This window comes from Kineococcus rhizosphaerae (assembly GCF_003002055.1).
Taxonomy (GTDB): domain Bacteria; phylum Actinomycetota; class Actinomycetes; order Actinomycetales; family Kineococcaceae; genus Kineococcus; species Kineococcus rhizosphaerae.
The window spans coordinates 115,078-172,578 of the sequence record NZ_PVZF01000012.1 but is presented as its reverse complement, the minus strand read 5'-3'; the positions used below and the strand labels follow the sequence as shown (position 1 = coordinate 172,578).

51 protein-coding genes and 1 riboswitch (2 of these 52 cut by a window edge) are annotated in these 57,501 nt (G+C 73.8%); of the genes, 28 read left to right on the top strand and 23 right to left on the bottom strand.

The annotated features are described in order from the left end of the window. Positions 1-351, bottom strand: the 5' portion of a protein-coding gene (locus CLV37_RS21220) for a redoxin domain-containing protein (protein ID WP_211298835.1). The gene continues 159 nt to the left of window position 1, outside the view; 351 of the gene's 510 nt are visible here — the first part of the coding sequence; its start codon is at positions 349-351; the stop codon falls past the left edge of the window. Beyond that, on the bottom strand, positions 297-725 hold the full coding sequence (locus CLV37_RS21215) for a DUF3052 domain-containing protein (RefSeq protein ID WP_106214176.1): 429 nt from the start codon (positions 723-725) through the stop codon (positions 297-299). Before CLV37_RS21215 ends, CLV37_RS21220 begins: the two co-directional genes overlap by 55 nt. Positions 726-907: 182 nt before the next feature. Between CLV37_RS21215 and fdhD the strand changes: the two genes are divergently transcribed. The 8 genes from fdhD to fabF all read left to right on the top strand — a co-directional run bounded on the left by fdhD (position 908) and on the right by fabF (position 10,128). Continuing rightward, on the top strand, positions 908-1,780 hold the full coding sequence (gene fdhD / locus CLV37_RS21210; protein ID WP_106214249.1) for a formate dehydrogenase accessory sulfurtransferase FdhD: 873 nt from the start codon (positions 908-910) through the stop codon (positions 1,778-1,780). 86 nt (positions 1,781-1,866) lie between these two features. Further along, entirely contained in the window at positions 1,867-4,620 is a 2,754-nt protein-coding gene (gene aceE, locus CLV37_RS21205) for a pyruvate dehydrogenase (acetyl-transferring), homodimeric type (protein ID WP_106214174.1), read from the top strand. Positions 4,621-4,632: 12 nt separating this feature from the next. Beyond that, entirely contained in the window at positions 4,633-5,070 is a 438-nt protein-coding gene (locus CLV37_RS21200; protein WP_106214172.1) for a hypothetical protein, read from the top strand. 16 nt (positions 5,071-5,086) lie between these two features. Further along, positions 5,087-6,313, top strand: coding sequence for a PucR family transcriptional regulator (locus CLV37_RS21195; RefSeq protein ID WP_245885526.1), 1,227 nt, complete (start codon positions 5,087-5,089; stop codon positions 6,311-6,313). 54 nt (positions 6,314-6,367) lie between these two features. After that, a complete protein-coding gene (locus CLV37_RS21190) occupies positions 6,368-7,330 on the top strand; it encodes an ACP S-malonyltransferase (RefSeq protein WP_106214170.1) in 963 nt (320 codons plus the stop codon). Further along, on the top strand, positions 7,327-8,418 hold the full coding sequence (locus tag CLV37_RS21185; RefSeq protein ID WP_106214168.1) for a beta-ketoacyl-ACP synthase III: 1,092 nt from the start codon (positions 7,327-7,329) through the stop codon (positions 8,416-8,418). Before CLV37_RS21190 ends, CLV37_RS21185 begins: the two co-directional genes overlap by 4 nt. An 88-nt stretch (positions 8,419-8,506) precedes the next feature. Beyond that, positions 8,507-8,752, top strand: a complete 246-nt coding sequence (locus tag CLV37_RS21180) for an acyl carrier protein (RefSeq protein ID WP_106214166.1) — start codon at positions 8,507-8,509, stop codon at positions 8,750-8,752. 104 nt (positions 8,753-8,856) lie between these two features. Beyond that, entirely contained in the window at positions 8,857-10,128 is a 1,272-nt protein-coding gene (fabF, locus tag CLV37_RS21175) for a beta-ketoacyl-ACP synthase II (protein ID WP_106214164.1), read from the top strand. 99 nt (positions 10,129-10,227) lie between these two features. On the opposite strand, the gene CLV37_RS21170 is transcribed toward fabF, so the two are convergent. Continuing rightward, a complete protein-coding gene (locus CLV37_RS21170) occupies positions 10,228-10,734 on the bottom strand; it encodes a DUF3145 domain-containing protein (protein WP_106214162.1) in 507 nt (168 codons plus the stop codon). A 205-nt stretch (positions 10,735-10,939) separates the two neighbouring features. Between CLV37_RS21170 and CLV37_RS21165 the strand changes: the two genes are divergently transcribed. Next, positions 10,940-11,365, top strand: coding sequence for a hypothetical protein (locus CLV37_RS21165; RefSeq protein WP_106214160.1), 426 nt, complete (start codon positions 10,940-10,942; stop codon positions 11,363-11,365). Between the two features lie 65 nt (positions 11,366-11,430). Continuing rightward, complete coding sequence (locus CLV37_RS21160) at positions 11,431-12,069, top strand: hypothetical protein (protein ID WP_106214158.1); 639 nt, start codon at positions 11,431-11,433, stop codon at positions 12,067-12,069. 139 nt (positions 12,070-12,208) lie between these two features. On the opposite strand, the gene efeB is transcribed toward CLV37_RS21160, so the two are convergent. Genes efeB through efeU form a run of 3 tightly spaced genes read right to left on the bottom strand, consistent with a single transcriptional unit; the run spans position 12,209 to position 15,510 of the window. After that, complete coding sequence (gene efeB / locus CLV37_RS21155; RefSeq protein ID WP_106214156.1) at positions 12,209-13,465, bottom strand: iron uptake transporter deferrochelatase/peroxidase subunit; 1,257 nt, start codon at positions 13,463-13,465, stop codon at positions 12,209-12,211. 19 nt (positions 13,466-13,484) lie between these two features. Next, complete coding sequence (efeO, locus tag CLV37_RS21150; RefSeq protein ID WP_245885525.1) at positions 13,485-14,654, bottom strand: iron uptake system protein EfeO; 1,170 nt, start codon at positions 14,652-14,654, stop codon at positions 13,485-13,487. A gap of 25 nt (positions 14,655-14,679) precedes the next feature. Then, a complete protein-coding gene (gene efeU / locus CLV37_RS21145; RefSeq protein WP_106214154.1) occupies positions 14,680-15,510 on the bottom strand; it encodes an iron uptake transporter permease EfeU in 831 nt (276 codons plus the stop codon). Positions 15,511-15,723: 213 nt separating this feature from the next. Between efeU and ilvA the strand changes: the two genes are divergently transcribed. The 3 genes from ilvA to CLV37_RS21130 are packed head-to-tail and all read left to right on the top strand — an operon-like array spanning position 15,724 to position 17,856. After that, positions 15,724-17,016, top strand: a complete 1,293-nt coding sequence (ilvA, locus tag CLV37_RS21140; protein ID WP_106214152.1) for a threonine ammonia-lyase IlvA — start codon at positions 15,724-15,726, stop codon at positions 17,014-17,016. A gap of 26 nt (positions 17,017-17,042) precedes the next feature. Then, positions 17,043-17,348, top strand: coding sequence for an antibiotic biosynthesis monooxygenase family protein (locus CLV37_RS21135; RefSeq protein WP_106214150.1), 306 nt, complete (start codon positions 17,043-17,045; stop codon positions 17,346-17,348). A 1-nt stretch (position 17,349) separates the two neighbouring features. Further along, complete coding sequence (locus tag CLV37_RS21130) at positions 17,350-17,856, top strand: alpha/beta hydrolase (RefSeq protein ID WP_106214148.1); 507 nt, start codon at positions 17,350-17,352, stop codon at positions 17,854-17,856. Here the strand turns inward: CLV37_RS21130 and CLV37_RS21125 are convergent. Together CLV37_RS21125 and CLV37_RS21120 are read right to left on the bottom strand one after the other, a co-directional pair. Further along, positions 17,853-19,163 carry an LLM class flavin-dependent oxidoreductase gene (locus CLV37_RS21125; RefSeq protein WP_106214146.1) on the bottom strand — a complete coding sequence of 437 codons (1,311 nt, stop codon included), beginning with the start codon at positions 19,161-19,163 and terminating at the stop codon, positions 17,853-17,855. The two genes, CLV37_RS21130 and CLV37_RS21125, sit on opposite strands and share 4 nt — an antisense overlap. Continuing rightward, positions 19,163-20,476, bottom strand: coding sequence for an O-acetylhomoserine aminocarboxypropyltransferase/cysteine synthase family protein (locus CLV37_RS21120; protein WP_106214144.1), 1,314 nt, complete (start codon positions 20,474-20,476; stop codon positions 19,163-19,165). Before CLV37_RS21120 ends, CLV37_RS21125 begins: the two co-directional genes overlap by 1 nt. Positions 20,477-20,604: 128 nt before the next feature. Beyond that, positions 20,605-20,693, bottom strand: a riboswitch (SAM riboswitch). Positions 20,694-20,766: 73 nt separating this feature from the next. Between CLV37_RS21120 and CLV37_RS21115 the strand changes: the two genes are divergently transcribed. Further along, entirely contained in the window at positions 20,767-22,074 is a 1,308-nt protein-coding gene (locus CLV37_RS21115; RefSeq protein WP_211298834.1) for an NtaA/DmoA family FMN-dependent monooxygenase, read from the top strand. Here the strand turns inward: CLV37_RS21115 and CLV37_RS21110 are convergent. From CLV37_RS21110 to CLV37_RS21100, 3 genes are read right to left on the bottom strand one after another with little or no spacing between them, the layout of a single operon-like run. Next, positions 22,065-23,525, bottom strand: coding sequence for a GGDEF domain-containing protein (locus tag CLV37_RS21110; protein ID WP_146149523.1), 1,461 nt, complete (start codon positions 23,523-23,525; stop codon positions 22,065-22,067). The two genes, CLV37_RS21115 and CLV37_RS21110, sit on opposite strands and share 10 nt — an antisense overlap. Positions 23,526-23,585: 60 nt before the next feature. Further along, on the bottom strand, positions 23,586-24,446 hold the full coding sequence (locus CLV37_RS21105; protein ID WP_106214140.1) for an LLM class F420-dependent oxidoreductase: 861 nt from the start codon (positions 24,444-24,446) through the stop codon (positions 23,586-23,588). A 53-nt stretch (positions 24,447-24,499) separates the two neighbouring features. Further along, positions 24,500-24,892 carry a DUF2256 and DUF3253 domain-containing protein gene (locus tag CLV37_RS21100; protein ID WP_106214138.1) on the bottom strand — a complete coding sequence of 131 codons (393 nt, stop codon included), beginning with the start codon at positions 24,890-24,892 and terminating at the stop codon, positions 24,500-24,502. Between the two features lie 126 nt (positions 24,893-25,018). Between CLV37_RS21100 and CLV37_RS21095 the strand changes: the two genes are divergently transcribed. After that, positions 25,019-25,624: an NAD(P)H-dependent oxidoreductase gene (locus tag CLV37_RS21095; protein ID WP_106214136.1), complete on the top strand. Its 606-nt coding sequence runs from the start codon at positions 25,019-25,021 to the stop codon at positions 25,622-25,624. A gap of 21 nt (positions 25,625-25,645) precedes the next feature. Here CLV37_RS21095 and CLV37_RS21090 read toward each other — a convergent pair whose 3' ends face one another. The 5 genes from CLV37_RS21090 to ilvD all read right to left on the bottom strand — a co-directional run bounded on the left by CLV37_RS21090 (position 25,646) and on the right by ilvD (position 32,427). Further along, positions 25,646-26,833 carry a S1C family serine protease gene (locus CLV37_RS21090; RefSeq protein ID WP_106214134.1) on the bottom strand — a complete coding sequence of 396 codons (1,188 nt, stop codon included), beginning with the start codon at positions 26,831-26,833 and terminating at the stop codon, positions 25,646-25,648. 145 nt (positions 26,834-26,978) lie between these two features. Beyond that, a complete protein-coding gene (gene ilvC, locus CLV37_RS21085; RefSeq protein WP_106214132.1) occupies positions 26,979-28,007 on the bottom strand; it encodes a ketol-acid reductoisomerase in 1,029 nt (342 codons plus the stop codon). 45 nt (positions 28,008-28,052) lie between these two features. Next, complete coding sequence (gene ilvN, locus CLV37_RS21080) at positions 28,053-28,565, bottom strand: acetolactate synthase small subunit (protein WP_106214130.1); 513 nt, start codon at positions 28,563-28,565, stop codon at positions 28,053-28,055. 61 nt (positions 28,566-28,626) lie between these two features. Then, positions 28,627-30,462: an acetolactate synthase large subunit gene (locus tag CLV37_RS21075; RefSeq protein ID WP_106214128.1), complete on the bottom strand. Its 1,836-nt coding sequence runs from the start codon at positions 30,460-30,462 to the stop codon at positions 28,627-28,629. Positions 30,463-30,723: 261 nt separating this feature from the next. Next, a complete protein-coding gene (gene ilvD, locus CLV37_RS21070) occupies positions 30,724-32,427 on the bottom strand; it encodes a dihydroxy-acid dehydratase (RefSeq protein WP_211298833.1) in 1,704 nt (567 codons plus the stop codon). 135 nt (positions 32,428-32,562) lie between these two features. On the opposite strand from ilvD, the gene CLV37_RS21065 reads away from it, so the two are divergent. Both CLV37_RS21065 and CLV37_RS21060 read left to right on the top strand, forming a co-directional pair. After that, entirely contained in the window at positions 32,563-34,563 is a 2,001-nt protein-coding gene (locus CLV37_RS21065) for an aldo/keto reductase (RefSeq protein ID WP_106214124.1), read from the top strand. Next, the gene (locus tag CLV37_RS21060) at positions 34,560-35,474 is read left to right on the top strand and encodes a LacI family DNA-binding transcriptional regulator (protein WP_211298832.1); all 915 of its coding nucleotides are present in this window, start codon (positions 34,560-34,562) and stop codon (positions 35,472-35,474) included. Before CLV37_RS21065 ends, CLV37_RS21060 begins: the two co-directional genes overlap by 4 nt. Positions 35,475-35,476: 2 nt before the next feature. Here the strand turns inward: CLV37_RS21060 and CLV37_RS21055 are convergent, their stop codons facing one another. Together CLV37_RS21055 and CLV37_RS27795 are read right to left on the bottom strand one after the other, a co-directional pair. Beyond that, positions 35,477-35,779, bottom strand: a complete 303-nt coding sequence (locus CLV37_RS21055) for a Uma2 family endonuclease (protein WP_106214122.1) — start codon at positions 35,777-35,779, stop codon at positions 35,477-35,479. A gap of 126 nt (positions 35,780-35,905) precedes the next feature. Further along, the gene (locus CLV37_RS27795) at positions 35,906-36,082 is read right to left on the bottom strand and encodes a hypothetical protein (RefSeq protein ID WP_170127407.1); all 177 of its coding nucleotides are present in this window, start codon (positions 36,080-36,082) and stop codon (positions 35,906-35,908) included. Between the two features lie 142 nt (positions 36,083-36,224). On the opposite strand from CLV37_RS27795, the gene CLV37_RS21050 reads away from it, so the two are divergent. Together CLV37_RS21050 and CLV37_RS21045 are read left to right on the top strand one after the other, a co-directional pair. Beyond that, complete coding sequence (locus CLV37_RS21050) at positions 36,225-37,163, top strand: ATP-binding cassette domain-containing protein (RefSeq protein WP_106214120.1); 939 nt, start codon at positions 36,225-36,227, stop codon at positions 37,161-37,163. Beyond that, entirely contained in the window at positions 37,160-37,978 is an 819-nt protein-coding gene (locus tag CLV37_RS21045; RefSeq protein ID WP_245885524.1) for an ABC transporter permease, read from the top strand. The genes CLV37_RS21050 and CLV37_RS21045 overlap by 4 nt, the downstream gene beginning before the upstream one ends. A gap of 93 nt (positions 37,979-38,071) precedes the next feature. Here the strand turns inward: CLV37_RS21045 and CLV37_RS21040 are convergent, their stop codons facing one another. Both CLV37_RS21040 and CLV37_RS21035 read right to left on the bottom strand, forming a co-directional pair. Continuing rightward, the gene (locus tag CLV37_RS21040) at positions 38,072-41,227 is read right to left on the bottom strand and encodes an ATP-binding protein (protein ID WP_106214118.1); all 3,156 of its coding nucleotides are present in this window, start codon (positions 41,225-41,227) and stop codon (positions 38,072-38,074) included. A 66-nt stretch (positions 41,228-41,293) separates the two neighbouring features. Next, the gene (locus CLV37_RS21035; RefSeq protein WP_211298831.1) at positions 41,294-45,169 is read right to left on the bottom strand and encodes a bifunctional nitrate reductase/sulfite reductase flavoprotein subunit alpha; all 3,876 of its coding nucleotides are present in this window, start codon (positions 45,167-45,169) and stop codon (positions 41,294-41,296) included. 160 nt (positions 45,170-45,329) lie between these two features. Here CLV37_RS21035 and CLV37_RS21030 point away from each other — a divergent pair, with 160 nt between their 5' ends. The 7 genes from CLV37_RS21030 (at position 45,330) to CLV37_RS21000 (ending at position 52,924) form a co-directional block, all read left to right on the top strand. Continuing rightward, positions 45,330-46,709 carry an MFS transporter gene (locus CLV37_RS21030; RefSeq protein WP_106214116.1) on the top strand — a complete coding sequence of 460 codons (1,380 nt, stop codon included), beginning with the start codon at positions 45,330-45,332 and terminating at the stop codon, positions 46,707-46,709. Positions 46,710-46,719: 10 nt separating this feature from the next. Beyond that, a complete protein-coding gene (locus CLV37_RS21025) occupies positions 46,720-47,067 on the top strand; it encodes a molybdopterin oxidoreductase (RefSeq protein WP_106214114.1) in 348 nt (115 codons plus the stop codon). Between the two features lie 110 nt (positions 47,068-47,177). Further along, complete coding sequence (gene nirB / locus CLV37_RS21020; RefSeq protein WP_342762296.1) at positions 47,178-49,598, top strand: nitrite reductase large subunit NirB; 2,421 nt, start codon at positions 47,178-47,180, stop codon at positions 49,596-49,598. Next, on the top strand, positions 49,595-49,897 hold the full coding sequence (locus tag CLV37_RS21015; RefSeq protein WP_106214112.1) for a Rieske (2Fe-2S) protein: 303 nt from the start codon (positions 49,595-49,597) through the stop codon (positions 49,895-49,897). The genes nirB and CLV37_RS21015 overlap by 4 nt, the downstream gene beginning before the upstream one ends. Continuing rightward, positions 49,894-51,150 carry a uroporphyrinogen-III C-methyltransferase gene (gene cobA / locus CLV37_RS21010; RefSeq protein ID WP_245885522.1) on the top strand — a complete coding sequence of 419 codons (1,257 nt, stop codon included), beginning with the start codon at positions 49,894-49,896 and terminating at the stop codon, positions 51,148-51,150. Before CLV37_RS21015 ends, cobA begins: the two co-directional genes overlap by 4 nt. After that, positions 51,147-52,244, top strand: a complete 1,098-nt coding sequence (locus CLV37_RS21005) for a uroporphyrinogen-III synthase (protein WP_106214110.1) — start codon at positions 51,147-51,149, stop codon at positions 52,242-52,244. The genes cobA and CLV37_RS21005 overlap by 4 nt, the downstream gene beginning before the upstream one ends. Then, a complete protein-coding gene (locus CLV37_RS21000) occupies positions 52,241-52,924 on the top strand; it encodes a sirohydrochlorin chelatase (protein WP_211298830.1) in 684 nt (227 codons plus the stop codon). Before CLV37_RS21005 ends, CLV37_RS21000 begins: the two co-directional genes overlap by 4 nt. Here CLV37_RS21000 and CLV37_RS20995 read toward each other — a convergent pair. After that, on the bottom strand, positions 52,914-53,828 hold the full coding sequence (locus CLV37_RS20995) for a 2-hydroxyacid dehydrogenase (RefSeq protein WP_245885521.1): 915 nt from the start codon (positions 53,826-53,828) through the stop codon (positions 52,914-52,916). The genes CLV37_RS21000 and CLV37_RS20995 overlap by 11 nt on opposite strands. Before the next feature lie 83 nt (positions 53,829-53,911). Here CLV37_RS20995 and CLV37_RS20990 point away from each other — a divergent pair, with 83 nt between their 5' ends. Continuing rightward, positions 53,912-55,054 (top strand): PQQ-dependent sugar dehydrogenase, encoded by a 1,143-nt coding sequence (locus CLV37_RS20990; protein ID WP_245885520.1) that lies wholly within the window; start codon positions 53,912-53,914, stop codon positions 55,052-55,054. A gap of 9 nt (positions 55,055-55,063) precedes the next feature. Here CLV37_RS20990 and pdxY read toward each other — a convergent pair whose 3' ends face one another. Next, complete coding sequence (gene pdxY / locus CLV37_RS20985) at positions 55,064-55,915, bottom strand: pyridoxal kinase PdxY (protein ID WP_106214106.1); 852 nt, start codon at positions 55,913-55,915, stop codon at positions 55,064-55,066. A gap of 94 nt (positions 55,916-56,009) precedes the next feature. On the opposite strand from pdxY, the gene CLV37_RS20980 reads away from it, so the two are divergent. After that, positions 56,010-56,615 carry a DedA family protein gene (locus CLV37_RS20980; RefSeq protein ID WP_106214104.1) on the top strand — a complete coding sequence of 202 codons (606 nt, stop codon included), beginning with the start codon at positions 56,010-56,012 and terminating at the stop codon, positions 56,613-56,615. 94 nt (positions 56,616-56,709) lie between these two features. Here the strand turns inward: CLV37_RS20980 and gatB are convergent, their stop codons facing one another. Further along, positions 56,710-57,501: the 3' portion of an Asp-tRNA(Asn)/Glu-tRNA(Gln) amidotransferase subunit GatB gene (gene gatB, locus CLV37_RS20975; RefSeq protein WP_106214228.1), read on the bottom strand. It continues 726 nt past the right edge of the window; the window shows 792 of its 1,518 coding nt (coding positions 727-1,518); its start codon lies beyond the right edge, outside the window; its stop codon occupies positions 56,710-56,712.

The following is a 57,501-nucleotide window of genomic DNA, read 5'->3' as shown; positions in this document are numbered from 1 at the left end:
GTGCGGCCAGAAGTCGCTGAGCAGGGGGAAGGGGTAGACGCGGTCCTCGCCCCAGGCCCGCAGGGCCGGGACGGGGTCGCACGACAGGGCCGCGAGCTGGACGCCCGCGTCGTCGAAGCGGTCGATCTCGAACGCCAGCGCGCCGAGCTCGGCGGTGCAGTGCGTGGAGAACGCCGCGGGCACGCACACCAGCAGCACCGGCCCCTGCTCCCACAGCTCGCGCAGGGCGAGCCGGTCGCCGTGCTGGTCCGCCAGGACGGTGTCGGGGACGGGAAAGCCGTCCCCGACCTCCAGGTTCAGCGGCGCCCGCTCTTGGGCGTGGTCATGCGCGTGCCGGCCCAGTTCGCGCACGCGCTCACGCTGGACGTCGCGTGCAGGCCGGCCGTCGGCGCCGCCTCGTCGATCTCGGAGGCGTTGACGTTGCCGGGACGGCCCTTCTTGGGCGTCAGGAGCCACACGATCCCGCCGTCGGCGAGGTTGGTGATGGAGTCGACGAGGGCGTCGACGAGGTCGCCGTCCCCTTCCCGGTACCAGCACAGGACGACGTCGGCGACGTCGTCGGCGTCCTCGTCGAGCAGCTCACTGCCCACGAGCTCCTCGACGGCCGCCCGGAAGTCCTCGTCGACCTGCTCGTCCCAGCCGAACTCCTGGACCAGTTGCCCCGGTTTGAAGCCCAGCTTGGCCGCTGCGGCCACATCCGCCGCAGGGTCCGCGGTCGCACCCACTGATGTCCTACCTTCCTCCTGGCCCCCTGCAGGCGGGGGCTCACGACGCTCTTGACCTCCTAGTGGAGCGGAGGAACGGGGCTGCGCGCAAGACGGAGCGCCGCGCGGGCCCCTCGCGGCGGCGCCGGGCGCCCCTCCAGCGCTCCTGTCCGGGCCCAGGGTGAGACAGTGGGTCCGTGGCGATCTCCTCGGTCCGGGCGCGCACGACGCGGCTGGACCTGAGCACGGGCACGGCGTCCGAGCGCGCCGACACCCTCGCCGTCGAGGAGCCGCTGCAGCTCGAGGTCGACGGCGAGCAGCTGACCGTGACGATGCGCACCCCCGGCCACGACGTGGAGCTCGCCCTGGGCTTCCTGCACGCCGAGGGGCTGCTCACGAGCGCCGACGACGTGGTCGCGATGCGGCACTGCACCGACGTGGGCCCCGACGGGGCGCCGACGTACAACCTGCTGCAGATCGGCGCCCGGCCGGGCAGCCGGCTGGCCGGGGACCGGGTGGCCCGCCCGTTCCCCACGACGTCGGCGTGCGGGGTCTGCGGCTCGGTCAGCGTCGAGGACGTGCTGTCCCGCGCGCCGGCCGCACCGACCGGCACCGACGACGTCCGGGTCCGGGCCGAGGTCCTGGCCGCCCTGCCCGACGCCCTGCGGGCCGCGCAGTCGACGTTCGAGCGCACGGGCGGGCTGCACGCGGCCGGGCTGTTCACGGCCGACGGCGACCTGCTGTGCGTGCGCGAGGACGTCGGGCGGCACAACGCCGTCGACAAGGTGGTCGGCTGGGCCCTGCGCGAGGGGCGGCTGCCGCTGCGCGCGGACGTGCTCGTGGTCTCGGGCCGCGCGTCCTTCGAGCTCGTCCAGAAGGCGGCGATGGCCGGGGTGCCGGTGCTCGTCGCGGTGTCCGCGCCGTCGTCGCTGGCGGTGTCCCTGGCCCGCGGGGCCGGCATGACCCTGCTCGGTTTCGTGCGCCCGCCCCGCGCCAACGTCTACGCGGGTGAGCACCGGGTCGACGTCGCAGCGGGGACCGGGGTGGGCCGGCCTCCGACGTCCGTCCTAACCTGAACCCACCAGCTGGGTCCGACGCACCCCCCACCGCTGACCGCGAGGGGGTCCGGCGGGCCCTCGACGAATGCGGGAGGACCACCACCGTGGCCAGACGCGATGAAGCGGGAGCACCCGCCGGCAAGGGCCCCATCCTCAACGGCCTGCCGTCGCAGTTGCCGGACATCGACCCCGAGGAGACGGCCGAGTGGCTGGCCTCCCTGGACGGGATCGTCGACGAACGCGGCCAGAACCGCGCGCGCTACCTCATGCTGCAGCTGCTGCAGCGTGCGCGTGAGCGCCAGGTGGGCGTGCCCAGCCTCACCGCGACCGACTACATCAACACCATCGGCCCCGAGTCCGAGCCGTGGTTCCCCGGGGACGAGGACGTCGAGCGCCGCTACCGCGCCTGGATCCGCTGGAACGCGGCGGTCATGGTGCACCGCGCGCAGCAGCCCGGCATCGGCGTGGGCGGCCACATCTCCACCTACGCGTCGTCGGCGACGCTGTACGAGGTGGGCTTCAACCACTTCTTCCGCGGCAAGGACCACGCCGGCGGCGGGGACCAGGTCTTCATCCAGGGCCACGCCTCCCCCGGGGTCTACGCGCGCGCCTTCCTCGAGGGCCGGCTGTCCGCCGAGCAGCTCGACGGGTTCCGCCAGGAGGTCTCCAAGGCCCCCAACGGCCTGTCGTCCTACCCCCACCCCCGGCTCATGCCGGACTTCTGGGAGTTCCCGACGGTCTCGATGGGCCTGGGCCCGGCGAACGCGATCTACCAGGCGCAGTTCAACAAGTACCTGCACAACCGCGGCTTCAAGGACACCTCCCAGCAGCACGTGTGGGCCTTCCTGGGCGACGGGGAGATGGACGAGCCGGAGTCGCGCGGCTTCGCCCAGCTCGCGGCCTACGAGGAGCTCGACAACCTGACGTTCGTCGTCAACTGCAACCTGCAGCGCCTCGACGGCCCGGTGCGCGGCAACGGCAAGATCGTCCAGGAGCTGGAGGCGTTCTTCCGCGGCGCGGGCTGGAACGTCATCAAGGTCCTGTGGGGCCGGGAGTGGGACACCCTGCTCGCCGCCGACCACCAGGGCGCCCTGGTCAACCTCATGAACGCCACCCCCGACGGGGACTACCAGACGTTCAAGGCCGAGAACGGCGCGTTCGTCAAGGAGAACTTCTTCGGCCGCGACCCGCGCACGGCCAAGCTCGTCGAGGGCATGACCGACGACGAGGTCTGGAACCTCAAGCGCGGCGGCCACGACTACCGCAAGGTGTACGCGGCGTACCAGGCGGCGGTGAACCACACCGGTCAGCCGACGGTGATCCTGGCCAAGACCATCAAGGGCTACGGCCTGGGGCCGCACTTCGCCGGCCGCAACGCCACGCACCAGATGAAGAAGCTGACGCTGGAGGACCTCAAGCTCCTGCGCGACTCGCTGCGGATCCCGATCAGCGACGAGCAGCTGGAGAAGGACCCCTACCGCCCGCCGTACTTCCACCCCGGTGACGGCGACGAGGCCATCCAGTACCTGCGCAAGCGCCGCGCCGACCTCGGCGGGCCCGTCCCGCAGCGCCGCGTCCAGCACGCCCCGCTGCACCTGCCGTCGGACGACTCCTACAAGATCGCGGCCAAGGGGTCGGGCAAGCAGGAGATCGCCACGACGATGGCGTTCGTCCGGCTGCTCAAGGACCTCATGCGGGACAAGGAGTTCGGCGCCCGCGTCGTGCCCGTCATCCCCGACGAGGCCCGCACGTTCGGGATGGACTCGCTCTTCCCGACGATCAAGATCTACAACCCGCACGGGCAGCAGTACACCTCCGTGGACCGCGAGCTCATGCTCGCCTACAAGGAGTCCGAGCAGGGTCAGATCCTGCACGTCGGCATCAACGAGGGCGGGTCCATCGCGGCCTTCACCGCGGCCGGGTCGTCGTACGCGACGCACGGGCAGCCGATGGTCCCGATCTACGTCTTCTACTCGATGTTCGGGTTCCAGCGCACCGGGGACAACATCTGGGCCGCGACGGACACCATGGCCCGCGGGTTCATGATCGGTGCCACCGCCGGGCGCACGACGCTGACCGGCGAGGGCCTGCAGCACGCCGACGGCCACTCGCTGCTGCTGGCGGCGACGAACCCGGCGGTCGTCTCCTACGACCCCGCCTACGCCTACGAGATCGGCCACATCGTCAAGGACGGTCTGCGCCGGATGTACGGCGAGGACCCCGAGAACGTCATCTACTACCTGACGGTCTACAACGAGCCGATGGTCATGCCCGCCGAACCGGAGGGCGTGGACGTCGAGGGCATCCTGCGGGGGATGCACCGCATCGCGGTGGGCGAGGGCGACGGTCCGCGGACCCAGCTCCTCGCCTCCGGCGTGGGGGTGCCGTGGGCCCTGGAGGCCCAGCAGCTGCTGAAGGACGACTTCGGGGTCGTCGCCGACGTCTGGTCGGTGACGAGCTGGAACGAACTGCGGCGCGACGGCCTGGCCTGCGACGAGCACGCGTTCCTCAACCCGGGCGACGAGTCGAAGGTGCCCTACGTCACGCAGAAGCTGAAGGACGCCCCCGGGCCGGTGGTGGCCGTCAGCGACTGGATGCGCCAGGTGCCCGACCAGATCGCGCAGTGGGTCCCGGGCGAGTTCGCCTCCCTGGGCGCCGACGGGTTCGGGCTGTCCGACACCCGCGCCGCCGCCCGGCGCTACTTCCACATCGACGGTCCCTCCGTCGCGGTCCGGGCGCTGGAGATGCTGGCCAAGCGCGGCGAGGTCGACTGGCGCGCGCCGGGTCAGGCCATCGAGAAGTACCAGCTGCACGACGTGCGCGCGGGCCGCAGCGGCAACGCCGGCGGCGAGAGCTGAGGTGAGCCCGCGGTGACGAGCCGGCAGCTGCTGCCCGAGGAGGTCGGGGTGACCGTCCTCGGGCGGCTGCTGCTGGTCGGCTTGGGGGCGGGCGGGCTCGTGGGCGGTGCCACGGGCGCCGTCCTGGGCTCCGGCGCCCCCTTCGGGCACTGGGACGCCGTCTTCGTGTACGCGGGGGTGCTCGTCGGACTGCTGGCCGGGGTCCTCACCCAGTCCGTCACCGCCCTCGTGGTCCACGTCGTGCACCGCCGGGTGCAGTGGGAGACCGTGCTGCGCACGGCGCTGCTGCCCCCGCTGGTCGGGTCCGGCGCGCTCGTGCTGGCGGTCGGTTCGGCCCTGCCGCCCGACCTCGCCTTCGCGGGGGCGGTCGCCGCCGTGTCGCTGGCCGCGGCCGTCTCCCTGGGCACGGTCCGCTGGTGCCTGTCCCCGTACCTGCTGCCCGACTGGTAGCCCCTACGCTCGCAGGGTGCCTGCCGACCGGACCGACCTGTCGCCCGCGACGGTCCGCCGCCTGGAGGCCGCCCAGGGCTCCTTCGCCTCCGCCATCACGGCGCGGATGGACCAGGCCCACCCCTGGTACACCGACCTGCCCGCCGACGAGCGCTCCTGGGTGGGCCTGGTGGCCCAGGCCGGGTTCGGCGACTTCCTGCGGTGGTTGTCCGAACCCGACCCGGAGGTCCTGGCCAAGACGACGGTCTTCGGCACCGCCCCGCGCGAGCTGATGCGCTCGGTCACCCTCCAGCAGACCGTGGAGCTGGTGCGCACGGCGATCACCGTCGTGGAGGAGGGGCTGGACGCCGTCGTCGGCGACGGCGACCCGGCCGAGCAGGTCCTGGCCCGGGAGGCGCTGCTGCGCTACTCCCGCGAGGTGGCCTTCGCCGCCGCCGCGGTCTACGCCCGCGCCGCCGAGACCCGCGGGGCCTGGGACGCCCGCCTGGAGGCCCTCGTCGTCGACGCGGTCCTGCGCGGCGACGGCGAGGACACCATCGCCTCCCGCGCCGCCGCCCTGGGGTGGACGCTGGTGGCCCCCACCACGGTCGTGATCGGGCCGGCCGCCGAGCAGGAGTCCGCGAGCGCCGTCGCGCGGGTCCGGTCCCTGGCCCGCGAGGACGGCGGCGAGGCCCTCGTCGGGGTGCAGGGCGACCGCCTGGTCGTGGTCCTGTCCGGTGCCCTGGACGCGCACGCCACGGCGGAGAAGCTGGCGGCCGGTGAGTTCGGGCCGGGGCCGGTCGTCGTGGGCCCGACGGTCTCGAGCCTGCCGGTGGCGGCGCGCTCGGCGCGCGCGGCGCAGGCGGGGGTCGTCGCGGCCCGGGCCTGGCCGGAGGCGCCGCGACCGGTCCTGGCCGACGACCTGCTGCCCGAGCGCGCCCTGTCGGGGGACGCGACCGCCCGGCGGGCACTGGTGGACCGGGCCTACGCCCCGCTGCTGGAGGCCGGGGGCTCGCTGCTGGAGACTCTGACCGCCTACCTCGCCCACGGAGGGTCACTGGAAGCGTGCGCGCGGTCGCTGTACGTACACGCCAACACGGTGCGCTACCGGTTGCGGCGCGTCGCAGAGGTCTCGGGGTGGACGCCGTCGGCCCCCCGGGAGCGTTTCGTGCTGCAGACGGCCCTCGCGCTCGGTCGCCTCTCGCACGTCCCCGGGGCGGCGCGGAGCACGCGGTTGGAGGAAACCTACAAGTCTGGCGGGTGAACTCGGTGAGCGTCGTGACCGCGCCGCGGGGCCCGCGGGAGGCAGGGTGAGCGGGTGCTCGTCTTCGTCTTCCCCGGCCAGGGCTCCCAGTCGCCCGGCTTCCTCGCTCCCTGGCTCGAACTGCCCGGGGTCGCGGACCGGCTGCGCTGGGCCTCGGCCGTCGTCGGTGACGACCTCGTGGCGCACGGGACGGTGTCCGACGCCGACACCCTGCGCGACACCGCCGTCGCCCAGCCGCTGATCGTCGCGGCGGGTCTGCTGGGGCTGCGCGAGCTGTTCGCCTCCCCCGCCGAGCTGGCCGGTGCCGCGGGCGCCGTCGCGGGCCACTCCGTGGGCGAGCTCACCGCCGCCGCCGCCACGGGCGCCCTGACCCCCGAGCAGGCCCTCGTCCTGGTCCGCGAACGGGGCCGGGGCATGGCCGCGGCCGCGGCGACGACGCCCACCGGCATGAGCGCGGTCCTGGGCGGGGACGCCGACGAGGTCGCCGCCCGGCTCGCCGAGCTGGGCCTGACCGCGGCCAACGCCAACGGCGGGGGCCAGACCGTCGCCGCCGGGACGCTGGAGGCGCTGGCCGCCCTCGCCGGGAACCCCCCGGCCAAGGCGCGGGTGATCCCCCTGCAGGTCGCGGGCGCCTTCCACACCGAGCACATGGCCCCCGCGGTCGGCGCCCTGGAGCAGCTGTCCGCCGGGATCGACCCGGGCACGGCGGCGCTGCCGATCGCCGCGAACGCCGACGGCGAGCTCGTGACCGACGGCGCGCAGTTCCTGCAGCGCCTCGTGGCGCAGGTCTCCCGGCCCGTGCGCTGGGACCTCGTGACCGCGACCTTCGCCCGCCTCGGGGTGACCGGCTTGATCGAGGTGCCCCCCGCGGGGACGTTGACCAACCTGGCCAAGCGCACACTGAAGGGTGTGGACGTGCTGGCGCTGAAGACGCCGGACGACCTGGACCGGGCCCGCGCCATGATCTCCGACCACGGTGGCGTGGCCGCCACCCTCACGACGGAGGCCGCTCTGTGACCGCTCTGACGAACGCCCCCACGCGCGAGGCGCGCATCCTCGGCATCGGCGCGCACCGTCCGCCGCGCATCATCGACAACGACGAGGTGTGCACCTGGATCGAGAGCTCGGACGAGTGGATCCAGCAGCGCACCGGCATCAAGGCCCGCCGCTGGGCCGCCCCCGACGTCTCGGTCGTGGACATGAGCGAGGACGCCGGCGCGAAGGCGCTGGCGGCGGCGGGCCTGACGGGCTCCGACGTCGACGCCGTCATCCTGGCGACCGTCTCCTACCCGTTCCAGACCCCGGCCGCGGCGGCCGTCGTCGCGCACCGGCTCGGCGCGACCCCCGCGGCGGCCTTCGACATCTCCGCCGGCTGCGCCGGGTTCTGCCACGGCATCGCCCTGGCCACGGACCTCGTGCGCGGCGGGACGGCCCGCAACGTGCTGGTGGTCGGCGCCGAGAAGCTGTCCGACTTCACCGACAAGCACGACCGCTCGACGGCCTTCCTCTTCGCCGACGGCGCCGGTGCGGCCGTCGTCGGGATCTCCGACGAGGTCGGCGTCGGGCCGACGGTGTGGGGCTCGGACGGCGGCCAGTCGGAGCTGATCAAGAGCAAGTTCTCCTGGCTGGAGCTGCGCGACGTCATCGACGGCACCGCGAAGGCCTCCCCGGACCCGATCGCGACCGCCACCGCGGCCGAGCCGGAGTCCGCCGACGAGTCCGGGCCGCAGCCCGAGGACGCTCCCGGCTGGCCCTACCTGGAGCAGCAGGGCCAGTCGGTGTTCCGCTGGGCCGTGTGGCAGATGGCTCCCGTCGCCCAGGCCGCGCTCGACGCCGCCGGCGTCAGCGCCGACCAGATCGACGTCTTCGTCCCCCACCAGGCCAACGCGCGCATCATCGACGCCATGGTCAAGCAGCTCAAGCTGCCCGAGACCGTGCACGTCGCCCGCGACATCGTCGACATGGGCAACACGTCGGCGGCCTCGATCCCGTTGGCGATGGAGCGCGCGATGGCCGACGGGGACGCCCCCTCGGGCGGTCTCGCCCTGCTGATCGGTTACGGCGCGGGCCTGTCCTACGCCGCCCAGGTCGTCCGGCTCCCGTAGCCGGCTGCTGTTCTCCTGGCCGCGATCCCCGCGGTCAGGTCGTTCCGGCGTCCCGAACGGGTCGCCGTCCACACGGATGGAGCCACGCATGGCCAGTGAGCAGGAGATCCTCAGCGGTCTCGCCGAGATCGTGAACGAGGAGACGGGCCTGCCCACCGACAGCGTCGAGTCGGACAAGTCCTTCACCGACGACCTCGACATCGACTCGCTGTCGATGATGACGATCGTCGTGAACGCGGAGGAGAAGTTCAGCGTCCGCATCCCCGACGAGGACGTGAAGAACCTGCGCACCGTCGGCGACGCCGTCGCCTACATCTCGCAGGCCCAGGGCTGAGAAGCACCACCGGCACGACACGCACCACAGGGGCCGGCCCGCACCCGCGGGCCGGCTCCCCGCACCACCCACGCCGTCCGAGTTCCAGGAGGAGCTGACCGACCATGACCACGACCCCGTCGACCTCGTCGAAGTCGTCGCGCCGCGTCGTCGTCACCGGGCTGGGGGCCACCACTCCGCTCGGCGGCGACGTGCGCACCAGCTGGGAGGCCGCGCTCGCGGGCCGTTCCGGGGCGCGCCCCATCACCGACGACTGGATCAACGAGTTCGAGCTGCCCGTGACGTTCGCCGCCCAGGCCGCCGTGCGCGCCGACAGCGTGCTGGAACGCCGGGAGATCAAGCGGTTGGACCCGTCCCAGCAGTTCGCGGTCATCGCCGCCCGCGAGGCGTGGGCCGACGCCGGCTCCCCCGAGGTCGACCCGCTGCGCCTCGGTTCGGTCGTCGCGACCGGCATCGGCGGGATCTGGACCCTCCTGACGGCGTACGACACGCTGAAGGAGAAGGGCGCTCGGCGCGTCCTGCCCCTGACCGTCCCGATGCTCATGGCCAACGGCCCGACGGCCGCGATCAGCATCGAGTTCACCGCCCGCGCCGGGGCGCACACCCCCGTCAGCGCGTGTGCGTCCGGGGCCGAGGCCATCGCGTACGGCGTGGACATGATCCGCACCGGGCGGGCCGACATCGTCATCTGCGGGGGGACGGAGGCGGCGATCCACCCGCTGCCCATCGCCTCCTTCACCTCGATGCACGCCATGAGCAAGCGCAACGAGGACCCCGAACGGGCCTCGCGGCCCTTCGACACCGCCCGCGACGGCTTCGTGCTCGGGGAGGGTGCCGGGATCCTGGTCCTGGAGTCCGAGGAGCACGCCACGGCCCGCGGCGCGCGCATCCACGCCGAGGTCCTGGGCGCCGGGCTGTCCGCGGACGCCTACCACGTGGCCGCGCCCGAGCCCGAGGGCGCGGGGGTCAGCCGGGCGATCCGCGACGCGCTGGCCCAGGCCGGCCTGTCGGCGCGCGACGTCGTCCACATCAACGCCCACGCCACCTCCACGCCCGTCGGGGACGTCGCGGAGGACAAGGGCCTGCGCCTGGCGCTCGGCGACGCGGTCGACGGCATCGCGGTGTCGGCGACGAAGTCCATGACGGGTCACCTGCTGGGCGCGGCCGGGGCGGTGGAGAGCATCTTCACGATCCTCGCGCTGCGCGACCGGGTCGCCCCGCCGACGATCAACGTCGACGACCTCGACCCCGAGGTGTCCCTGGACGTCGTCCGCAAGGAGTCGCGCCCGCTGCCGGCCACGGGGACGCTCGTGGGCCTGAACAACGCGTTCGGCTTCGGCGGCCACAACGTCAGCGCGGTGTTCGCCGCCGGCTGAGGCGTCCCCACCCCCGCGCAACGCACACGTCGCGCCCGCCGGGCCTGGTCCGGCGGGCGCGACGTGTGCGTTGCGCGGGGCTCTGCCGGGTGTGCGGTCTCAGCCGACCTGGTGCAGCCAGCGGACGGGCGTGTCGTCCCCGGCGTGGCGGAACGCCTCGAGCTCGCAGTCCCAGGCCTCACCGACGGCGAGCGCGAGGGCGCGACGAGCCCCCGCGGCGTCACCGGTGGTCAGCAGTTCCATGGCCGCGTGGACGCGGTCCTCGGGGACCTGGACGTTGCCGTGGACGTCGGTCGCGGCGTGGAAGATCCCCAGCGCGGGGGTGTGGCTCCAGCGGCCGCCGTCGCAGCCGGGGGACGGTTCCTCGGTCACCTCGAAGCGCAGGTGCGCCCAGCCGCGCAGCGCGGAGGCCAGCAGGGCACCGCTGCCCTGCGGCGCCTGCCAGGAGTACTCGGCCCGCAGGCAGCCCGGAGCGACCGGCTGGCCCGTCCACTCGAAGGACGCGCGCACGCCGAGGACACCGCCGGCTGCCCACTCGATGTGCGGGACGAGCGCTCGCGGTGCGGAGTGCACGAAGAGCACGCCGCGGGTCGTCGCACCGGACATGCCTGGCTCCTTCTGCGTCGGTGTGAGGGACGTCTTCCCCAACGACCTCACGACACGCAGGGCGGAACCCGCAGTGGTGCTCCAACTACACGGTGTGCAGCTTCGTACTGCGGCCCATCATGCCTCACGGATCAAGCTCAGGTCCACGACACGCGCTGCCGATGGAGCACTCGGACCCGTGCCCGAACCGCCGAGAGGACCCCGCGTGGACGACCAGCCCGCCCAGCCCGCGCCGCGCGCCGCCGTCGGCGAGATCTCCGAGGTCATCCGGCCCGCCGCCATCGTGCCCGAGGAGGCGGCCCGGTCCGTCCTCGTCGAGCTCGCCCTGCGCGACGTCCAGAACGGCGGGGTCTGGCAGGCCGGCCCCTCGCTGTGGAGCCGCTACGACCGCCCCTGGCACGGCCCCGACAACGCCGCCGGCGCGGAGCTGATCGGCCGCATCCACGTCGCCTACGGCACGCCGACCAAGTACGAGATCACGATCTACCGCGTGACGGTGACCCTGTTCGGCAGCCAGCTCGGCTGGAGCGTGGAGTCGTTGTGCGACGAGGCCCTCGGCCACGGCGGGCTGCGTCTGAAGGACTGTCCCCGCGCGACCCTGGCCGCTCCCCCGCCGCCCTTCCGGGGCTGAGCCACCCCCGCGCACCCGCACCGTCCGCCGCGTGGCGCACGGGCCCGGGTGGCACCATCGAGCCCGTGCCCGACCCCGCCACGCCCCGCAGGCACCACCACCGGCCCGCGCTGCCCGGCGACGAGGCGATCGTCGCCCTGTCCGGCGGCGTCGACCCCTCCGCCGTCCAGGAGGCCGCGCACGCCGCGGCCAGCGCCCTCGTGCACGGCGCCCGCAGCGCGCAGGACGCCGAGGTCACCCGGCGCGTCGTGCGCCTGGCCCAGGACGAGGGCCTGGAGGTCATCGCCGACCTGTGGGCCGACGCCCCCGCGGACTCCCTGGCCGGGGCCCTGTGGCGGCTCTACGTCCTGCGCACGTGGGTGGTGCGCCAGCCGGTGGCCGTCTCCCGCCTGTACTCCGACGGCCGGCGGCACGCGCCCGTCCTCGAGGTCGTCGCCGGGGTCGCGGACCCGCCCGGGCCGGAGGAGGTCGTCGCCGTCGTCGACGCCGTCCTGCGGGGGGTGGCCGAGGGCGACTTCGCCGTGACGCTGGAGCGGGCCGCGGCGTTCTGCCGGGTCCTGGCCATCGGCCGGGCCCACCACGCCGACTCCCCCGTCGAGGAGGACGCCGGCACCGCGCTGACCCGTTCGGCCGCCCGCCTCGTCCGCACGGCCGAGCAGCTCGAGCACGTCGCCCACCGCTGGCGCGCGGGCGAACTGGGCTGACCCCCCGCCCACCGGGGTGGGCTCGGGAGCCGGACGAAGTTACAATGGTCGTGCGCCGGGCCGTGGTAGCCCCGGGTCCCATTTTGAAGCCGCTACGAGCGGCCGTGCGCCGTGAGGCGCTTCCCGGTCCGGCGCACCTTCAGCCGAACAACCCCTCGCCCCAGGCCCCGCCGGACGCGGTCCCCGGCGGGCAGGCGAAGATCCCCGACCCGGTGTGCTTGAGGTACTCGGTCAGCGCGTCCTGCGAGCCCAGCTTGCGCTGCAGCGGGACGAACTGGTGGGCCGGGTCGTTGCCGAAGACGATGAAGAACAGCCCGGCGTCGAGCTGTCCCGTCGCACCGTCGAGGCCGTCGGTGTAGGAGTAGCCCCGGCGCAGCAGCTTCACCCCGCCGTTGCTCTGCGGGGCCGCCAGCCGGACGTGGGCGGCGACGTCGATCGCCGGCTTCCCGTGCGCCGTCGTCTTCGCCAGGTCCAGGGCGTCGAACTCGTGCGTCCCGGACAGCGGCGCCCCGGACTCCTTGGCGCGGCCGATGACGCGTTCCTGCTCCCCCAGCGAGGCGCGGTCCCAGGCTTCGATCAGCATCCGGATCCGGCGCGCCACGAGGTACGTGCCACCCCGCATCCACTCCTGGTCGACGGCCGGCGCCCCCTGCCCGCCGACCCAGACGTGCCGGTCGAGGTCCGAGGTGTCCTCGGCCTTCAGGTTCGCCGTGCCGTCCCTGAAGCCCATGAGGTTGCGCGGGGTGGACTGCGCCGACGACGTCGTCGAGGTGCGCCCGAAGCCGAGCTGCATCCACCGCACGCGCACGACGCCGCGGCCGATGCGCACGAGGTTGCGCACGGCGTGGAAGGCGACCTGCGGGTCGTCGGCGCAGGCCTGCAGGCACAGGTCGCCGCCGACCTTAGTGGGGTCCAGCTGCTCGCCGGGCAGCGGCGGCAGCTCCTCCAGGGCCGCGGGCCGGCGGTCGGCGAGGCCGAAGCGGGAGTCGAACAGGGACGGGCCGTACCCGAGGGTCACGGTGAGGTTGGCCGCGGGCAGCTCGTGCGCCTCGCCGGTGTCCTGCGGCGGCTCCTCGGCGGCGCCGCCCAGCCCACCGGGGCCCCCCACCGGGGTCCCGGTCGCCATGGTCGCCGCGGCGGCGCTCCACCGCTGCAGGACGTCGGCGAGCTCCCCGGCGCGCGACGTCGTGACGTCGAGCGCGGCGAAGACGAGCGAGTCCTGCTGGGGGGTGGTGATGCCCGCCTGCCGCGCGCCGTGGAAGGCGACGGTGCGGCTGGCGGCGGTGGCCTGCCCGGGGCGCGCGGCGACGGCCGTCAGGCCCGCGCCGACCCCGGCGGCACCGGCCACCGCGGCGCCCGTCAGGACACCGCGGCGGGAGGGACGGAAGGTGCTCACCGCAGGATCGTCTCCCGGCTCAGGACTGGCTCGCCGCGCCGACGACCTTGCCGGAGACCTGCGAGAGCGGTTCGGCCAGGGCGTCGACGGCCGAGGCCAGGTCCTTGACCTGGTCGGGCGTCAGCTGGGTGTAGAGGGCGTAGGAGTCGCCCTGCCGGTAGGGCGCCAGCGCGGTCGTGACGTCCTCGAAGCGGCCCTGGATCGTCGTCACCAGATCGGGGTCGGTCACCTGCAAGGCCGGGGTCAGCAGGTCGAAGGCCTTCTGCGACCCCTCGACGTTGGCGGCGAAGTCCAGGAGGTCGAGGTGGGAGTAGGCCTCCTCCTCGCCCGTGACCTTGGACTTGGCGACCTCGTCGAGCAGCCCGGAGGCGCCGTTGGCCAGGTCGGCGGGCTGGTACGTCGTGGTCTGCACCAGGGTGTCCAGCTGCGCGACGTCGGCGACGAGCTGCTGCGCGACGGGCGCCATCCCCTCGGTCGACCCCTTCTCCCACAGCGCCTGCTCGATCCGGTGGAAACCGGTCCAGGTGGCGGGGTCGGCGACGTCGGCGATGCGGACGTCGATGCGCGGGTCGAGGTCGCCGAAGCTCTCGGCGACGGGTTCGATGCGCTCGTAGGGGGTGCGGGCCGGGCCGTAGAGGGCCTTGGCCTTCTCCACGTCACCGGCCTCGACGGCGGCGGCGAAGGCGCCGGTGGCGGTGACGAGGTCGGCGACCTGCCCCTCGACGTAGTCCTGGTAGCCCTGGGTCGCCGCGGCGAACAGCGGGTCCTCGGTGCCGGCGGTGCTGCCGGCGGTGGCGCCGGTGACGGTGAACGCCGAGGTCGGCGTCGTGGCGTTGGGGCACTGGACGGTGTAGTCGCCCGCCTCGAGGGTGAGGGAGAACTTCCCGGTCAGCCCCGGCGTGAGGTTCTCGCGCTCGCCGACGATGCGGCCGCCGGAGTTCACCAGCTCGCCCTCGGTCACGGCGCTCGCGCCGGAGTTCACGATCTCGAACGAGGCGGGTCCGGCGGCGATGGAGTTCGGCTCCGCGGTGCAGCCGTCGTCGGTGAGGGTGATCCTGACGGTGCCGGCTGCCCCGGCGGTGTTCCCGGCGGCGCCCCCGGCGGCGCTGTCGGTGCCGCCGCCGCACGCGGTGAGCAGCAGGAGCGGGCTCGCGGCCAGCGCGAGGACGAGACGGGGCTTGACGATCACTGCGGGGTCCTCCGGGGACGGTGGTTCAGGCGGGGACGCGCTGCGGCGCGGGGCTCGTGGCGCGCGGGCGGAGCACGACGACGAGCATGGGGACGAGGTAGACGAGCCAGCCGGCGAGCTCGACGACGGTGGGCCGGGGCTGCCAGCCGAGGACCCCGGTGAACAGCGCCGAGCGCACGGTGCCGGGGGTGACGACCGCGGAGGCGTCGAGGGCGGTGGCCTGCCCGGCCAGCAGCCAGCCCGCCTCGTGGGCGGTGTGCGCGGCGCCCATGACGAGGCCGGCGGCGACGAGGACGAGCACGACGCCGGTGACGCGGAACAACCGCCCGAGGTTCAGCCGGACGCCGCCGCGGTAGATCAGGTACCCCAGGACGACGGCCAGCACGACCCCGAGGGAGGCGCCGATCGCGCCGTCGGCGCTGCTGCCGGATACCTGGTAGGTGGCGAGCAGGAAGACCGAGGTCTCCAGCCCCTCGCGCAGGACGGCGAGGAAGGCCATCGCCACCAGCGCCCAGGCCGACCCCCGGGCCAGCGCGCTCGAGGCCGACCGCTCCAGGTCGGTCCGCATCGTCCTGGCGTTGCGGGTGGTCCAGACGACCATCCAGGTGACCATGACGACGGCGACGAGGGCCAGGACGGTCTCGAGCTGCTCCTGCTGGCGCTGCGGCAGTGACTGCGTGGCCGCCTGCAGGGCGGCGGCGGCGCCGACGCACAGCACCACCGCGAGCAGGACGCCGGCGCTGACCCAGCGCAGCGCGCGCCGTTCGCCGCGCTGGACGAGGAAGGCCGAGACGATCCCGACGATGAGCGACGCCTCGAGGCCTTCACGCAGTCCGATGACGAACGTCGCGAGCACGGGGGCAACTCCTCTGGTCGGGGACCGGCACCCTCAGGTGAGGTGAGCCTGGCCGATGGTAGGCCCACCTCACCAGGGTCCGGGGACCGGGAACACCCCCTGTGGCACAGCTCACACCGACCCCCGGAACTCGGTACCGGGTCCCGCTGTGGAGGCTCCTGCGAGCGCCACCCGTGTTCGTCACGACGGCCGGGACCGGGCAGGATCCTCCCCATGTCGCTCGACGCCGCGTCGCCCGCCCACGCCTCCGTGCTGCCCACCGCTGACGACGTCGAGGCCGCCGCGATCCGCCTGGCGAAGGTCGTGGTCCGGACCCCGCTGGCGACCAACGCCCGCTGGTCGGCCGAGCTGGACGCCCACGTGCGGGTCAAGCGCGAGGACCTGCAGGCCGTGCGCTCGTACAAGCTGCGCGGCGCCTACAACCTCGTGGCCCAGCTCGACGCCGACCAGCGCGCCCGCGGGGTCGTGACGGCCAGCGCCGGCAACCACGCCCAGGGGCTGGCCTACGCGTGCGCCGCGCTGCGGGTGCGCGGTCGCATCTACGTCCCGCGCACCACCCCGCGGCAGAAGCGGGACCGGATCGCGGCGCTCGGGCAGGAGTTCGTCGAGACGATCGTGCTCGGCGACACCTACGACGACTCCGCCGCGGCGGCCGCCGAGGACGCGGCCCGCACCGGCGCCACGATGGTCCCGGCCTTCGACGACGCCCGGACGCTGACGGGCCAGGGCACGGTCGCGGTGGAGGTCGTCGAACAGCTCGCGGCGCTGGGCGAGGACCCGCCGGACGTCCTGGTCGTGCCCGTCGGCGGAGGCGGTCTGCTGGCCGGGACCCTGACGTGGGTGCGCGAGCGGCACCCGCAGGTCCGGGTCGTGGGGGTCGAACCCGAAGGCGCCGCCTCGATGGCCGCGGCCCTGGCGGCCGGGCACCCGGTCAAGCTGCCCGACCTCGACACGTTCGTCGACGGCGCCTCGGTGCGCCGGGTCGGGGACGTCACGCACGCGGTCGTCGCCCGGCAGCCGGTGGAGCTGGTGGCCGTCCCCGAGGGCGCCATCTGCGTGGAGATGCTGGCCATGTACCAGACCGACGGGATCATCGCCGAGCCGGCGGGCGCGCTGGCGACGGCGGCGCTGGCCGGGTACGTCCACGTCGAGCCGGGTCAGAGCGTCGTCGCGATCGTCTCCGGCGGCAACAACGACGTCTCGCGGTACGCCGAGATCATCGAGCGGGCGCTCGTGCACGAGGGCCGCAAGCACTACTTCCTCGTGGAGTTCCCGCAGGAGCCGGGGGCGCTGCGCCGCTTCCTCGACGAGGTCCTCGGCCCCGACGACGACGTCACGCTGTTCGAGTACGTCAAGCGCAGCAACCGGGAGTTCGGTCCGGCCCTGGTGGGCATCGAGATCCCCACGAAGGAGGACCTGCCGGGTCTGCTGGCGCGCATGGCGGCCGCACCGCCGTCGTTCGAGCGCATCTCCGCGGCCGAGCCGCTGTACCGCTACCTGCTCTGAACCGGCGCGTCTGGGAGGCTGGCCGCATGGCTGTCGTGAAGATCAACGCGATCGAGGTGCCGGACGGGTCCGGCCCCGAACTGGAACGCCGGTTCGCCCACCGGATGGGTGCGGTGGAGGGGACGCCCGGGTTCCTCGGGTTCGAACTGCTGCGCCCCGTCGCCGGGGAGACCCGGTACTTCGTCTACACCCGCTGGGAGACCGAGGAGGCCTACCAGGGCTGGGCGAACGGCGGCGCGCGCGACGCGCACGCGGGCGAACGGCAGCGGCCGGTGGCGACGGGCGCCTCGCTGCTGGAGTTCGAGGTCGTCCTGGGCGCCGACCCCGCCTGAGATGCGGATCGTCGAGGAGGGCCGCGCCCCGGGAGCCGCCGCACTGGTGCTCCCCGGGCGCGGCTACGACGCCGACCAGCCGGTGCTGCGGGCCGTGCGCGACGAGCTGGTCGCCGCCGGGCACCGGGTGCTGTCGGTGTTCTGGACCGAGGAACCCCCCACGCACGCGCAGGTGCCGGCGGTGGTGCGGTTCCTGCTGGACGACCTGCGCCCGTGCCTGCTCGTGGCGAAGTCCCTGACCACGCTGGCCCTGCCGGTGGCCGCCGACCGCGGGCTGCCGGGGATCTGGATCACCCCGCTGCTCGACGAGCCCGACGTGGGCCTGGCCGCCGCCCGCTCGAACCCGCGCACGCTGCTGGTCGGGGGCACCGCGGACCCGACGTGGAACCGGGTGCTGGCCCACGAGAGCGATCGCGAGGTGCTGGAGTTCGAGGGAGCGGACCACGCCCTCGAACGGGACGGCGTGGTCGAGACCCTGCGTGCCCGCGTGCGGGAGTTCCTGCTCTAGAACTCGAAGAGGTTGCCGCGCAGCCCGTTCCCGCCGTACCCCGAGCGCAGCACCCCGCGTCGGCGCAGGATGGGGACCAGGTCGTCGAGGAACCGGTGCAGCGTCACGGGGTGCAGGTCGCCGGACAGCAGGAAACCGTCGTTGTCCGCGTCCTCGCCGAACTCCTCGACGAGGTCGGCGAACTCCTGCGCCGTCCCGACCAGGCCGGTGCGGTCGGGCAGCCGACCCTTGCGGGCCTTGCGCGCCAGGAGTTCGCGCAGCGGCGCGTCCGGGGTGTCGCCGCGCAGGGCGCCGATGGTGCCCAGGGACACGTGGTCGCCGAACACCGCCGGGTCCAGCGGCCGGTCCAGCGGCAACCGCGTGAGGTCGGTCTCCAGATCGCTGGACCAGTGCAGCGCGACCTCGTGCAGGACCTCGTCGGAGGGGTGCCGGGACGCCTCGACGATCCGGTCGGCCTCCTGCGGGCTGCTCACGAGTTCGGGTTTGACGACGAACAGGACGCGCAGGTCGGCGGGTTTGCGGCCGGCCGCGGCGGCGGCGTCGAGCACCTTCGCCCGGTACGCGCGGACCTTCGCGACCTCCAGCGGCGCGAGGGCGAGCTGCACGTCCGAGCGCGACCCGGCGAAGGCCAGTCCACGGGCCGATCCCCCGGGGGAGACGAGGACCGGGTCACCGGCGGAGAACGGCAGCGCGTTGAGCGGGCCGTCGAGGCGGAAGTGCTCACCGCGGTGCGAGAAGGCGTCGATGCGGGTGCCGTCGGCGAACCGTCCCGTCACGGGGTCGGCGACGAGCGCCTCGGGGTCCCAGCTGTGCCAGAGCCGGCGGACGACGTCGATCCACTCCTCGGCCCGGTCGTAGGCCACGTCGTGCGCGACGGGTTCCAGGCCCACGTGCCGGGCGCTGCCGACGTCGGTGACGAGGTTGATCCCGAACCGGTTGCCGGACAGGTGCTGCAGCGTCGCGGCCTGCCGCGCGGCGAGGTACGGCGGGGTGATGCCGGCGTTGACCGTGGGGACGATCCCGACGTGCTGCGTGGCGGCGAACAGGTAGGGGGCCAGCAGCAGCGGGTCGTGCTTGGGACCGCCGTACGCCGCGCGGACCCGCAGGTCCAGGGTCTGCGGGTTCCCCAGCGAGATCGCGTCCTCGATCACGACCAGGTCGAGACCGGCCCGTTCGAGGTCGCGCACGGCGTGCGCGTACAGGTCCGGTCGCGTCCAGTCGTCGTTCCACGCCTGGTGGTCGCGACCCCAGCCCTGGGGGCCGAAACCGCGGGAGAAGAAGTACCCGAAGTGCTGCAGGCGTCCCATCAGGCCACCGCCCCCTGCTCGCTCCGGTGGGGTGCGCGCGAGGCGACGAGGGCCTGCTCGAGGTCGGCGAGCAGGTCGGCCGGTTCCTCCAGGCCGATCGACAAGCGCAGCAACCCCGGCCAGATGCCGGCGGCGAGCCGCTCGGGCTCCGTGCGGTGCGCGTGGGTCGTGCTGGCCGGGTGGATCACCAGCGACCGGACGTCGCCGACGTGGGTCATCCGGGTGAACAGTTCCACGGCGTCGACGAACCGCTGCGCCGCAGCGCGGCCGCCCTCCAGGGTCACCGAGAACACGGCACCGGCCCCGCGGGGCAGCAGCCGCCGGGCGACGTCGTGCGAGGGATGGTCGTCGAGGGCGGCGTGGTCGACGCTGACGACCTCGGGCCGCGCGCGCAGCCAGCGGGCCAGCTGCTCGGCCGTCTGCGTCTGGCGGGCCACGCGCAGCGACAGGGTCTCCAGCCCCTGCTGGACCAGGAACGCGTTGAACGGTGAGATCGTCGGGCCCAGGCGGGAGGCGACGACACCGCGGGTGTGCTCGACGTAGGCCCGCTGCGGGCCGTACCGCTGCACCCAGCTGACGCCCGCCAGCACGTTCGCGGGCTCGGTGAGGTGGCCGAACCCGGACCAGTCGAACCCGTCGCCGGTGACGATCGCGCCGCCCAGGGCGGCGCCGTGGCCGGCGAGGAACTTGCTGGCCGAGTGCACGACGACGTCGGCGCCGTGCTCCAGGGGCCGCAGCAGGTACGGGGTGGCGAAGGTGTTGTCCACGACGAGCGGGACGCCGTGCCGGTGCGCGACGGCCGCCACCGCGGGCAGGTCGAGCACGGTGTCCTTCGGGTTGGCGATCGACTCGGCGAAGAAGGCGCGGGTGGTCGGCCGGACGAGGCGTTCCCAGTCGGCGCTCTCCTCGACGAAGTCGACCTCGATGCCGAGCCGGCCGAAGTTGTCGAGGAAGAGCCCGCGCGAGCCCTCGTACAGGTCGGCGGCGGCCAGCAGGTGGTCCCCCGCCCCCAGGATCCCGAGCAGCGCCACCGTGATCGCGGCCTGGCCGGTGCCGACGAGGATCGCGTCGGTGCCGCCCTCCAGGACGGCGAGGCGGCGTTCGACGGCGGCCGACGTGGGGTTGCCGATGCGCGTGTAGACGTACCCGTCGTCCTCGCCGGCGAACCGGGCACGGGCGTGCTCGAAGTCGTCGAAGACGAACCCGGCGGTCAGGTGCACGGGCGTGACCCGCGCCCCGGTGACCGGGTCGGGTTCGGCGCCGGCGTGGACCTGCTGGGTGGCGAAGCTGTGGCGGTTGCGGACGTGCGTCATCGACGGGCCTTCCGGTGCAGTGACGGGGTGGGAGCGCGGGCGTTCAGGCCCGACAGCTCATCCCGGCGCTGCGCAGGAGGTCGACGACGAGACGGCGCGTCAACGGTTCGATCGGCACTGCGTTCCCTCTCCCATCGGTCCTGGCGGGAGCACCGACCCGGGTGGGCGGTTGCTGCGGCGTCGACGAGCCAGGTCTCTCGGCCGCTCTGGATGGCTCTTCCAGTGGACGGCACCGCAGCCATCGCTGTCAAGCGCTTCACACGATCTGCCGGCGGGTAGCGTGCGGCGTCGTGATCCTCACGGCCATGGTCTTCTACCCCGGCGGCGAACACCTCACGAGCTGGCGGCTGCCGGGGGGCCGCCCCGCCGACTACGTGACGTTCGAGTACTACGAGCACTTCGCCCGCACCGCCGAGCGCGCGGGTTTCGCAGCGCTGTTCTACGCCGACGAGCTGTACGTGTGGGACCGGTTCGCCTCCGGCGTCGAGCACGTCGCCAACGTCCGTCCCGAACCCTTCGGCCTGCTCGGGGCGCTGACCCGCAGCACCGAGCGGATCGGGCTGGTGGCGACCGTCTCGACCACGTACAACGAGCCGTTCCACACCGCGCGCCAGGTGGGGTCCCTGGACTTCCTCAGTTCCGGGCGGGCCGGGTGGAACCTCGTGACGTCGGCCAGCGACGAGGAGGCCCGCAACTTCGGGCTGGAGCGCAACCTCGACCACGCCGCGCGCTACCGCCGCGGGGCGGAGTTCGTGGAGGTCGTCACGGGGCTGTGGGACAGCTGGGACGACGGCGCGATCCGCCCCGACGTCGCCTCCGGTCGCTACGCCGACCCCGCCGGACTGCACGTGCTCGGTCACGAGGGCGAGTTCTTCCGCGTCCGCGGTCCGCTGAACCTGCCCCGCCCGCCCCAGGGCCGACCCGTCCTGTTCCAGGCGGGCTCGTCGGAGGACGGGCGGGCCCTGGCGGGCAGGTACGCCGAGGCCGTCTTCGTGCCCGGTTCCGCTCCGCTGCCCGGCGCGCAGCGGCTCTACGAGGACTACAAGCAGCGCGCGGTCGCGAACGGCCGCGCCCGCGAGCACCTCCTCGTCCTGCCGGCCCTGTCGCCCGTGCTGGGTGAGACGCCGGCCCGCGCTCTGGAGAAGCTCGAGGAGATCGAGGCGCTCACCCCCGACCGGCTCAGCCTCGACTGGCTCTCGCACCACCTGGGCGTCGACCTGTCCGACCGGCCGCTCGACGAGCGCTTCGAGTTCGACTTCACCGGCGGCTCCAACCAGGTGCAGACGGTGTTCGAGGGCGTCCGCAAGCTCATGGACCGCGAACGGTTCACCCTGCGCGAGCTGTACCGGACGATGCTGCGCCGCCGGTTCCTGCCCGGGACCCCCGAGCAGGTCGCGGACTGGATGACCGAACGGTTCACCCACGGCGCCGCCGACGGTTTCACCCTCGCGTTCTCCTCGTTGCCGGCGGGGCTGGAGGAGTTCGCCGAGACGGTGGTGCCGCTGCTCGTCGCCCGCGGGGTGCTGGCCGCGGAACTGCCCGCCGCGACGCTGCGCGAGAACCTCGGACTGCCGGTGCCGCCCAGCCGCTACCGCTGAACCGGGACGACCCCGGAGGTCCCCCCGGCCGCGACCTCGACGCGGTTGCGGCCCGCGGCCTTCGCGGCGTACAGGGCCGCGTCCGCGCGCCCGACGAGCGCCGTGACCGACTCGGCGCCGTCCCACTGCGCCACCCCCGCCGAGAACGTCTGCCCCAGCGGGGTGGCGCCGAGCAGCGCCCGCACGAGGTCCGCGGCGGCGCCGGCGCCGAGCCCGGTCGTGGCCACCAGGAACTCCTCCCCGCCCCAGCGGGCCAGGAACGCGGGCGAGTCCTCGAGCCGCTCCGTCCACGCCCGGGCCGCCTGCACGAGCAGCTCGTCCCCGGCCGGGTGGCCGAAGGAGTCGTTGAACCGCTTGAAGTGGTCCAGGTCGAGGATCGCGACGGCCAGCGGGACGCCGTCGAGGGCGCAGCGGTCGACGAGGCGGCCCAGTTCGGCGTCACCGCTGCGCCGGTTCGCGATCCCCGTGAGCCCGTCCGTGCGGGCCAGCGCGGTGAGCTGCTGCGCCTGCGTCTGGACCTGCTTGAGCAGCCCGTTCATGCGCAGCACCACGAGCAGGAACAGCGCGATGGAGCTCGCCCCGACCGACCACGGCTCCACCTCCCAGCCCAGGGCGCTCTGCAGGAGCAGGGTTCCCGGCGACAGCAGGCTCGCGCACGTCAGGGCCACCAGGCGGACCCGGGTGAAGGTCGCCGCGCTCGGGGCCGCGTCGGCCAGGCCGCGCATCGAGGGGTGCAGGGCCGCGGCCGCGAGCGCCGCGTAGGACCAGGACCAGCCGAGGTTCAGCAGGCCGCCGTGGTAGGTCCCGCTGAGGCTGACGACCTGGTAGGCGCTGTCGCTGGCGAGCATGAGGACGATGCCGACGGCGAGCCAGCGGAAGGACGGCGAGCGGCGGCCCGCGGTGGTCAGCAGCCGGGCGACGACGGCGAGCAGCAGGACGTCCCCGACGGGGTAGCTGGTGGCCACGACCCGGTTGAACACCGGGACGGTGCTGTCGGCCAGCGACGGCTGCATGAGGAAGACCCAGCTCAGCAGGCCCGCCCCGACGGTGACGATGGCGCTGTCGACGACCCCGTCGCGGTCGCCGCCCGCGGTGCGGCGGCGGGCGAGGAGCAGCAGCCCGGCCGCCAGCAGCGGGTAGGCGGCGAGGTAGAAGACGTCGGCCACGGACGGGAACGGGCTGACGTGCAGGACGTGGTCGAGCACGTTGTAGGTGATGTCGCCGAGGACCCAGGCGAGGACGCCGGCGGCCAGCAGCCACCAGGCGCCGGCGGCGCGGGGCCGGTTGCGGCGCACGCCGACGGCGATGAGGGCGGCGAACGCCAGGCCCAGGAGGGAGTTCAGGACCGCGCGCGCCGGGCCGTTGGGCAGCGCCACGTAGGCGGGCACGACGACGGCCGCCACCACCAGGTGGACCCGGTAGGCCCGGGCGCCGTCGTGTCGAAGAGCCATGTCCGGGGTGTCGTCACCGCCCACCCCGGACCTGACGGTCCCCCGCTCGTTCGGGCTAGTTCACAGTTCGGCCAGCCGCGGGACCACGGCGTTCCCGAACCGCTGCACGCTGCCGGGTTCGAAGTAGCCGCGGAACCCGCCGTGGACGTGGGTGACGCCGAGCGCGGCCCACGCCCGGCACTTCTCGACGAAGCCGTCGAGGTCGTCGGGGTCGGCGATGTCCATGACGGTCTTCTCGATGGTGTCGTAGTCGCGGCCGAGGTCCTCGCAGTGCTGCTTGAGCACGTCGAGCTTGCGCCCGACGTCGTCGCCGCCGAAGAGGTTGCAGGCGTCGCCGTACTGGGCGACGAGGCGCAGGGTCTTCTTCTCCCCGCCACCGCCGATGAGGATCGGCGGGTGCGGGCGGCGCAGCACCTGCGGGCTGTTGAGGGTGCGGCCGAGGGTGTAGTGCCGCCCGGTGAAGGGTTCCTCGGACTCCGACCACATCTGCTGCACGATCTGCAGCGTCTCCTCGAGCCGCTCGAACCGCTCGGCCGTGGGCGGGAACGGCAGGCCGAGCCCGGTGGCCTCCTGCTCGAACCAGGCCGCGCCGATGCCCAGCCAGGCCCGGCCGCCGGACAGGACGTCGAGGGTGGTGACCAGCTTGGCCAGGACACCCGGTTCGCGGTAGGTCACGGCGGTGACCCAGGCGAGGAGTTCGACGCGTTCGGTGCGCGCGGCGAGGAAGCCCAGGGTCGTGTAGGCCTCGAGCATGGCGCGCTCGGCGTCGCCGATGGGCGGGATCTGCCAGAGGTGGTCCATGACGCTGACGCTGCGGAAGCCGGACTCCTCGGCCTCCCCGACGACGCGGATCAGGTCCTCGCGCAAGGTGGCGGGGCCGCCGGGGTTGGTGAAGTCCGAGACGTGCAAGCCGATGTGCACAAGGTCCTCCGGGAGGTGTGCGGTCCAGGTCAGCGGCAACCTACGCCCGTGGCTCAGCGCAGGCGCACCCGGATCGGGCCCTTGGCCGTGGAGGGGTCGACGACCTTCCCGCCCTGGGTGATCTCGGCCTCCCCCGCCGCGACGAGCCGGCGGGCGGCCGAGCGGGCGGGTTCCATCAGCTCGCGCCAGTCCTCGCCCCCGACGGCGCGCGCGACCTCGCTGGGGCAGACCGTCTTCGACGCCCCGCGCTGGGTGAGCAGCCGGCGCAGCGTGTCCTCCAGGTCGGCGTCGACGCCGGCCGAGCTCTTGGCCCGGCGCCGGCAGGCGTCGGAGCAGTACCTGACCTGGTCCCAGTCCCGTTCCCACTTCTTGCGCCAGGTGATGGTGCGTCCGCAGACCGCGCAGTCCTTGGTCGGCAGCTCCCCGCGGGTCCGCTGTGCAGGCACGTCGCTCCTCCCCTGCGTCGGTCCGTCCGGCGGTCACCGTGCCACGCCGACGGTGCGCCGGCGACCGGAGAGCGCTAGGTTGAGCCCAGTAAGTTGCACTTTCAACGACCGAGAGGCAGGTTCCCCGTGAGCGACGTCAAGCTCGCCATCGTCTACTACTCCGCCACCGGCACCGTGCGGGCCATGGCCGAGCGCCTGGCCGCCACCGCGGAGGCGGCCGGCGCCGAGGTGCGGCTGCGCCAGGTCGAGCGTCAGGCCACCGGCGGCGAGAAGGCGGCCACGGACGAGCAGGCCGCCGAGGCCGAGGCGGCGAAGGGCGCCCCCGGCGTCAGCGCCGACGACGTCGTGTGGGCCGACGCCGTCCTGTTCGGCTCCCCCACCCGCTACGGCAACATCGCCGGGCAGCTGAAGATCTTCATCGACTCCCTCGGCCCGCAGTGGGCGCAGGGCCAGCTGGCCGACAAGGTGTACGCGGGGTTCACCTCCTCCCAGACCGCCCACGGCGGCCAGGAGACCACCCTCCTCGCGCTCTACAACACGATCTACCACTTCGGTGGGATCATCGTGCCCCCCGGCTACACCGACGGCTCGAAGTTCGTCGACGGCAACCCCTACGGCGTCAGCCACGTCACCGGCGGCGGCAACGACATCCCCCTGGGCGACGTCGAGTTCACCGCCCTGGACCACATGGTCCAGCGCGTCATCGGCATCGCCGGCAAGCTCAAGGGCTGAGGCACCGGCCGAGCACCGCTCTCAGGCGCACGGCGTGGACCCCTCCCCGTCGTGCGCCCGGGACGCCTCGACGAGCCACAACCCGTGGTGCTGGACCAGCGTGTAGTCGAGGGACCAGGAGGTGCAGGTCTCGTCGGGTCGTCCCGCCGGTCCCTGGCCGGGGTCCTGCTCGCTGGTGAACGTCAGCCAGACGACGACCCGGTCACCGACCTGCTGGGCCGAACCGACCTCGAACCCGGAATCCTGAGAGCTGGCGACCTGGTCGGCGAACTCCTCGGCGGTCTCGTCCTTGACGGTCTGGGCGACGGCCGTGGGGAAGTCGCCCACGTTGACGGCGCGGAAGTACACGCCCAGCGTCGCGAGCGCCTGCTGGACGGGGTCGGTGGGCAGGGCGTCGGCGGCGACGGGGTTGCCGTCGAGGTCGATGGTGGCGGTGCAGTCCTGGTAGGTCGTGGGCTCGGGGTCCTCGCCCCAGGCCTCGACGAGGGGTTGCGCGGTGCCGCTGGAGACGGCCAGGCGGCCGCCCTGCTCGCCGTCGGGCACGGCGTCGAAGACGCCGACGACTCCCCCGTCGGCGCGGATCACCGGGCCCCCGCTGTCGCCGTGGGTGGCCGCCGCGTCGAGCTCGAGCAGGTCGTGCCGGGCGATGCCCTCGATGACGGCCTTGCGCCCCAGCGCGTTCACGGTGCCGGTGTGCAGCGTGATGGGGTCCCCCTCGGGGTACCCGATGGTCGCCACGGCGTCCCCGACGCGCGGTTCGGTGCCCGAGAACGCGAGCACGGCCCCCGACAGCGGCGTCGCGGTGCGCACGAGCGCCACGTCGGTCTCCTCGTCGATGCCGACGACGGTGCCCGCGGTGGCCTGCGTGCCCTGGATGACCTCGACGACCTGGCCGCCGGAGACGACGTGCGCCGCGGTGACGAGGAGCGTGTCGGAGATCGCGAACCCCGAGCCCACCGCGGCCCCGTCGCAGCCGGTGACCTCCAGGCGCACGACGCCGGACTTCACGTCCTCGAAGGCGGACTGCAGCGTGGCGACCTGCGGGGTGGGCGTCGCGACGGCCGTGGCGCTCGCGGTACCGGTCGCAGGACTCGCGGGGGTCGCGGTCGTGGTGACGGTCACCGTCGCCGGGGCGGCCGGGGTGCGCCCGAACGAGCACCCCGTCACCAGCAGGAGGATCGGGACCGCCCACGCCGCACCGCGTCTCATGCGCGGATGCTAGCGGGGGCAGCGGCGCCAGACGTGGGGGTTCACGCTCCTGCCCGCCAGAACACCCGTGGGGCGCAGCGGCGGGTGCGCCCGGGAACGACGGAACCCCCGCCCCGGCGCACCGGGACGGGGGTTCCGTGACGGGTCAGCGGGCGGCGGAGCCCTCGACGTAGTCGCTGTCGTCCGACTTCACCCACGCCATGAGCTTGCGCAGCTCACGGCCGGTGGCCTCGATCGGGTGCTGCTCGGCCTTGGCGCGCAGCTCCTTGAACTTGGGCGCGCCGGCGTCCTGGTCCTCGATGAAGTTGCGGGCGAAGGTGCCGTCCTGGATGTCCTTGAGGACGTCCTTCATGCGCTCCTTGACCGAGGCGTCGATGACGCGCGGGCCGGAGATGTAGTCGCCCCACTCGGCGGTGTCGGAGACCGACCAGCGCTGCTTGGCGATGCCGCCCTCGTACATGAGGTCGACGATCAGCTTCAGCTCGTGCAGGCACTCGAAGTAGGCGACCTCGGGCTGGTACCCGGCCTCGGTGAGGACCTCGAAACCGGTCTGGACGAGGGCGGAGGCGCCACCGCACAGGACGGCCTGCTCACCGAACAGGTCGGTCTCGGTCTCCTCGGTGAACGTGGTCTTGATGCCGCCCGCGCGCAGGCCGCCGATGGCCTTGGCGTAGGCCAGGGCGAGCGCCCAGGCGTTGCCGGTCGCGTCCTGCTCGACGGCGACGATCACGGGGACGCCGCGGCCGTCGACGTACTCGCGGCGCACGAGGTGACCGGGGCCCTTGGGGGCGACCATGACGACGTCGACGTCGGCCGGGGGCTTGATGTAGCCGAAGCGGATGTTGAAGCCGTGGCTGAAGAACAGCGCCTTGCCGGCGGTCAGGTTCGGCTCGATCGCCTCGGCGTACAGGCCGCGCTGCAGGTGGTCCGGCACGAGGATCATGATCACGTCGGCGGCCTTGGCGGCCTCGAACGGCGTGGCGACGGTCAGGCCCTGCTCCTCGGCCTTGGCGCGGCTCTTCGAGCCCTCCTTGAGGCCGACGACGACGTCGACACCGGAGTCGCGCAGCGACAGCGCGTGGGCGTGGCCCTGGCTGCCGAAGCCGATGACGGCCACCTTCTTGCCGGTGATCTGGGACAGGTCGGCGTCGTCGTCGTAGAACATCTCGGCCACGTGGGGTTCTCTCCTCGGGTTTCTTCTCGGGGTTTCGTGCGGGGATCAGGCGGAGCGGAGCGCGCGGTCGGAGATCGCGCGCCCACCACGGGCGAGCGCCACCGAACCGGACTGCACCAGTTCGCGGATGCCGAACGGCTCCAGGACGCGCAGCAGCGCGGCGAGCTTGTCCGGGCTGCCGGTCGCCTCCACCGTCACCGCGTCGGGAGCCACGTCGACGACGTGCGCGCGGAACAGCTGCACGGTGTCGAGCACCTCCCCGCGCGCCGAGGCGTCGGCCCGGACCTTGACGAGCAGCAGCTCGCGCTGGACCGAGGCGTCGTCCTCGAGCTCGACGATCTTCAGGACGTTGATCAGCTTGTTGAGCTGCTTCGTCACCTGCTCCAGGGGCTGGCGCTCCACGTCGACGACGATGGTCATCCGGGAGATCTCGGCCCGCTCGGTCGGTCCGACCGTGAGGGAGTGGATGTTGAAGTTCCTGCGCGCGAACAGCGAGGTGACGCGCATCAGGACGCCGGGTCGGTTCTCGACCAGGACAGACAAGGTGTGCTGACTCATCGGGTACTCCCCTCACCAGCGGCGGGAACCACCACGACGGTCGGAACTGGGTGCTGGGACATCAGGAGATCACCTTCTCCGGGCCGGAGACGGTGTCGCCGGAGTCTTCGCGGTCCCACTTGGGCGAGAGCCCGCGGGCGTACTGGATGGCGTCGTTGCTCACGCCGGCCTCGACCATCGGCCAGACCATGGCGTCGCGGTGGACGCGGAAGTCGATGACGACGGGGACGTCGTCGATCGCCAGGGCCTTCTCGATCGTCGCGTCGACGTCCTCGGGCTTGTCGCAGCGCAGTCCGACGCAGCCGTAGGCGTCGGCGAGCTTGACGAAGTCGGGGACCGGCGCGGCGTGCTCGCCGTGGTGGTCACCGGAGTGCAGGTCGGTGTTGGAGTAGCGCTCGGAGTAGAAGAGCGTCTGCCACTGCCGGACCATGCCCAGGGAGGAGTTGTTGATGATCGCGACCTTCAACGGGATCTTGTTGAGGGTGCACGTCGCCAGCTCCTGGTTGGTCATCTGGAAGCAGCCGTCACCGTCGATCGCCCACACCACGGTGTCGGGCTTGCCGACCTTGGCGCCCATGGCGGCCGGGACGGAGAAGCCCATGGTGCCCAGGCCGCCGGAGTTGATCCAGGTGCGCGGGTTCTCGTAGTCGATGAACTGCGCGGACCACATCTGGTGCTGGCCGACGCCCGCGACGTAGACCGCTTCCGGGCCGGTCAGGGCGCTGATCCGCTCCAGCACGTACTGCGGCGCGAGGGTCCCGTCCTCGGACTCGGCGTACCCCAGCGGGTAGGTCGCCTTCCAGGACTGGGTGAGGTCCGTCCACGCCGACAGGTCGGCGCGGCCCTTCTCGAACTCGGCGGCCACGGCGGCGGTGAGCTCGGCGATGACGAGCTTGGCGTCCCCGACGATCGGGACGTCGACGACCCGGTTCTTGCCGATCTCGGCCGGGTCGATGTCGGCGTGGATGACCTTGGCCTCGGGGGCGAAGCTCTCCAGGTCGCCCGTGACGCGGTCGTCGAAGCGCGCGCCGAGGGTGATGAGCAGGTCGGCCTTCTGCAGGGCCGTCACGGCCGCGACCGTCCCGTGCATGCCGGGCATGCCGAGGTGGTTGCGGTGGGAGTCGGGCAGCGCGCCGCGGGCCATGAGGGTCGTCACGGCGGGGATGCCCGTGAGGTCGGCCAGCGCCAGCAGCTCGGCCGACGCGTCGGCCTTGATGACGCCGCCGCCGACGTACAGGACGGGGCGCTCGGCGGCGGCGATCAGCTTCGCTGCCTCGCGGATCTGCTTGCTGTGCGGGCGCACGACCGGCCGGTAGCCGGGCAGGTCGACGGTCTCGGGCCACGCGAAGGAGGTCTTCGCCGTCTGCACCGACTTGGGGATGTCGACCAGGACCGGACCCGGGCGCCCGGTCGAGGCCAGGTGGAAGGCCTCGGCGATGGTGCGCGGGATCTCGGCCGGGTCGGTCACCAGGTAGTTGTGCTTGGTGATCGGGATGGTGATCCCGGTGATGTCGGCTTCCTGGAACGCGTCGGTGCCGATGGCCTTCGTGCTGACCTGGCCCGTGATCGCGACCAGGGGGACGGAGTCCATGTACGCGTCGGCGATCGGGGTGACGAGGTTCGTCGCGCCCGGGCCGGAGGTCGCCATGCAGACGCCGACCTTGCCGGTCGCCTGGGCGTAGCCCTCGGCCGCATGCCCGGCGCCCTGCTCGTGCCGCACGAGGATGTGCCGGACCGTCGGGGAGTCCATCAGCGGGTCGTAGCTGGGCAGGATCGTCCCGCCCGGGTACCCGAAGACGACCTCGACCCCTACCGCCTCGAGCGAACGGACGAGGCTCTGCGCGCCGGTGAGCTCGGCGACGGGGAGCCTGGGGTCCAGGGGCAGTTGCTCTGGCATCTGGTGTCCTCCTCGGGCGGTGCCGTTCACGGTGGTCGTGCTTCCCGGACGCCCGGCCTTCTCGGTCAGCCGGACGCAAAAAGACCCCTCAGCCAGGGATGGCGTGTGAGGGGTCGCGCACTCGGCCGAACTGACTCAGCCGGCGCGCTGTCCGATGGCTACGAGGAACCGCATGGGGAGACGGTAACCCCCTCGCGTCGCGGTGTCAGCCACCGGGCCCCCGCGTCTCACATGTTGAGACGCGGGGTCCACGCTGTGGACTCAGAAGCAGACGGCGCCCACGGAGGCCGACTGCACCTGCTTGGCGTACTTGGCGAGCACACCCCGCTTGAACACCGGCGGCAGCGGCTCCCAGCCCTCGCGGCGGGCCGCCAGCTCCTCCTCGCTCACGAGCACCTCGAGGGTCTTGCCCGCGACGTCGAGGCGGATGGTGTCGCCGTCGCGCACGAAGGCGATCGGACCGCCGTCGACGGCCTCGGGGGCCATGTGCCCGACGCACAGCCCGGTCGTGCCGCCGGAGAAGCGGCCGTCGGTCATGAGCAGCACGTCCTTGCCCAGCCCGGCGCCCTTGATCGCCCCGGTGATCGCGAGCATCTCGCGCATCCCCGGACCGCCCTTGGGGCCCTCGTAGCGGATGACGACGACGTCGCCGGCCGAGATGGTGCCGTCCTCCAGCGCGTCGAGCGCGGCCCGCTCGCGCTCGAAGACCCGCGCGGTGCCCTCGAAGACCTCCGAGTCGAAGCCGGCGCTCTTCACGACGGCCCCGCCCGGGGCGAGGTTGCCCTTGAGGATGGTGATCCCGCCGGTCTTGTGGATGGGGTTGTCCAGCGCACGCAGCACGACGCCGTCGACGTCCGGCGGGGCGATGTCGGCGAGGTTCTCGGCCATCGTCCTGCCGGTGACGGTCAGCACGTCGCCGTGCAGCAGGCCGGCGTCCAGCAGCGCGCGCATGACGACGGGGATCCCGCCGATGCGGTCGACGTCGACCATGACGTGCCGGCCGAACGGCTTGAGGTCGCCCAGGTGCGGGACCTTGCCGGCGACGCGGTCGAAGTCGTCCAGGGTCAGCTCGACCTCGGCCTCGTAGGCGATGGCGAGCAGGTGCAGCACGGCGTTGGTGGAACCGCCCAGGGCCATGACGACGGCGATGGCGTTCTCGAACGCCTCCTTGGTGAGGATCTGCCGGGCGGTGATCCCGTGGCGCAGCAGGTTCACCACGGCCTCGCCGGACTTGCGGGCGAACCCGTCGCGGCGGCGGTCGGTGGCCGGCGGGGCGGCGCTGCCGGGCAGCGACATGCCCAGCGCCTCGGCGGCGGCGGCCATGGTGTTGGCGGTGTACATCCCGCCGCAGGCACCCTCGCCGGGGCAGATGGCGCGTTCGATGACGTCGACGTCCTCGCGCGACATCAGCCCGCGCGCGCAGGCCCCGACGGCCTCGAAGGCGTCGATGAGGGTGACCTCGTGCTCGCTGCCGTCGGACAGCTTGGCCCGCCCGGGCAGGATCGTGCCGGCGTAGAGGAAGACGCTGGCCAGGTCGAGGCGGGCGGCGGCCATCAGCATGCCCGGCAGCGACTTGTCGCAGCCGGCGAGCAGCACCGAGCCGTCGAGGCGCTCGGCGCTCATCACGGTCTCGACGGAGTCGGCGATGACCTCGCGGGAGACGAGGGAGAAGTGCATCCCCTCGTGCCCCATGGAGATCCCGTCGGAGACGGAGATGGTGCCGAACTCCAGCGGGTACCCGTGGGCGGCGTGCACGCCGTCCTTGACGGCCTTGGCCAGGCGGTCCAGCGGCAGGTTGCAGGGGGTGATCTCGTTCCAGCTCGAGGCGACGCCGATCTGGGGCTTCTCCCAGTCGTCGTCCCCCATGCCGACGGCGCGGAGCATCCCGCGCGAAGCGGTCGCCTCCAGACCGTCGGTGACCTGGCGGCTGCGCGGTTTGACGTCCACTCCATCAGCTGGGCTCACGGGGCCGAGTCTAGATCCCGTCCCCGGGTGCGGCCGGAGGGTCCGGGCCCGTTGACCGCGGCGGGCGCTCCGGCTAGCGTTCCCCGCGTCGTGAACGTTCACGACGACCATCCGCAGGCTCGAAGGAGCGCCCCCGTGACGTCCACCTCCCCCACCCGCTGGGCCGTGCTCGGACCCGGTGGCATCGCCCACCGGTTCGCCTCCCAGCTCCCCGCCGCCGGCGCGCAGCTCGTCGCCGTCGGCAGCTCGCCCACGCCCGCGGGCACCGAACGCGCCCGCGCCTTCGCCGCCGAGTTCGCCCCCCTGTTCGACTCCGAGGCCTTCGTCGGCGACTACGACGCCGTCCTGGCCCGTCCCGACGTCGACGCCGTCTACGTCAGCACCGTCCACGTGACCCACGCGAAGCTCGCCCTCGCGGCGATCCGCGCGGGCAAGCACGTGCTCGTCGAGAAGCCGTTCGCCCCCAACCAGGGCGCCGTCATGGCGATGGTCGACGCGGCGCGGCAGTCCGGCGTCCACGTGCTCGAGGCGTACATGTACGCCCACCACCCGCAGTTCCAGAAGACCCTCGACCTCGTCCGCAGCGGCGCGATCGGCACCGTGCAGCACGTCGACGCGAGCTTCGCCTTCGCGACCGGAAAGAAGGAGGGACGCCTCCACGACGCGAACCTCGCCGGCGGGGGGATCCTCGACGTCGGGGGCTACCCCGTCTCGGCCGCCTACCTCGTCGCGGGTGCAGCGCTCGGCCACCCCGCCGCGGTGAAGGAGTTCTCCGCCCAGGGCACCGTCGGCGAGACCGGCGTCGACGAGTGGGCCGTCGCCTCGATCACCTTCGCCGGCGGCGTCACCGCCTCGGTCCGCACCGGTGTCGGGCTGTCCGAACCCCAGTCGGTCACCGTGTACGGCTCGGCCGGGACGATCCACCTGCCCGACCCGTGGACCATCAAGGGCGAGACCGCCGTGGTCGTCACCAGGCCCGGCGCCGAACCGGAGACGATCCCCTTCGACCCCGACCTGCCGGAGAACAAGGCCTACGCCCTGGAGGCGAAGGCCCTCGTCTCCGACGCGACCCCGGCGTTCACGCTCGACGACACCCTCGCGGTCAACGCCGTGCTGAACCGCTGGCGCGACGCGCTCGGCCTGCGCTACCCGTTCGAGACCGACACCGTCGACATCCCCACCGTCTCCGGCCTGCCGCTGCGGCGCACCGAACCCACCGCCATGAAGTACGGCCGCATCCCCGGCCTGGACCGCGAGGTGTCGCGGCTGGTGATGGGCTGCGACAACCAGCCCGACCTGGCCCACGCCTCGGCGATCTTCGACGCGTTCGTCGAGGCCGGCGGCAACACCTTCGACACGGCCTGGCTGTACGGCATGGGCAAGTACGAGAAGCTGCTGGGCCGCTGGATCGCCAACCGCGGGATCCGCAAGGACGTCAACGTCATCGTCAAGGGCTGCCACACCCCGCACTGCGACCCCGAGTCGCTGACGCGCCAGCTGTTCGAGTCCTTCGAGCGGCAGGGCAACGACCACGCGGACATCTACATGATGCACCGCGACAACGAGGACATCCCCGTCGGCGAGTTCGTCGACGTCCTCGACGAGCACGCCTCCGCCGGCCGCATCACGGTCTACGGCGGGTCGAACTGGTCGACGGCGCGCGTCGACGAGGCGAACGAGTACGCCGCGAAGCACGGCAAGCGCCCGTTCACGGTGCTGTCCAACCACTTCGGCCTCGCCGAGGCGTACGACGTGCCGTGGGCCGGGTGCCGCCACGTGACCGACCCCGAGTCCAAGGAGTGGCTGACCGAGCGGAACATCGCCCTGCTGCCGTGGAGCTCGCAGGCCCGCGGGTTCTTCGCCCGGGCCGACGCGGACGACACCAGCGACGCCGAGCTCGTGCGCTGCTACTACTCCGACGCGAACTTCGAGCGCAAGGCCCGCGCCGAGAAGCTGGGCCGCGAACTCGGCGTCCCGGCCACCGCGATCGCGCTGGCGTTCGTGCTGGCCCAGCCGTTCGAGGTGTTCGCCCTCTTCGGGCCGCGCACCATCGCCGAGGCCCGGTCCTCGATGGCCGGCCTGGGCGTCGAGCTCGACGCCCACCAGGTCGCCTGGCTGGACCTGCGCGAGGGGTGACGCGCCCGGCCACCATCGTCGACGTCGCCCGGGTGGCGGGGGTCTCGCGCCAGACCGTCACCCGGGCGATGCACGACATGGCCGGCATCAGTCCCGCGACGCGGGACCGGGTGCTGGCCGCCGCCCGCGAGCTGAACTACCACCCCTCGCGCTTCGGCCGGGGGCTGGTCAAACCCGCGGCCCGCACCCTCGGGCTGCTCGTGGGCGACCTGACGAACCCCTACTACGCCGAACTCGCCTCGACGGTCCTGCGGCTGGCCGGTGAGCGCGGCTGGAACGTCGTGATGGCCGAGCCCGGTTCGGTGGCCGACCTGACCGGGGGTGCCGACGCCGTCATCGGTTTCACGGGCCTGGCCCTGGACCCGCCGGCGACGGGCGCCCCGAACCTGCCGGTCGTGGAGATCGACCCGCCGCGCGTGCAGCCGGGGCACGGGCGGGTCGAGTTCGAGCGGGCCACCGCCACCCGCGACGCCGTGCGGCACCTGCTGTCGCGCGGCGTGCGCCGCCCCGTCGTCCTCGACCGTGCCGGCACCTCGGCGCGCGGGCGTGCCTTCGCCGAGGCGTTCCGCGCCGAGGGGGTGGAACCGGTGCCGGCCGACCGCGAACTCGGCTGGCCCGACCTCGCCGGTGCGGCACCCGACGCGCTCGTGGCGTTCAACGACCTCGACGGTTTCCGGCTGCTGCGCGACCTGGCGAGCGCCGGGGTCGCCGTCCCCGGCGAGGTCAAGGTCGTCGGGGTCGACGGCCTGGCCGTCGGGGAGTTCGTGACCCCGCGCCTGTCGACGCTGGCGATCGACCTCACCGAGGTCGCCGGCGCCGCCCTCGACCTCGTCGTGGAACTGTCGCAGGGCCGGTCCGAGGCCGCGGTCCGGGTCGTCGCCCACCGGTTCGTGGCCCGCGACTCGACCTGAGCTCAGCCCTCGAGGAGCCCCTCGACGTCGACGGTGATCCCCCAGCGGTCGAGGTGCGCGGAGCCGGTGATCACCTGGTCCAGGACGTAGGCGCCCCCGACGAGGGTGAACACGTGCACCACCCTTCCCCACGGGGAGTCCGGCGCTGGGCGCCGGCTCCAGATCCAGTGCTCGGGACACCCGGCTGCCGCGTCGTCGTGCAGGTTGCGGACCCGGTCCTCCGCCTCGTTCGAGGGCGGGAGCACCTCGACCAGGAGCGCCACGGGTCCGTCCCAGTACTGGCGGGACCGGTCGACCCGCGGCAGGTGGTCCCGGTCGGCCGGTCACCCTCCGCGGGCGGAAGACGCCGTCGACGTGCTCCCCGAACCCGCCCTGGGCGACGTGGTCGCCGCCGGGGTCCCATGACATAGGGACCCCGGTCACGGCAGTGCTCAGGAGCGCAGCTGCCCCAGTGCCCGCAGCGAGGCGCGGACCTCGGCGGCCTCCCAGCCCAGCCGTCCCTCGGACCACGTCGGGGCCGGCAGCGCGCCGCGCCCGACGAGGGAGTGCAGCGTCGCGACGTCGACGTCGTAGCGGTGGCTGACCTGGAGCAGGGTGAGCTTGTCCATGGGTCCGATTCTCGAGACGGTGGCGCGAGGGCGAAGAGGCCAAACGTCCCGAGGGTACCGGCTCCAGCTCCGTGCCAGGTAGCGCCAGCTCGTGCCAGCGTCGTGCCAGTGCCGTGCCAGCGCCCCCCGCGACCGTCCTGCCATGACCTACGCGATCGAGGCCGACGGCCTGCGCAAACGATTCGGTGACACCCAGGCGCTCGACGGTGTCTCCCTCCAGGTGGGCGAGGGCAGGGTCCTCGGGGTGCTCGGGCCGAACGGCGCGGGCAAGACGACGGCCGTGCGGATCCTCGCGACGCTGCTGCGGCCCGACGAGGGCAGTGCCCGCATCGGCGGGTTCGACGTCGTCCGCGACGCCGCCGCGGTCCGCCGCACGATCGGGCTCACCGGCCAGTACGCCTCGGTGGACGAGGACCTCACGGGGGTGCAGAACCTCGTCCTCATCGGCACCCTGCTCGACCTGTCCCGCCGCGACGCCCGCCGGCGCGCGGCCGAACTGCTCGAGTGGTTCGACCTCACCGACGCCGCCTCGCGCCCGGCGGGCACCTACTCCGGGGGGATGCGCCGGCGTCTGGACCTCGCGGCCTCCCTCGTCGGGCGCCCGGCCGTGGTGTTCCTCGACGAACCCACCACCGGCCTGGACCCGGCCAAGCGCGACGCGATGTGGGACGTCGTGCGCACGCTCGTCGACGAGGGTTCGACGATCCTGCTGACCACGCAGTACCTCGAGGAGGCCGACCAGCTGGCCGACGAGATCACCGTCATCGACCACGGCCGCGTCATCGCCCACGACACCCCCGTCGGGCTCAAGCGCCAGGCCGGGAACCGGACCCTGACGGTCGTGCCCGTCGACGCCGCCGACGGCCCCGTCGTCCAGGCCCTGCTCGCCGGCGTCTCCCACGAGGAACCCGCTCCGCTGGCCGGCGGGGGGTTCTCCGTCCCGGTCCTGGACGAACGCGCGATGGGCTCCACGGTGTCGGCGCTGGCCGACCGCGGCATCGCGGTGAGCGAACTCTCGCTGCACCTGCCCACCCTCGACGAAGTCTTCTCCACCCTCACCCAGAAGGAGGTGGCCGCGTGAGCACCACCCTGGAGCGCCCCACGCCCACGACCGTCCTGCCGACCTCGCCCAGTCCCTTCCGGGGCCTGCGACACGCTGCGGCCCTGGCGGTCCGCAACCTGATCAAGACCGCCCGGACCCCCGAGGCGCTCATCGACGTGACGATCCAGCCGATCATCTTCCTGCTGCTGTTCACGTACATCTTCGGTGGCGCCCTCGGCGGCGGGGACCGCACGAGCTACCTGCAGTACCTGCTGCCGGGCCTGCTGGCCCAGTCCATCGCGCTCGCCGGGGTCGCCCTCGGGCAGAACCTGAACTCCGACATCCAGAAGGGCGTCTTCGACCGGTTCCGGTCGCTGCCCATCGCACGGTCGGCCCCACTGGTGGGGGCGGTCCTGGCCGACGTCGTGCGGTACCTCATCCTGTTCGCGATCACCATGGGCGCGGCGTACGTCATGGGTTTCCGGGTCCAGACGGGACTGGTTCCGACGCTGGCGGCCCTCGGGGTCTCGATGGCCTTCGCCCTGTCGTTCTGCTGGATCTCCGTGTTCGTCGGCCTGCTGGTCCGCACGCCCGGTGCCGTGCAGGGGCTCATGTTCCTGCTCGTCATGCCGCTGAGCTTCGGCAGCAACGTGTTCGTGAACACCGCCACCATGCCCGGCTGGCTGCAGAGCTTCGTCCACGTCAACCCGATCACCCACCTCGTCGGCGTGGTCCGCGGGTTGATGCTCGGCGGCCCCGTGGCCGGCGACCTGGCCTGGACGGGGGGCTGGATCGCGGTGTTCCTCGCGGTGTTCGTCCCGCTGGCCCTGCGCGCCTACAACCGCCGGGCCTGACGTCCCTCGCCCGCCGTCCAGCGCGCCCGCCCCGGGGAACCCCGGGGCGGGCGCGGCGCGTTCGCGGCGCCGCGTGCCCGGTGCCGCCCGGGCTCAAGGGGTTCCGCGCTCGTCGTCCCGGAGTCCCACGGCGGCACGCAGCGCGGCCAGCGCCGCGGACCGCGGCAGGTCGCGCGCCGCGGCGTGGGCGGCCTCGACGACCTCCGCGGCCAGGTGCCGTTCGAGGTCGGCGCGGGTGCGGGCGACGTCCGGTTCGCTCCGGTCGTCGGCGCCGCGCAGGTTGGCGGCGACACCCAGCAGGCGGGCGGACCGGGCCGGTTCACCCGCCAGCAGCGACCAGCGCGCCGCCGCCACCGCGGCGAGGGAGACGATGGGCATGTCGAAGGTCCCCAGAGCGAACTCCACCGATTCCCGCACCGTCGCCGCGGCCTCCTCCAGCCGCCCGGTGGCGAGCTGGACGTGTGCCCAGGCCGTCAGCAACCCCGCGCGCTCGTGCCCCCAGATCGCGCTCGTGGGGCGCCGGGAGAGGTCGGCCAACTGCTCGCGCACGACGGCGTGCGCCTCGTCGAGCCGCCCGGTGGCGCGCAGCAACCCCACCTGCGTCAGGACGAGCCAGGTGCGGGTGGTCGCCGAGGTGGTCCCCGCCACGACCCCCATCCGGTCCAGCTCGGCGGTCGCCTCCTCCAGCAGCCCGCGGCGCTGCAGGACGTCGACCAGGCGCATCCGCAGCTGGACCTCGTCGTCGACGTTGCCGAAGGCCGACACCAGGTCCGCCGCGAGCCGGTAGGTCCGTTCCGCCCCGTCCAGGTCCCCGGTGTAGAGCAGGTGCTGCGCCCGGAACCGCAGGGCCCCGGCCCGCCCCCAGCTCTCCCCCAGGGCGCCGAACCCCTCCGCGGCCAGGGCGGCGTACCGGGCCATGCCCTCGGCGTCGCCCAGGTTCTCGGCCCCCGCCGCGCACATGAGGTGCACGAGGGCGTCGATCCACGGGTCGTGCGGGGCGACGGCCAGGAACCGCTGGACCTGCGGGTCGTCGGCCAGGTGGACCACGTCCCCCCTGGCCTCGTCGGTGAGGCGTTCGAGGAACATGGACAGCAGCACCGTCATGGCGTTGCGCTCGGCCGCCGGCACCGCCAGCAGGCCCGCACGCAGTTCCTCCATGCGCCCGCGCGTCGCCTCCCACTGGGCCCGGCCGTCCATGACCGAGTTCACGAGCTCGATCCCCTCGGCCACCAGGTCCGCCGGTCCGCCCGAGGGACCGCCCGAGCGGGCCGTCGCGAGCCACTCCTGCGCCGGGGCGTGCCGGCCCAGCGCCGTCCACCACGTCGCCACGGGGATCGCCAGCCGCAGCGCGTCCGCGGGCCGCGCGGAGGCGACCAGGTGCCGCAGGGCGGCCAGCAGGTCCTCGGACTCGGCGTCCAGCCGCTGCGACCAGGACGCCTGCGCGGACCCGCGCAGACCGGCCGAGGCGCGCTCGACGACCCCCAGCGCCCAGTCGCTGCGCGCCTCCAGGGCCTTCTCCAGCTCGCCGGAGGCGGCGAGCCGTTCGGCGCCGTACTCCCTGATCGTCTCCAGCACCCCGTACCGGGCCGGGGTCCCCGGACGCAGCTGCACCAGCGACTTCTCGACCAGGGACCCCAGGAGGTCGGCCACGGTGACCTCGTCCCCCAGGTCGGGGGCGAGCGCCGCCGCGGCCTCGACCTGGACGGGGGCGTGGAAGACCGACAGCCGCTGCAGCAGCGTGCGCTCGTCGGGTTCGAGCAGGTCCCAGCTCCAGTCGACGACGGCGCGCAGCGTGCGGTGGCGGGCCACCGCCGTCCGCCGGCCCCCCGTCAGGACGCGGAACCGGTCGGACAGCCGCTCCAGCAGGTCGTCCGGGCTCATCGTGCGCAACCGCGCCGCGGCCAGCTCCAGGGCCAGCGGCAGGCCGTCGAGCCGGGCGACGATCCGCTCGACGACGTCGCGCTGCGCTCCCTCGGCGCTGAACCCCGGCGACACCGCGCGGGCCCGGTCGGCGAACAGCTCCACGGCCGCCTCGCCGCGCAAGGGGCCCAGCGGGTGCAGGACCTCGCCCTCGATCCCCAGGCCCTCGCGGGAGGTGGCGAGCACCGTCAGGCCCGGGCAGGCGTGCAGCAGGTCCTCGGCCAGGTGCGCGACGGCGTCGACGACGTGTTCGCAGTTGTCGAGGACGAGCAGGGTCGGCGGGCCGCCGAGGGCCGACAGCACGCGCGAGCGCTGGTCGAGGTCGGCGCGCAGCGGGCGCTTCTCGCGGCCGGTGTCCCGGGCCCCGACGACGGCGGCGAGCGCCCCCAGGACGTCGGCGCCCTCGGCGACCGGGGCGAGCGGGACGACGTTGACGACGCCCCCGAGCAGCGCGGCGACCTCGGTGGACAACCGGGTCTTGCCGGCGCCCCCGGGCCCGACGAGGGTCACGCACCGGGCCGAGCGCAGCAGTTCCCGGACGCGGGCGACGTCGCCGTCGCGCCCCACGAACGAGGTCAGCGCCGCCGGCGCGACGCCGGCGCGCCCGGAGCCGGGACCGGGTCCGCCCGCCAGCGCCTCCAGGTGGGCCGCGCGCAGCGGCGCGGACGGGTCGGCCCCGAGCTCGTCGGCCAGGACCTTCCGGGTGTGCTCGTAGGCGGCCAGCGCCTCCCCCGCCCGCCCCGCGGCGGTCAGGACGCGGACCCGCAGCTCGGCGAACCCCTCGCGCAGCGGGTGGGCCCGGGCGAGCTCGTCGAGCTCGGCGGCCAGCCCGTCGAGCTCGCCCAGGGACAACCGCGCCCGGGCCCGGTCGGCGAGGGCCTCCAGGCGGGCCTCCTCCAGGCGCACGGCGTCCGGGGTGCCGGCGATCTCGGCCAGCGGACCGCGCCAGCGGCCGAGCGCGGCCGTCAGGGTCTGCTCGGCCTGCGCGGACCGCCCCTCGCGCAGCAGCGCCCGCCCGCGCGCGAACCCCGCCTCCACCTGCGGGACGTCGACGTCGACCCCGCGCAGCGCGTACCCGGCCGGGCCGGCCGCGACGGTCGCCCCGTCCCCCAGCGTCCGGCGCAGCCGGGACACGAGGGACTGCAGCGCACCGGGTCCGCTCGGCGCCTCCTCGGTCCACAGCAGGTCCTCGAGCAGCCCCGTCGAGACGGGGTGCCCGGCGCGCAGCGCGAGCTCGGCCAGCAGGCGGCGCAGCCGCGTCCCGGGCACCGCGACCTCGGTCCCGTCGTCCGCCAGGACCCGCAGCGGGCCGAGGAGCTCGATCTGCACGGGCCCAGCTTCGCACCCCGCCCGCGCCGGTCAGCAGACGTCTCAGCTGACGTCTCAGTAGACGTCTCAGTAGACGTCGCGGACGTACCGCTTGCCCCTGGCCATCTCCTGCACGAACGCGGCCGCGTCGTCGGCGTCCATCCCGCCGTGCCGGGCGACCACGTCGCGCAGGGCCGCGTCGACGTCCTTGGCCATGCGGGCGGCGTCGCCGCAGACGTAGACGTGGGCACCGTCGGCGATCCAGCGCCACAGCTCCTCCCCGTGCCGGCGCACCCGGTCCTGGACGTACACCTTCTCGGGCTGGTCCCGGGAGAAGGCCAGGGAGAGGCGGGTGAGGAACCCGTCCTCGCGCCAGGCCTCGAACTCCTCGCGGTAGTACCAGTCGGTCGCCGAGTTCCGCTCGCCGAAGAACAGCCAGTTCCGTCCTGTGGCGCCGTGCGCCCGCCGGTGCTGCAGGAACGCGCGGAACGGCGCGATCCCGGTGCCGGGCCCGATCATCACCATCGGCACCGACGCCTCGGCCGGGGGGCGGAACGCCGGCGAGGGCTGGACGAAGACGCGCACGTCCCGCCCCTCGGCGCGGTCGGCGAGGAACGTCGAGCAGACCCCGCCGCGCACCGGGTCGCCGAAGCGCACCGTGGAGACGGTGAGCTGGACCTCGTCGGGGTGCGCCTCGGGCGCCGAGGAGATGGAGTACTGGCGCGGTCGCAGGGGCTTGAACAGGGTGCGCCACTCGGCCGGCTCGGCCCGGACGGGGAACTGCCGCAGGACGTCGGCGGTCTGCAGGCCCCGGCACCGGTCGGCGTCCAGGCCCTCCTGCCGGGAGTGGCGGCCGACGAACCGCAGGAGGTCCGCCGAGGGGCGGGTGACGTCGAGGTCGCGCAGCTCCTCGACGTCCAGGCCCGTGCGCCGGGCCACCTCCTGCACCACGGCCGGGTCGTTGACGGGCCACACCCCCAGGGAGTCGCCGGCCTGGTGCTCCAGTCCCGCGACCCGGGCGAACCCGATCTGGCGGACCTCCTTGGACGAGCCCGTCGCGTTGAGCCGCACGTTGCGCACGAGGCGGGAGGAGCAGGGGTCCGTGCGGGTCGCCCGCACCGACCGCTGGGCCGGGATGACGGGGCTCACGGGGACCTCGGAGAGCGGGGGGGCCGCGTCCGGCGACCCGAGCAGGGCCGCGACCCGGGCGCTCCACTCCTGCGCGCGCTCGTCCTCGCCGGGTTCGCAGTCGACCCGGTCCAGCAGGCGGCGGGCGCCGAGCTCGGCGAACCGCTCGTCGAGGCGGCGGCCGTGCCCGCAGAAGTCGGCGTAGGTGGAGTCCCCGAGGGCGAGGACGGCGAACCGGTTGCCCTCCAGGCGGGGCGCGTCGGGCGCGGACAGGCTGTCCCAGAACGACTCACCGTTGTCGGGTGGTCCCCCGTCGCCGAAGGTGCTGGAGACCAGCAGCGTCGTGGGGGCCAGTTGCGCCGGGGTCGTCTCGTCCATCCCGCGGACCCCGACCCGCACCCCCGCACCGGCCAGCACCTCCGCCGCCGAGCGGGCGTGCTCCTCGGCCGACCCCGTCTGCGAGGCGTACAGCACGAGCACGTCGGGCACCTCCCCCGGTGCCGCCCCGGCCGTCGGGGCGGGAGTGGGGGCGCTCGACGCGAACGTCCCGGCGAGGAACCCGTCGACCCACGCCCGGTCGGCCTCGGTGAACGGGGCCGAGGCCGGCAGCACCGGGACGGACGCCGGGGACTGCCCCAGCGCGTGCAGGAACCCGTCGAGGTAGCGCGTCTGCCGCTCGTCGAACACCGGGGGGCCCGGCCGGGTCACCTCCGACGGGACGCGGGTCAGCTGCACGGCGCACACCTTGAACTCGGGCTGGAAGCTGTCGGGGTCGACGGCGTCGTTGGTCACGGCGTTCACCGCGAGGAGTTCGCCGTGGGTGTCGTTCCAGTGGAAGGGGGCGAAGCAGCAGCCGGGCAGCACCCGGTCGGTCACCACCGCCGGCAGCACCACCCTGCCCCGGCGGGACCGCACCTCGACCCGGTCGCCCTCGGCGAGCCCGAGCCGGGCCGCGTCGTCGGGGTGCACCTCGACGAACGGACCGGGGTTGAGCTTGTTGAGCTGGGCGACCTTCCCCGTCTTGGTGAGCGTGTGCCACTGGTGCTGCACGCGGCCGGTGTTCAGCACGAAGGGGTGCTCGTCGTCGGGCAGCTCGGCCGCCGGCACGAAGGGCCGCGGCCAGAACACCGCCCTGCCGCTGGGCGTGGGGAACCGCAGCGACCCGTCGTCGGTGAGGTACCGCACGGGGTTCCTGGCCGGTCCCCCCGGGGCGGCGGGCCACTGGACGGGCCCCTCGCGCAGCCGCTCGTGGTCGACCCCGCGCAGGTCGTACCCGGTGCCCGGGTTGGAGAAGCGGCGGATCTCCTCGAACACCTCGGCGGCGTCGGCGTAGCGGAACTGCTCGCCGAACCCCGCGGCGCGGGCCACCCCGGCGATGAGCTCCCAGTCCGGCCTCGCGTCGCCGACGGGGTCGACGGCCTGCGGCAGCAGCGTCATGGTCCGCTCGGAGTTCACCGCGACCTGGTCGGACTCCGCCCACAGCGTCGCGGGCAGCAGGACGTCGGCGTACGGCGTGGTCTCGTTCTTCTCGAACACGTCCTGGACGACGACGAAGTCGCAGCGCTGCAACGCCTCCACCACGGTGGCGCGGTTCGCCACGGAGGCGACGGGGTTCGTGCAGATGATCCAGCAGGCCTTGACCTGCCCGTCCGCCATCCGGCGGAACAGGTCGATCGTCCCGGTGCCGACGTCGGTGCGCAACGTCCCGGGTTCCAGGCCCCACACGCTCTCGGTGAAGTCGCGGTCGGCCTCGACGAGGACCGAGCGCTGCCCGGGCAGGCCCGGTCCCATGTAGCCCATCTCCCGCCCGCCCATGGCGTTGGGCTGCCCGGTCAGGGAGAACGGCCCGCTGCCGGGCCGGCCGATGGCGCCCGTGGCGAGGTGGAGGTTGACGAGGGCGTTCGTGTTCCAGGTGCCGTGCACGCTCTGGTTGAGCCCCATCGTCCAGCAGCTCATCCAGTTCCGCGTGCCGGCGATCAGCTCCGCGGCACTCCGCAGGTCGGCCTCGGGGATCCCGGTGAGCTCGGCGACCCGGGCCGGGGGGTGGTCGGCGACCACGCCGGCCATCGCCTCCCACCCGGTGGTGTGCGCGGCGACGAACCCCTCGTCCACCGCGCCGAGCTCGACGAGCAGGTGCAGCAGACCGTTGAGCAGGGCGAGGTCGGTGCCCGGGCGCACGGGCAGGTGCAGGTCGGCGGCCTCGGCGGTCGCGGTGCGCCGGGGGTCGACGACGATCAGCTTCGCCCCGGCCGCCCGGACCCGGTCCATCATCCGCAGGAAGAGGATCGGGTGGCAGTCGGCCGTGTTGGAGCCGACGACGAGGAACACGTCGGCGTGGTCGAAGTCGTCGTAGGAGCCCGGCGGCCCGTCGGCCCCCAGGGACTGCTTGTAGCCGGTGCCGGCGCTGGCCATGCACAACCGGGAGTTCGACTCGATCTGGTTGGTCCGCCAGAAGCCCTTGGTGAGCTTGTTGGCCAGGTACTGAGCCTCGATGGACATCTGCCCGGAGACGTAGACCGCGACGGAGTCCGGCCCGTGCTCGGCGACGGTGTCCCGGAACCGGTCGGCGACCCGCTGCACCGCCTCGTCGAGCGGGACGGCCCGCAGCTCCCGCCCGTCGCGGACCTGCGCCGTCGTCAGCCGGCCCGGGGCGGTCGCGAGAGCGGCGCTGGTGGCACCCTTGGTGCATAACCTGCCCCGGTTGGCGGGGTGCTCACGGTCCCCGGTGACCTTCACGATCGACCGGCGTCCGGTCCCGGGGTCGGTCGCGACGTCGAGCACCACCCCGCACCCGACCCCGCAGTAGGAGCAGGCGCTGCGCACGGACGTGGTCATGCCCCGCAGTGAACGCGGGCGTCGTTGCGCGGCCGTTTCCCTCGTGTTGCGGCCGTGGTGCGCTCTCCTCACAGCCCCCCGGGCGCACCGTGAGGACAACGTGACGCCGCCGCAACGGCACGAACGACCAGCCGTAACCCGCCGTTCCTACGGTCACCCCATGACCCTCGACACCCGCACCACCGTCCCGGCCCCCCGGTCCGGCCGCTGGGTCGACGACCACGACCCCGAGGACGTCGCCCGGTGGGAGGCCACCGGCCGCCGCACCGCCCAGCGCAACCTCTGGTTGTCGATCTTCGCCGAGTTCCTGGGCTTCTCCGTCTGGCAGCTGTGGACCATCGTGACGCCGTCGTTGAACAGCGCCGGGTTCGCGCTCACGGCGGACCAGATGTTCTGGCTCATCGCCGTGCCGAACCTCGTCGGGGCCACCCTGCGGTTCCCGTACACCTTCGCGGTCCCGAAGTTCGGGGGGCGCAACTGGACGATCGTCTCGGCCCTGCTGCTGATCGTGCCGTGCGTCGGGCTGGCGGTCGTGGTGCAGGACCCCGGCACCCCGTTCTGGCTCATGGTGCTCGTCGCGGCGACCGCCGGCGTCGGGGGCGGGAACTTCGCCAGCAGCATGGCGAACATCTCCTTCTTCTACCCCGAGCGGGAGAAGGGCGCGGCCCTGGGCCTGAACGCGGCCGGCGGCAACCTCGGTGTCGCGGTGGTGCAGCTCGTCATCCCGATCGTCGTGGTCGTTGGCGGCGGTCTGGCCCTGGACCGCGCGGGTCTCGTCGTGATCCCGCTGGCGGTGCTCGCGGCGGTGCTCGCGTGGCGGTACATGGACAACCTGTCCACCGCCCGGGCCGACCTCGCCGGGTACGCGGCGGCCGTGCGGAACAAGCACACGTGGATCGTCTCGTTCCTCTACATCGGGACGTTCGGTTCCTTCATCGGCTACGCAGGGGTGTTCCCGACGCTCATCAAGCAGGAGTTCCCGCAGGTCTCCTTCACGTGGGGTTTCCTCGGCCTGCCGCAGGTCCCGCTCACCCTGGCCTTCCTCGGTGCGCTCGTCGGGTCGATGGCGCGCCCCACGGGCGGCAAGCTGGCCGACCGGACCTCGGGGGCGACCATGAGCATCGCCGCCTACGGCGTCATGGCCCTCGGTGCGCTCGGCGCCATCGCCTCGCTGAGCGCCGGGACGTTCGCCGGGTTCTTCGCCAGCTTCCTCGTCCTGTTCGTCGCCAGCGGCGTCGGCAACGGCGCGGTGTACCGGATGATCCCGGCCATCTTCCGGGCCGGCATCGACCCGGCCACCGCGCCGGAGGACCTCGTGCTGGCCAAGCGCAAGGCCGCGGCCTGCATCGGGATCGCCGCGGGCATCGGCGCCTACGGGGGGTTCATCGTCCCCCGCGTGTTCGCCGCGTCGATCAAGGACACCGGCTCCCTGCAGCCCGCCCTCGTCGGCTTCATCGCCTTCTACGCCGTCTGCGCGGTCGTGACGTTCGCCGTCTACAAGGTCGGCCGCGCCCAGCGCTTCGCCGGCGCCCGGATCTGAGGAGACCACCGTGAGCTCGACCCCCCGCTTCCTGCAGGGCACGTACCCGTTCACCGGCGCCGGCCTGGAGAAGGGCGTCCCCCTCGAGGGCCTGACCGGTTTCCGGGTCCCGGACGGGTACCGCGCGCAACCGGTCTACTTCCGCGGCGGCAACCCCACCGGGGAACTGGTGGTCGTGGCGCTGCTGCGCGACGGGGTCGCGGTGCGGCTGTTCCCGATCGGCGCCAGGGACGCCGTGCACGTCCCGCTGAGCATCGTCGAGGACGTCGAGGCACCCTCGACGCTGGAGCTGCAGGTCATGGCCCCCGAGGGCCTGACCGGCTGCGTCGTCGTCGACCTCGGCCTCGTGGAGGTGTGACGGTGAGCATCGACGAGACGGGGGCCGAGACGCAGACGGGGACCGAGACGCGGACGGGGACCCGGGAACGCCCGGTCCCCCGCCAGCGCGACCACCACCGCCGCCGCCTGGTGGTCGTCGGCAACGGCATGGCCGGCATCCGCGCGGTGGAGGAACTCCTCGACCGCGGCGGTGCCGAGCAGTTCGACATCACGGTGTTCGGGGACGAGCCGTACGGCAACTACAACCGCATCATGCTGTCCCACGTGCTGTCCGGCGAGGAGACCGAGGAGGCGATCTTCCTCAACGCGCTGCCGTGGTACGCGCAGAACTCCATCGACCTGCGCGCCGGGGTCCGGGTGGACCGGATCGACCGGTTCGCCAAGGTCGTGCACGACGCCGACGGCGGCCGGACCCCCTACGACACGCTGCTGCTGGCCACCGGGTCCACGCCGTTCTTCCCGACGATGGAGGGGCTGGACCTCGACGGCGTGTTCACGTTCCGCACGCTCGACGACGCCCGGTCCCTGCTGACCTCGGCGAAGACCCACCGCCGCGCGGTCGTCATCGGCGGCGGGCTGCTCGGCCTGGAGGCCGCGCACGGCCTGGCCACGCACGGTCTGCAGGTAGACCTCGTCCACTCCCCCGCGCACCTCATGAACCAGCAGCTCGGACCCGAGGCCGGGCGCGTCCTGCGCCGGAAGATCGAGGAACTGGGCATCCGCGTCCACACCGGCGTCCGCACCCGGGGTCTGCGCGGCACCGGCCGGGTCGAGGGGGTCGAACTGCCCGACGGCACGGTCCTGGAGGCGGACTTCGTGGTCATCGCGGCGGGGATCCGCCCGAACGTCGACGTGGCGGTCCGCTCCGGGCTGGAGGTCGAGCGCGGGGTCGTCGTCGACGACCGGATGCGCACCAGCCACCCCGACGTGTACGCCGTGGGCGAGTGCGTCCAGCACCGCGGCCAGACCTACGGCCTCGTCGCCCCGCTGTGGGACCAGGCGGGCGTCCTGGCCGACCACCTCACCGGCGCCCGGCCGGACGCGGAGTACCACGGCACCCGGACGTCCACGAAGCTCAAGGTCGCCGGCGTGGACGTCGTCGCCATGGGCCTGCCCGGCCCCGAGCGCGACGACGACGAGTTCGTGGTGTTCTCCGAACCGCACCGCGGCGTGTACCTGAACGTCGTGGTCCGCGAGGGCCGCCTCGTGGGGGCCACGCTCCTGGGCGACGTCCGCAAGACGGCGTTCCTCACCCAGGCGTTCGACCAGGGCCTGCCCCTGCCCGAAGAGCGCACGAGCCTGCTGTTCGACCTCGGATCCCCCGACGAGGCGACGTCGGTGGCCGAGCTGTCCGACGACGTCCAGGTCTGCAACTGCAACGGCGTCACCAAGGGGAGGATCGTCGACGCGGTCGCCGGCGGCTGCACGTCGATCACGGCGGTCATGGGCAAGACCAAGGCCGGCAAGGGCTGCGGGTCCTGCAAACCCCTCGTGGAGCAGATCACCGAGTGGGCCGCGGGCGGGGACCTCACGGTCGACGAGAGCGTGGGCTGGTACGTCCCGGGGGTCCCGCTGGCCAAGCCCGAGCTCATGGCCGCCATCCGCGAGCGCGGGCTGAAGTCGGTCTCGGCGGTGTTCCGCGAACTGGCCCCCGGCGGCGTCGAGGACGCGAAGTCGAAGATGGGCCTGACGTCGCTGCTGCGGATGATGTGGCCCGAGGGCATCGAGGAGGAGCGCGACGGGCGGTACATCAACGACCGCGTCCACGCGAACATCCAGCGCGACGGGACGTTCTCCGTGGTGCCGCAGATGAAGGGCGGCGTCACGACCCCCGAGCAGCTGCGCAAGATCGCCGACGTGGCCGACAAGTACGACGTCGGGATGGTCAAGGTCACCGGCGGGCAGCGCATCGACCTGCTCGGCGTCGCCAAGGAGGACCTGCCGAAGGTGTGGGCGGACCTCGGGATGCCGTCCGGGTACGCCTACGGCAAGAGCTTCCGCACCGTGAAGACGTGCGTCGGCTCGGAGTTCTGCCGGTTCGGGCTGGACGACTCCACCCAGCTCGGCATCGACCTGGAGACCCGCTACCAGGGCATCGAGACCCCCGCCAAGCTCAAGCTCGGCGTCGTGGGCTGTCCCCGCAACTGCGCCGAGGCCTACGTCAAGGACATCGGGGTCGTCGCGGTCGGGGCGGGCAAGTGGGAGGTCTACGTCGGCGGGGCCGCCGGGGCCACGGTCCGCAAGGGCGACCTGCTGGCCACCGTCGGCTCGGCGCAGGAGGTGCTGACCCTCACCGGCCGGTTCATCCAGTTCTACCGGGAGTGGGGGAACTGGCTGGAACGCACCTACGAGTTCGTCCCCCGTCTCGGGATCGAGCGCGTGCGCAAGGTCCTCGTGGACGACTCCGACGGTCTGGCTGCGGGCCTGGACGAACGCGTGCAGGCCGCCGTCGACAACTACCGCGACCCCTGGCAGGAAGGCACCGCCCCCGTGACGACCGGACAGTTCCGCCCCGCGCTCCCCCTGGGGATGCCGGCGGTGCGCTCGTGAGCCGCCCGGTGTGCAGCGTGGAGGACCTGCCCGTCGGGGAGGGCCGCGCGTACGTCGTCGACGGCGAGCAGGTCGCGCTGTTCCGGCACCGCAGCGGGAAGGTCAGCGCCGTGCAGGCCGCCTGCCCGCACGCCGGTGGGCCGTTGGCGGACGGGCAGATCGATGAGACAGTCGTCGTCTGCCCCCTGCACCTGACCGCGTTCGACCTCACCACGGGTGAGGCGGCCGGCGGGGAGGGTTCGATCGCCGTGCACCCGTGCCGGGTGACGGCAGACGGTCTCGTGGAGGTGTCCCTGTGACCAGTGGCGTGACCGGTGCTGCGCGGTACCCCCTGCACCTCGACGTGACCGGGCGCCGGGTCCTGGTGGCCGGCGGCGGCCCCGTCGCGGCCCGCCGGGCCGCCGACCTCGTGGCCGCCGGCGCCGACGTCCTGGTCGTCGCGCCCAGCCTGTGCGAGGACCTGCGCGACCTGCTGCCGCACCTGCGCTGGCAGGCCCGGGAGGTCGAACCGGCCGACGTCGCCGACGTCTGGCTCGTCCACACCGCCACGGGCGACCCCCGGGCCGACGCGGCGGTCGCCGCGGCCGCCGAGGCGCTGCGGGTCTGGTGCGTGCGCGCCGACGACGCCGAGGCGTCGGCCGCGTGGACGCCGGCCGTCGTGCGGCGCGACATGGGCGACGGCGAGGTGACCGTCTCCGTCACCGCCGGCGGCGACCCCCGCCGCGCCCGCGGGCTGCGCGAGGCCCTGTCGCGCTGGCTGGACTCCGGTGCGGCTCCCCTGCGCCGACGGCGGCCGGGCCCGGGCCGGGTCACCCTCGTGGGGGGCGGGCCGGGTGAGGTGGACCTGCTGACGCTGCGCGGCCGGCGCCGGCTCGCCGAGGCCGACGTCGTCGTCGTCGACCGGCTCGCGCCCACCGACGTCCTGGCCGACCTCGACCCCGAGGTCCAGGTCGTCGACGTCGGCAAGACGCCCGACCACCACCCCGTGCCGCAGGAGGAGATCAACCGGATCCTCGTCGAGCACGCCCTGGCGGGCCGGCGCGTCGTGCGGCTCAAGGGGGGCGACCCGTACGTGCTGGGCCGCGGCGGGGAGGAGGTCCTCGCCTGCCGCGCCGCGGGGGTCGAGGTCGAGGTCGTCCCGGGCGTGACGAGCGCGTTCGCCGTCCCGGCCGCGGCCGGGATCCCCGTGACGCACCGCGGGCTGGCGCGCTCGGTCACCGTGGTCAGCGGCCACGAGGAGGTCGACGCGGACGCCCTGGCCCGCGTCGAGGGGACCCTGGTGCTCCTCATGGGCGTCACGACGCTGCCGCGGACCGCCGCCGCGCTCGTCGCCGCGGGCAAACCCGCGACGACCCCTGTCGCAGTCGTCGAGAACGGCTGGCGCGCGGGGCAGCGCACGACCCGGGGAACCCTCGCGGACATCGCCGACCTCGCCCGCGAGCGCGGGGTGCGCAACCCCGCCGTCATCGTCGTGGGGGCCGTGGCGGGTCTGGCCGAGGAGGAGGCGGAGGTGACGCCCGGCGCGCCGGTCGCCTACCGTCCGCACTCGTGAGTGAACTCCTGGGCGTGACGATCGGCATCACCAGCGACCGCCGCTCGGGCGACATGATCGCGACGTTCGAGCGCAAGGGCGCCCGCGTGGTCCACGCGCCGACCATGCGGATCGTCCCGCTGACCGAGGACGACCAGCTGCTGGCCGAGACGCGCGACGTCATCGCCGACCCGCCGGACGTCGTGCTCGTCACGACGGGCATCGGGCTGCGGGGCTGGGTGGAGGCCGCCGACGCCGCCGGGCTCGCGGCCGACCTGCTGGCGACGCTGGGCCGGGCCCAGGTCGTCGCCCGCGGCCCCAAGGCGACGGGGGTCATCCGCGCCAACGGCCTGCGCGAGACGTGGTCGGCGGCCTCGGAGCAGACCGCGGAGGCCGTCGAGCGCCTCGTGGCCGAGGGCGTGGCGGGCCGCTCGATCGTGGTGCAGCTGCACGGGGCGGCCGACGAGCACCAGCTCGCCCCGCTGCTGGCGGCGGGGGCGCGGGTGCGCGGGGTGTCGGTGTACCGGTGGCTGCCACCGGCCGACCCGGGCGCGGTGGACCGGCTCGTCGACCTCGTCGCCTCCCGGTCCCTGGACGCCGTGACGTTCACGAGCGCCCCCGGCGCGGTGGCACTTCTGGAGAAGGCGCGCACGCTCGGGCGCCGCGACGACCTCGTCGCGGCCTTCGGCGACGGCGTCGTGGCGTGCGCGGTGGGCGACGTGACCGCTGAACCCCTGCGGGCCGAGGGGGTCGAGCCCCTGATCCCGGACCGCTGGCGCCTCGGGGCGCTGCTGCGGACGCTGACGGCGCACCTGGCCGCGCACCCGCTGGCCGACGTGGCCACGAGCCACGGGCGGCTCGTGCTGCGCGCGCAGACCGCCCTCCTGGACGGCGAGGTGCTCGAACTCGCCCCGGGGCCACGGGCCGTGCTGCGGCGCCTGGCCGACGCCGGCGGGGCGGTGCTGAGCCGGGAGGACCTGCTGCCGACGCTGCCCGGCGCCGCCGACGTGCACGCCGTCGAGGTGACCGTGGGCCGGTTGCGCTCCGCACTGCCGGACGCCGGTCTCGTGCGGACCGTGGTCAAGCGCGGCTACCGGCTGGACGTGGCCTCGTGAACTCCCCGGTGCTCCCCCCGGTGCTGATCGCCTGCTCGCACGGGACCCGCTCGGCCGCAGGCCGTTCCGTCGTCGACGGGTTGCGCGACGCCGTGCGGGCCGCCCGCCCGGGGCTGGACGTGGAGGCCGCGCACGTCGACGTCCACGAGCCCTTCCTGGCCGACGTCGTCGAGCGCGTGTGCGCCGACGCCGGGCGGGACGCGGTGGTGGTGCCGCTGCTGCTGTCCAGCGGGTACCACGTGCGCGTCGACATCGCCGAGGCCCTGACCCGCGGGGGCGGGCGGGCGGTCGCCTCGGCCGCACTGGGTCCCAGCGAGGTCATCACCGACGTCCTCGTCGAACGCCTGGGGGGTTTCGCCGGGAACGTCGTCCTGGCCGCGGCGGGTTCGTCCGACGCGCAGGCGCAGGCCGACGTCGCCCGCGCGGCGCAGTCGCTGTCGCAGCGCCTGGGACGTCCGGTGACCTCCGGGTTCCTGTCCGCGCAGGACCCCCCGGTGGCCGGGGCCGTCGCGGCGGCCAGGCCCGGTCCGGTGGCCGTCGTCAGCTACCTGCTGGCGCCGGGGGTGTTCTCCGCGCGGCTGGGCTCGGTCGGCGCGGCGCTGGTCACCGAACCCCTCGGGATCGATCCCCGCGTCGTGGACCTGGTCCTGGCGCGCTACGACGAGACCCTCAGACGATGACGTTGCGCAGCTCCTGACCCGCTGCGAGCCGGGCGATCTGCTCCGTCAGCAACGCGACCATCCGGGGCCGGAAGGCCGTGGAGTTCCCGCCCACGTGCGGGGTGACGACGACGCCGGGCAGGGTCCACAGCTCGTGGTCGGCGGGCAGGGGTTCGGGGTCGGTGACGTCGAGCGCGGCCCGCAGCCGGCCGGTGCGCAGTTCGGCCACGAGCGCGCCGGTGTCCACGACCGGGCCGCGGGCGACGTTGACGACGAGGGCCCCGTCCGGCAGCGCGGCGAGGAACCGCTCACCGACGAGCCCGCGGGTCCGCTCGGTGAGCGGGCAGGCGAGCACGACGACGTCGTGCTCCGGCAGCAGGTCTGGCAGTTCCTCGACGGCGTGGACGGCGACGCCGTCCTGGACCCGGGTCCGAGTGCCGACCGCGGTGACCGAGCACTCGAAGGGCGCCAGCCGCGCGGCGGTGGCCCGCCCGACGCCGCCCCAGCCGACGACGAGCACCCGGCGGTCGGCCAGCGAGGTGCGCAGGGAGGGCCTCCAGTCCCCCGTCGCCATCGACCGGACGTCGTCGGCCAGACCGCGCAGGGCCAGGACCGTCAGGCCGACGGCGAGCTCGGCCGTCGAGGTCTCGTGCACGCCGGTCGCGTTGCACAGCCGCACGCCCGGGGGCAGCTGCTCCGGCACGCCGTCGTAGCCGATGGTCAGCAGCTGGACGGCCCGCGTCCCCGCGGGCAGGTGCGAAAGGTCGGGGGTCGCGACGTACGGCGGGACGACGAGGTCCGGCGCCGGGTCAGGGGCGGGTGCCTGCCCGTCCCAGACCACGACCTCGGCGCCCTCGACGGGCCCGAGGGCCCTGGCCCACGACGCGGACGGCACGCTCACCACGATGCTCACGGGGACGCTCACGGCGGGCACGTTACCCAGCCGTTCTCGCCATCGGACGGGCGCCGGGTGAGGATGGACGGGTGCGGACCCGGTGGAGGACCTTCTTGCCCGCGGCCCTGACGGGGGCGGTGCTGGTGGGCTGCTCGGCCCCGACGCCGGACCCGGTGCGGTCGACGGCCCCCGTGGTGTCCGAGCCCGCGCCGTCCGCGACGACCACCGCGTCCCCCACGGCGCTGCCCGACCCGGTCGCGGCCGCGATCGGCAAACCCGGCACGCCCGTCGACATCGCCACCGGGCTCGCCGTCCCGTGGGGGCTGGCGGTGCTGCCGGACGGGACGGCCCTGGTGACGCTGCGCGACCAGGCGCGGGTGGTGCGGGTCGGGCCCGGCGTGCAGACCGTGGTGGGCGCCGACGGCCCCGACGGGAAGGTGCCGGACGTCTCCCCCGGCGGGGAGGGCGGCCTCCTGGGGGTCGCGCTGTCGCCGGGGTTCGCGAGCGACCAGCACGTCTTCCTCTACCAGACGGCCCGCGACGACAACCGGGTCGTGCGCTACACCCTGGCGCAGGACCGGCTCACGGAGGCCACGCCGATCGTCACCGGCATCCCGAAGAACTCGACGCACAACGGGGGCAGGATCGCCTTCGGGCCCGACGGGGACCTCTACGTCGGGACCGGCGACGCGCAGGACCGTCCCAGCGCCCAGGACGTGAACTCCCTGGGCGGCAAGATCCTGCGGGTGGGCGCCGACGGGTCCGTCCCGCCGGACAACCCGTTCGCGGGCTCGCGCACCTGGTCCTACGGGCACCGCAACGTCCAGGGTTTCGGCTGGGACGCCGCGGGGCGGATGTACGCCTCGGAGTTCGGGCAGGACACCTGGGACGAGCTGAACCTCATCCGCCCCGGCGGGAACTACGGGTGGCCCGAGGTCGAGGGGAAGGGGGATGGCGGCGGCAAGTACGTCGCGCCCCTGCAGACCTGGGCCACGGACGACGCCTCGCCCTCCGGCATCGCCGTCACCCCCGACGCCGTGTACGTCGCGGCCCTGCGCGGGCAGAAGCTGTGGCGCGTCCCGGTGACCCCCGAGGGGCCGACGGGGACGCCCGACGCCTACCTCGACGGGACCCTGGGCCGGTTGCGGACCGTCGAGGTGGGGCCGGACGGTTCGCTGTGGGTCCTCACGTCGAACACGTTCCGGGGCACCGCCCGGCCCGGCGACGACCGGCTGGTCTCGGTGCCCCTGTCCTGACCCCGTCCCTCAGCGCACCCGCTCGGCGCTGAACTGCAGCCGCGGGTGCGCGTAGGACTCCTGCGCCTCGACGAGCTGCAGTTCCCGCTGCCCGGAGCGGTGGGTCAGCTCGATCAGGTCGAACACGCTGGACACGGTCCGCTCCAGGGAGACCTTCGCGTCCCCGGTCGCGCGGTAGTGGGCCGTGAACAGCGCGGCCGTGACGTCGCCGGACCCGTTGGCCTTGAACGGCAGCAGCGGGGTCTTCACGATCCAGGCCCCGGCGTCGTCGGCGACGAGCACCTCGATCGTCCCCTCCTCGCGGTCGGGACGTTCGACGCTGGTCACCAGGACGGTGGAGGGGCCCATGGCCCGTGCGGCGTCCACCGAGGCCAGGGTCGTCTCCAGGGAACCGGGATCGGTGCCGGTGAGGTACCCCAGCTCGAACTGGTTCGGGGTGATGAGGTCGGCCACGGGGACGACCCGGTCGCGCAGCAGGTCCGGGATCTCGGGGGCGACGAAGCAGCCGGACTTCGCGTTCCCCATGACGGGGTCGCACGCGTAGATCGCCGAGGGGTTCGCGGCCTTGACCCGGCGCACGGCGTCGACGATGACGTCGGCGATCCCGGCCCCGCCCTGGTACCCCGACAGCACCGCGTCGACCTGCGGGAAGACCCCGCGCTCCTCGACACCGGTGAGGACGTCGGCGACGTCGGCCGGGGCGATGAGCGGTCCGCGCCAGGCCCCGTACCCCGTGTGGTTGGAGAAGTTCACGGTGTGCACGGGGATCACCTCGACCCCGATGCGCTGCAGGGGGAAGACGGCGGCGGAGTTGCCGACGTGACCGTGGGCGACGGAGGACTGGATCGACAGGACCTTCACCCGCCGGAGGATACGCGCGCGGCGAGGTCCTCGCTCCTGCGAGCCGGCGGGGACCGATCGGCCGCCGGAGGGCCCGACGTGGCAGTCTGACGAGGTGTTCGACCAGCTCAACGCGCTCGTCACCGAGCACGCGGGAGCCCCGTGGGTGCTGGCCGCCGTGCTCGCCCTCGCCGCGCTCGACGCGTTCGTCCCGCCGCTGCCCAGCGAGTCCGTCGTCATCGGCCTGGCCGCGATCGCGGCCGACACCGGGCACCCGGACCGGTGGGCGCTGTTCGCGTGCGCGCTCGTCGGCGCGTTCGTCGGCGACAACCTCACCTACGCGATGGGCCGGCACTCCCCCCTGCGCCGCTGGATCGCGGGCCACCCGCGCCTCGAACGCGCCTTCACCCGCGCCGCCGCCGAACTCGACAAGCGCGGGGCCTTCGCGGTCCTCGCCGCCCGCTACGTCCCGATCGGGCGCATCGCCGTCAACCTCACCGCCGGGGCCGTGCGGTTCCCGCGCCGGCGGTTCGTGCCCCTCAGCGCGCTCGCCGCGTGCACCTGGGCGGCCTACTCCATCGCCATCGGTTCCCTGGCCGGGCACTGGATCGAGTCCACCCCGCTGGTGGGGGCAGCGCTCGGCATCGTCATCGCCCTCGCGCTCGGGTTCGTCGTGGACGCGCTGCTCAACCGCTTCGTCCACGAGCGACGGCGCGCCTGAGCGCCCGTCCTGACCCGACTCCCGGGGACCTCCCGCACCTCGGACGCGGCCGAGACGTCGAGAGGTCCCCAGGAGTCGGGCGGTGGGGGCCCGGTCAGCCGACGCGCGCCGCGATCAGCTCACGGATCTTCGCGGCGTCCGCCTTGCCCTGCATCTGCTTCATGACCTGACCGATGAGCGCCCCGGCGGCCTGCGCCTTCCCGCCGCGGATCTTCTCCACGACGTCCGGGTTCGCGGCCAGGACCGCGTCGACGGCCGCGGCGAGCGCGCCGTCGTCCTGCACCACGATGAGGCCGCGCGCCTCGACGACCTCGGCCACCGACCCCTCCCCGGCCAGGACGCCCTCGAGGGCCTCGCGGGCGAGGCGGTCGGTGAGCTTGCCGTCCTCGACGAGCTTCGCGAGCTCGGCGACGTCGGCCGGGCGCACGGGCAGGTCGGTCAGGTCGACGCCGTCGACGTTGGCGCGCCGGGCCAGTTCCCCGGACCACCACTTGCGCGCCGCCGCCGGCGAGGCGCCCGCCGCGACGGTGGCCTCCACGACGTCGAGCGCACCGGCGTTGACGAGGTCGCGGAACTCCAGGTCGGAGAAGCCCCACTCGGCGTGCAGCCGCTTGCGGCGCACGGCGGGCGGCTCGGGCAGCGAGGCGCGCAGCTCCTCCACCCACGCCGGGTCCGGCTCGATCGGGACGAGGTCGGGTTCGGGGAAGTACCGGTAGTCCTCGGCGTCGGACTTCTCGCGGCCCGAGGTCGTCAGGCCGGTGTCCTCGTGCCAGTGGCGCGTCTCCTGGACGACCTTCGCGCCCGAGCGCAGGACCGCGGCGTGCCGGGACACCTCGTAGCGCACGGCCCGTTCGACCGAGCGCAGCGAGTTGACGTTCTTCGTCTC

What these genes read in the sequence shown, in the direction of transcription:
- CLV37_RS21170 (WP_106214162.1), bottom strand. Translation starts at nt 10,734, where the DNA reads ATGTCCGGTGCGACGACCCGCGGCGTGCTCTTCGTGCACTCCGCACCG.
- CLV37_RS21030 (WP_106214116.1), top strand. Translation starts at nt 45,330, where the DNA reads ATGACCCTCGACACCCGCACCACCGTCCCGGCCCCCCGGTCCGGCCGC.
- CLV37_RS21130 (WP_106214148.1), top strand. Translation starts at nt 17,350, where the DNA reads ATGCGGATCGTCGAGGAGGGCCGCGCCCCGGGAGCCGCCGCACTGGTG.
- ilvA (WP_106214152.1), top strand. Translation starts at nt 15,724, where the DNA reads ATGTCGCTCGACGCCGCGTCGCCCGCCCACGCCTCCGTGCTGCCCACC.
- CLV37_RS21090 (WP_106214134.1), bottom strand. Translation starts at nt 26,833, where the DNA reads ATGAGACGCGGTGCGGCGTGGGCGGTCCCGATCCTCCTGCTGGTGACG.
- CLV37_RS21135 (WP_106214150.1), top strand. Translation starts at nt 17,043, where the DNA reads ATGGCTGTCGTGAAGATCAACGCGATCGAGGTGCCGGACGGGTCCGGC.
- CLV37_RS21110 (WP_146149523.1), bottom strand. Translation starts at nt 23,525, where the DNA reads ATGGCTCTTCGACACGACGGCGCCCGGGCCTACCGGGTCCACCTGGTG.
- ilvN (WP_106214130.1), bottom strand. Translation starts at nt 28,565, where the DNA reads ATGAGTCAGCACACCTTGTCTGTCCTGGTCGAGAACCGACCCGGCGTC.
- CLV37_RS21120 (WP_106214144.1), bottom strand. Translation starts at nt 20,476, where the DNA reads ATGACGCACGTCCGCAACCGCCACAGCTTCGCCACCCAGCAGGTCCAC.
- CLV37_RS21075 (WP_106214128.1), bottom strand. Translation starts at nt 30,462, where the DNA reads ATGCCAGAGCAACTGCCCCTGGACCCCAGGCTCCCCGTCGCCGAGCTC.
- CLV37_RS21035 (WP_211298831.1), bottom strand. Translation starts at nt 45,169, where the DNA reads ATGACCACGTCCGTGCGCAGCGCCTGCTCCTACTGCGGGGTCGGGTGC.
- CLV37_RS27795 (WP_170127407.1), bottom strand. Translation starts at nt 36,082, where the DNA reads ATGGACAAGCTCACCCTGCTCCAGGTCAGCCACCGCTACGACGTCGAC.
- CLV37_RS21125 (WP_106214146.1), bottom strand. Translation starts at nt 19,163, where the DNA reads ATGGGACGCCTGCAGCACTTCGGGTACTTCTTCTCCCGCGGTTTCGGC.
- CLV37_RS21180 (WP_106214166.1), top strand. Translation starts at nt 8,507, where the DNA reads ATGGCCAGTGAGCAGGAGATCCTCAGCGGTCTCGCCGAGATCGTGAAC.
- CLV37_RS21050 (WP_106214120.1), top strand. Translation starts at nt 36,225, where the DNA reads ATGACCTACGCGATCGAGGCCGACGGCCTGCGCAAACGATTCGGTGAC.
- fabF (WP_106214164.1), top strand. Translation starts at nt 8,857, where the DNA reads ATGACCACGACCCCGTCGACCTCGTCGAAGTCGTCGCGCCGCGTCGTC.